Origin of the sequence: Bacillus sp. BS98 (genome assembly GCF_008432245.1) — a bacterium.
Lineage (GTDB): Bacteria > Bacillota > Bacilli > Bacillales > Bacillaceae_G > Bacillus_A > Bacillus_A toyonensis.
Genome location: NZ_CP043830.1, coordinates 315001 through 372671, shown reverse-complemented (window position 1 = coordinate 372671; position 57671 = coordinate 315001). Strand labels below are relative to the sequence as shown.

At 37.2% G+C, this 57671-nt stretch carries 53 protein-coding genes, 2 rRNA genes and 3 riboswitches (2 of these 58 only partly in view); of the genes, 16 read left to right on the top strand and 39 right to left on the bottom strand.

The window, feature by feature from the left end:
* Both F0362_RS02010 and F0362_RS02005 read left to right on the top strand, forming a co-directional pair.
* Positions 1–421: the 3' portion of a mandelate racemase/muconate lactonizing enzyme family protein gene (locus tag F0362_RS02010; protein WP_149889624.1), read on the top strand. It extends 689 nt beyond the left edge of the window; 421 of the gene's 1110 nt are visible here — the last part of the coding sequence; its start codon lies off the left edge, out of view; the stop codon is at positions 419–421.
* A 14-nt stretch (positions 422–435) separates the two neighbouring features.
* Positions 436–1131 (top strand): hypothetical protein, encoded by a 696-nt coding sequence (locus F0362_RS02005; RefSeq protein WP_000217535.1) that lies wholly within the window; start codon positions 436–438, stop codon positions 1129–1131.
* Between the two features lie 215 nt (positions 1132–1346).
* Here the strand turns inward: F0362_RS02005 and F0362_RS01995 are convergent, their stop codons facing one another.
* Both F0362_RS01995 and F0362_RS01990 read right to left on the bottom strand, forming a co-directional pair.
* Positions 1347–2054: a M48 family metallopeptidase gene (locus F0362_RS01995; RefSeq protein ID WP_000582098.1), complete on the bottom strand. Its 708-nt coding sequence runs from the start codon at positions 2052–2054 to the stop codon at positions 1347–1349.
* A 94-nt stretch (positions 2055–2148) separates the two neighbouring features.
* Positions 2149–2667 carry a YehS family protein gene (locus F0362_RS01990; protein WP_001251732.1) on the bottom strand — a complete coding sequence of 173 codons (519 nt, stop codon included), beginning with the start codon at positions 2665–2667 and terminating at the stop codon, positions 2149–2151.
* 114 nt (positions 2668–2781) lie between these two features.
* Here F0362_RS01990 and F0362_RS01985 point away from each other — a divergent pair, with 114 nt between their 5' ends.
* Entirely contained in the window at positions 2782–3021 is a 240-nt protein-coding gene (locus F0362_RS01985; RefSeq protein WP_000924185.1) for a hypothetical protein, read from the top strand.
* 157 nt (positions 3022–3178) lie between these two features.
* On the opposite strand, the gene F0362_RS01980 is transcribed toward F0362_RS01985, so the two are convergent.
* The 3 genes from F0362_RS01980 to rlmD form a co-directional block, all read right to left on the bottom strand.
* Positions 3179–5194 (bottom strand): GAF domain-containing sensor histidine kinase, encoded by a 2016-nt coding sequence (locus F0362_RS01980; RefSeq protein ID WP_000947549.1) that lies wholly within the window; start codon positions 5192–5194, stop codon positions 3179–3181.
* A gap of 213 nt (positions 5195–5407) precedes the next feature.
* Positions 5408–6397 carry a tRNA dihydrouridine synthase gene (locus F0362_RS01975; RefSeq protein WP_000566715.1) on the bottom strand — a complete coding sequence of 330 codons (990 nt, stop codon included), beginning with the start codon at positions 6395–6397 and terminating at the stop codon, positions 5408–5410.
* 161 nt (positions 6398–6558) lie between these two features.
* Positions 6559–7935: a 23S rRNA (uracil(1939)-C(5))-methyltransferase RlmD gene (rlmD, locus tag F0362_RS01970; RefSeq protein WP_000105007.1), complete on the bottom strand. Its 1377-nt coding sequence runs from the start codon at positions 7933–7935 to the stop codon at positions 6559–6561.
* A 121-nt stretch (positions 7936–8056) separates the two neighbouring features.
* Positions 8057–8158: riboswitch (purine riboswitch) on the top strand.
* Positions 8159–8360: 202 nt separating this feature from the next.
* Here rlmD and F0362_RS01965 point away from each other — a divergent pair.
* The 4 genes from F0362_RS01965 (at position 8361) to F0362_RS01950 (ending at position 13473) form a co-directional block, all read left to right on the top strand.
* The gene (locus F0362_RS01965; protein ID WP_001200495.1) at positions 8361–9557 is read left to right on the top strand and encodes a NupC/NupG family nucleoside CNT transporter; all 1197 of its coding nucleotides are present in this window, start codon (positions 8361–8363) and stop codon (positions 9555–9557) included.
* A gap of 202 nt (positions 9558–9759) precedes the next feature.
* Positions 9760–10869 (top strand): polysaccharide deacetylase family protein, encoded by a 1110-nt coding sequence (locus F0362_RS01960; RefSeq protein WP_000760986.1) that lies wholly within the window; start codon positions 9760–9762, stop codon positions 10867–10869.
* A gap of 175 nt (positions 10870–11044) precedes the next feature.
* A complete protein-coding gene (locus F0362_RS01955) occupies positions 11045–12127 on the top strand; it encodes a polysaccharide deacetylase family protein (RefSeq protein WP_001233762.1) in 1083 nt (360 codons plus the stop codon).
* A 116-nt stretch (positions 12128–12243) separates the two neighbouring features.
* A complete protein-coding gene (locus tag F0362_RS01950) occupies positions 12244–13473 on the top strand; it encodes an aminopeptidase (RefSeq protein WP_000007350.1) in 1230 nt (409 codons plus the stop codon).
* A gap of 44 nt (positions 13474–13517) precedes the next feature.
* Here the strand turns inward: F0362_RS01950 and F0362_RS01945 are convergent, their stop codons facing one another.
* The 11 genes from F0362_RS01945 to F0362_RS01895 all read right to left on the bottom strand — a co-directional run bounded on the left by F0362_RS01945 (position 13518) and on the right by F0362_RS01895 (position 24830).
* Positions 13518–14006, bottom strand: coding sequence for a DUF4352 domain-containing protein (locus F0362_RS01945; protein ID WP_097859656.1), 489 nt, complete (start codon positions 14004–14006; stop codon positions 13518–13520).
* 132 nt (positions 14007–14138) lie between these two features.
* The gene (locus F0362_RS01940) at positions 14139–14462 is read right to left on the bottom strand and encodes a DMT family transporter (protein WP_000641000.1); all 324 of its coding nucleotides are present in this window, start codon (positions 14460–14462) and stop codon (positions 14139–14141) included.
* A gap of 47 nt (positions 14463–14509) precedes the next feature.
* Positions 14510–15961 carry an NADP-dependent succinate-semialdehyde dehydrogenase gene (gabD, locus tag F0362_RS01935; protein WP_000358974.1) on the bottom strand — a complete coding sequence of 484 codons (1452 nt, stop codon included), beginning with the start codon at positions 15959–15961 and terminating at the stop codon, positions 14510–14512.
* On the bottom strand, positions 15954–17321 hold the full coding sequence (locus F0362_RS01930; RefSeq protein ID WP_000225130.1) for a sigma-54 interaction domain-containing protein: 1368 nt from the start codon (positions 17319–17321) through the stop codon (positions 15954–15956). Before F0362_RS01930 ends, gabD begins: the two co-directional genes overlap by 8 nt.
* A gap of 115 nt (positions 17322–17436) precedes the next feature.
* Positions 17437–18801, bottom strand: a complete 1365-nt coding sequence (gene gabT / locus F0362_RS01925; protein WP_097859657.1) for a 4-aminobutyrate--2-oxoglutarate transaminase — start codon at positions 18799–18801, stop codon at positions 17437–17439.
* A 145-nt stretch (positions 18802–18946) separates the two neighbouring features.
* A complete protein-coding gene (locus F0362_RS01920; RefSeq protein ID WP_000416652.1) occupies positions 18947–19702 on the bottom strand; it encodes an HAD family hydrolase in 756 nt (251 codons plus the stop codon).
* A 131-nt stretch (positions 19703–19833) separates the two neighbouring features.
* The gene (locus F0362_RS01915; protein WP_000977668.1) at positions 19834–20739 is read right to left on the bottom strand and encodes a diacylglycerol kinase; all 906 of its coding nucleotides are present in this window, start codon (positions 20737–20739) and stop codon (positions 19834–19836) included.
* 507 nt (positions 20740–21246) lie between these two features.
* The gene (gene gatB / locus F0362_RS01910; RefSeq protein WP_149889623.1) at positions 21247–22674 is read right to left on the bottom strand and encodes an Asp-tRNA(Asn)/Glu-tRNA(Gln) amidotransferase subunit GatB; all 1428 of its coding nucleotides are present in this window, start codon (positions 22672–22674) and stop codon (positions 21247–21249) included.
* Positions 22675–22688: 14 nt separating this feature from the next.
* Positions 22689–24146 (bottom strand): Asp-tRNA(Asn)/Glu-tRNA(Gln) amidotransferase subunit GatA, encoded by a 1458-nt coding sequence (gatA, locus tag F0362_RS01905; protein ID WP_000051450.1) that lies wholly within the window; start codon positions 24144–24146, stop codon positions 22689–22691.
* Positions 24147–24161: 15 nt separating this feature from the next.
* Positions 24162–24452 (bottom strand): Asp-tRNA(Asn)/Glu-tRNA(Gln) amidotransferase subunit GatC, encoded by a 291-nt coding sequence (gene gatC, locus F0362_RS01900; RefSeq protein WP_000086999.1) that lies wholly within the window; start codon positions 24450–24452, stop codon positions 24162–24164.
* A 141-nt stretch (positions 24453–24593) separates the two neighbouring features.
* On the bottom strand, positions 24594–24830 hold the full coding sequence (locus F0362_RS01895) for a YiaA/YiaB family inner membrane protein (RefSeq protein ID WP_001254393.1): 237 nt from the start codon (positions 24828–24830) through the stop codon (positions 24594–24596).
* A 230-nt stretch (positions 24831–25060) separates the two neighbouring features.
* On the opposite strand from F0362_RS01895, the gene F0362_RS01890 reads away from it, so the two are divergent.
* The 4 genes from F0362_RS01890 (at position 25061) to F0362_RS01875 (ending at position 27661) form a co-directional block, all read left to right on the top strand.
* A complete protein-coding gene (locus tag F0362_RS01890; protein ID WP_000942480.1) occupies positions 25061–25543 on the top strand; it encodes a MarR family winged helix-turn-helix transcriptional regulator in 483 nt (160 codons plus the stop codon).
* Positions 25544–25770: 227 nt separating this feature from the next.
* Entirely contained in the window at positions 25771–26952 is a 1182-nt protein-coding gene (locus F0362_RS01885; protein WP_002037861.1) for an ArsA family ATPase, read from the top strand.
* Positions 26945–27136, top strand: coding sequence for a DUF3926 domain-containing protein (locus tag F0362_RS01880; protein ID WP_000544097.1), 192 nt, complete (start codon positions 26945–26947; stop codon positions 27134–27136). Before F0362_RS01885 ends, F0362_RS01880 begins: the two co-directional genes overlap by 8 nt.
* Before the next feature lie 57 nt (positions 27137–27193).
* Positions 27194–27661 carry an HXXEE domain-containing protein gene (locus F0362_RS01875; RefSeq protein ID WP_002156176.1) on the top strand — a complete coding sequence of 156 codons (468 nt, stop codon included), beginning with the start codon at positions 27194–27196 and terminating at the stop codon, positions 27659–27661.
* A 171-nt stretch (positions 27662–27832) separates the two neighbouring features.
* Here F0362_RS01875 and F0362_RS01870 read toward each other — a convergent pair whose 3' ends face one another.
* From F0362_RS01870 to F0362_RS01860, 3 genes are read right to left on the bottom strand one after another with little or no spacing between them, the layout of a single operon-like run.
* Positions 27833–28687 carry a MetQ/NlpA family ABC transporter substrate-binding protein gene (locus tag F0362_RS01870; protein ID WP_000721581.1) on the bottom strand — a complete coding sequence of 285 codons (855 nt, stop codon included), beginning with the start codon at positions 28685–28687 and terminating at the stop codon, positions 27833–27835.
* A gap of 21 nt (positions 28688–28708) precedes the next feature.
* Complete coding sequence (locus F0362_RS01865) at positions 28709–29374, bottom strand: methionine ABC transporter permease (RefSeq protein ID WP_001261855.1); 666 nt, start codon at positions 29372–29374, stop codon at positions 28709–28711.
* Entirely contained in the window at positions 29364–30383 is a 1020-nt protein-coding gene (locus F0362_RS01860; RefSeq protein WP_000622986.1) for a methionine ABC transporter ATP-binding protein, read from the bottom strand. The genes F0362_RS01865 and F0362_RS01860 overlap by 11 nt, the downstream gene beginning before the upstream one ends.
* Before the next feature lie 124 nt (positions 30384–30507).
* Positions 30508–30612: riboswitch (SAM riboswitch) on the bottom strand.
* 241 nt (positions 30613–30853) lie between these two features.
* On the opposite strand from F0362_RS01860, the gene F0362_RS01855 reads away from it, so the two are divergent.
* A complete protein-coding gene (locus F0362_RS01855) occupies positions 30854–31417 on the top strand; it encodes a cysteine hydrolase family protein (protein WP_000844920.1) in 564 nt (187 codons plus the stop codon).
* Between the two features lie 249 nt (positions 31418–31666).
* Here the strand turns inward: F0362_RS01855 and pruA are convergent, their stop codons facing one another.
* The 6 genes from pruA to F0362_RS01825 all read right to left on the bottom strand — a co-directional run bounded on the left by pruA (position 31667) and on the right by F0362_RS01825 (position 40411).
* The gene (pruA, locus tag F0362_RS01850; RefSeq protein WP_000259542.1) at positions 31667–33214 is read right to left on the bottom strand and encodes an L-glutamate gamma-semialdehyde dehydrogenase; all 1548 of its coding nucleotides are present in this window, start codon (positions 33212–33214) and stop codon (positions 31667–31669) included.
* A 153-nt stretch (positions 33215–33367) separates the two neighbouring features.
* Positions 33368–34138: a TSUP family transporter gene (locus tag F0362_RS01845; protein WP_000343983.1), complete on the bottom strand. Its 771-nt coding sequence runs from the start codon at positions 34136–34138 to the stop codon at positions 33368–33370.
* Between the two features lie 95 nt (positions 34139–34233).
* Positions 34234–35430 carry a CamS family sex pheromone protein gene (locus F0362_RS01840; RefSeq protein WP_000717024.1) on the bottom strand — a complete coding sequence of 399 codons (1197 nt, stop codon included), beginning with the start codon at positions 35428–35430 and terminating at the stop codon, positions 34234–34236.
* A 16-nt stretch (positions 35431–35446) separates the two neighbouring features.
* A complete protein-coding gene (gene ligA, locus F0362_RS01835; protein WP_000031436.1) occupies positions 35447–37456 on the bottom strand; it encodes an NAD-dependent DNA ligase LigA in 2010 nt (669 codons plus the stop codon).
* 15 nt (positions 37457–37471) lie between these two features.
* Positions 37472–39721: a DNA helicase PcrA gene (gene pcrA / locus F0362_RS01830; protein ID WP_001149618.1), complete on the bottom strand. Its 2250-nt coding sequence runs from the start codon at positions 39719–39721 to the stop codon at positions 37472–37474.
* Positions 39722–40411 (bottom strand): heptaprenylglyceryl phosphate synthase, encoded by a 690-nt coding sequence (locus tag F0362_RS01825; protein WP_000272083.1) that lies wholly within the window; start codon positions 40409–40411, stop codon positions 39722–39724. It abuts the gene before it with no gap.
* A gap of 306 nt (positions 40412–40717) precedes the next feature.
* Here F0362_RS01825 and F0362_RS01820 point away from each other — a divergent pair, with 306 nt between their 5' ends.
* From F0362_RS01820 to F0362_RS01810, 3 genes are all read left to right on the top strand, one after another.
* The gene (locus tag F0362_RS01820) at positions 40718–41095 is read left to right on the top strand and encodes a YgaP family membrane protein (protein ID WP_000812337.1); all 378 of its coding nucleotides are present in this window, start codon (positions 40718–40720) and stop codon (positions 41093–41095) included.
* Positions 41096–41313: 218 nt separating this feature from the next.
* Entirely contained in the window at positions 41314–42159 is an 846-nt protein-coding gene (locus F0362_RS01815) for an SPFH domain-containing protein (RefSeq protein WP_000660691.1), read from the top strand.
* Between the two features lie 16 nt (positions 42160–42175).
* On the top strand, positions 42176–42340 hold the full coding sequence (locus tag F0362_RS01810; RefSeq protein ID WP_001085171.1) for a type II toxin-antitoxin system antitoxin: 165 nt from the start codon (positions 42176–42178) through the stop codon (positions 42338–42340).
* A 36-nt stretch (positions 42341–42376) separates the two neighbouring features.
* Here F0362_RS01810 and purD read toward each other — a convergent pair whose 3' ends face one another.
* The 12 genes from purD to purE all read right to left on the bottom strand — a co-directional run bounded on the left by purD (position 42377) and on the right by purE (position 55436).
* A complete protein-coding gene (purD, locus tag F0362_RS01805; RefSeq protein WP_001101935.1) occupies positions 42377–43648 on the bottom strand; it encodes a phosphoribosylamine--glycine ligase in 1272 nt (423 codons plus the stop codon).
* Positions 43649–43871: 223 nt separating this feature from the next.
* Positions 43872–45407, bottom strand: coding sequence for a bifunctional phosphoribosylaminoimidazolecarboxamide formyltransferase/IMP cyclohydrolase (purH, locus tag F0362_RS01800; protein WP_000745414.1), 1536 nt, complete (start codon positions 45405–45407; stop codon positions 43872–43874).
* Positions 45408–45431: 24 nt separating this feature from the next.
* Positions 45432–46019 (bottom strand): phosphoribosylglycinamide formyltransferase, encoded by a 588-nt coding sequence (gene purN, locus F0362_RS01795; protein WP_000088570.1) that lies wholly within the window; start codon positions 46017–46019, stop codon positions 45432–45434.
* Complete coding sequence (gene purM / locus F0362_RS01790; RefSeq protein WP_097927524.1) at positions 46016–47056, bottom strand: phosphoribosylformylglycinamidine cyclo-ligase; 1041 nt, start codon at positions 47054–47056, stop codon at positions 46016–46018. The genes purN and purM overlap by 4 nt, the downstream gene beginning before the upstream one ends.
* Positions 47057–47160: 104 nt before the next feature.
* The gene (gene purF / locus F0362_RS01785) at positions 47161–48576 is read right to left on the bottom strand and encodes an amidophosphoribosyltransferase (RefSeq protein WP_000879031.1); all 1416 of its coding nucleotides are present in this window, start codon (positions 48574–48576) and stop codon (positions 47161–47163) included.
* A complete protein-coding gene (gene purL / locus F0362_RS01780) occupies positions 48561–50780 on the bottom strand; it encodes a phosphoribosylformylglycinamidine synthase II (RefSeq protein ID WP_000055552.1) in 2220 nt (739 codons plus the stop codon). The genes purF and purL overlap by 16 nt, the downstream gene beginning before the upstream one ends.
* The gene (gene purQ / locus F0362_RS01775; RefSeq protein WP_000666769.1) at positions 50764–51447 is read right to left on the bottom strand and encodes a phosphoribosylformylglycinamidine synthase subunit PurQ; all 684 of its coding nucleotides are present in this window, start codon (positions 51445–51447) and stop codon (positions 50764–50766) included. The genes purL and purQ overlap by 17 nt, the downstream gene beginning before the upstream one ends.
* Complete coding sequence (gene purS, locus F0362_RS01770; RefSeq protein WP_000278820.1) at positions 51444–51698, bottom strand: phosphoribosylformylglycinamidine synthase subunit PurS; 255 nt, start codon at positions 51696–51698, stop codon at positions 51444–51446. The genes purQ and purS overlap by 4 nt, the downstream gene beginning before the upstream one ends.
* The gene (gene purC, locus F0362_RS01765; RefSeq protein WP_061529454.1) at positions 51691–52410 is read right to left on the bottom strand and encodes a phosphoribosylaminoimidazolesuccinocarboxamide synthase; all 720 of its coding nucleotides are present in this window, start codon (positions 52408–52410) and stop codon (positions 51691–51693) included. Before purC ends, purS begins: the two co-directional genes overlap by 8 nt.
* An 88-nt stretch (positions 52411–52498) precedes the next feature.
* The gene (purB, locus tag F0362_RS01760; RefSeq protein WP_000610752.1) at positions 52499–53806 is read right to left on the bottom strand and encodes an adenylosuccinate lyase; all 1308 of its coding nucleotides are present in this window, start codon (positions 53804–53806) and stop codon (positions 52499–52501) included.
* Positions 53803–54954, bottom strand: coding sequence for a 5-(carboxyamino)imidazole ribonucleotide synthase (gene purK, locus F0362_RS01755; protein ID WP_000196786.1), 1152 nt, complete (start codon positions 54952–54954; stop codon positions 53803–53805). Before purK ends, purB begins: the two co-directional genes overlap by 4 nt.
* On the bottom strand, positions 54951–55436 hold the full coding sequence (gene purE, locus F0362_RS01750) for a 5-(carboxyamino)imidazole ribonucleotide mutase (RefSeq protein WP_000839361.1): 486 nt from the start codon (positions 55434–55436) through the stop codon (positions 54951–54953). Before purE ends, purK begins: the two co-directional genes overlap by 4 nt.
* A gap of 110 nt (positions 55437–55546) precedes the next feature.
* Positions 55547–55648: riboswitch (purine riboswitch) on the bottom strand.
* Between the two features lie 299 nt (positions 55649–55947).
* Between purE and F0362_RS30775 the strand changes: the two genes are divergently transcribed.
* A complete protein-coding gene (locus F0362_RS30775; protein ID WP_000927496.1) occupies positions 55948–56214 on the top strand; it encodes a hypothetical protein in 267 nt (88 codons plus the stop codon).
* 45 nt (positions 56215–56259) lie between these two features.
* On the opposite strand, the gene rrf is transcribed toward F0362_RS30775, so the two are convergent.
* Together rrf and F0362_RS01735 are read right to left on the bottom strand one after the other, a co-directional pair.
* Positions 56260–56375 (bottom strand): 5S ribosomal RNA (gene rrf, locus F0362_RS01740).
* Positions 56376–56424: 49 nt separating this feature from the next.
* Positions 56425–57671: ribosomal RNA gene (locus tag F0362_RS01735) — 23S ribosomal RNA — on the bottom strand (it continues 1675 nt past the right edge of the window).

The window sequence follows — 57671 nt, the reverse complement described above, 5'->3', positions numbered from 1 at the left end:
TCACATTCGTTCTAAAACAGACCTTCCGCTTATGATTGATGAAGGATTAAAAGGTTCTCGTGAAATGCGCCAAATCATTAAATTAGACGCGGCTGATAAAGTAAATATAAAACTAATGAAATGCGGCGGCATATATCCCGCTGTAAAACTCGCTCATCAAGCAGAAATGGCCGGCATTGAATGCCAAGTTGGATCCATGGTCGAATCATCCGTTGCCTCTTCCGCAGGATTCCATGTCGCTTTCTCGAAAAAAATCATTACGAGCGTTGAACTTACAGGTCCATTAAAGTTCACGAAAGACATCGGAAACTTACATTACGACGTACCATTTATTCGCTTAAACGAAAAGCCAGGACTCGGCATTGAAATAAATGAAGATACATTACAAGAACTAACCGCCTTTCAAGACGTTGTACGCTAAAGGAGGACTAACGCATGACTGTTCTATATGAAGGAACATTAAAACAAAACGAACAACCATTTCACGTTACATTACTATCAAGAAAGCACATCGAACAAATTTTATCATTACAAAACATTATAGTTGAAGCGTTGGAAGATAAAAGTCGTTTACAACCACTCTCACAAGAAGAATTTCAATATATTCTAGAAGGAAACGGCATGATGATTGGCGCTTTTATCGAAAATGAACTCGTCGCATTTCGTGCTCTACTCGTCCCTCCTATCGACGATGAACATTTAGGACTCGATATCGGATTACACGAAAGCGAACTACAAAGAGTTATCTATCAAGAAATCTCAAACGTTCATCCGAACTGCCGAGGAAATGGGATGCAAAAAACATTAGCAAAAGTCATTATGGAAGAATTGCAAAAAGAAGATAGCAAATATGATTATGTATGTTGCACCGTTGCTCCTTTTAACATTCCAAGTTTGAAGGATAAGTTTGCGCAAGGGATGGAGATTGCTGCGCTGAAAGAGAAGTATGGTGGTAGTATGCGGTATGTTTTTGTGAAGGAATTGCGCAGAGATAAAGAAAGAGATTGGACAGATGTTCAAAGTATTCTAATGAGTGATGCTAATGGACAGCAGGCTTTGCTTTCGGAGGGGTATCGTGGGTATGAGATGGAGAAAACAGCAGATACTTTCATTGTGAAGTTTGGGCGATAATCTATATGCTCGAAAAAAGGGGATGTCCCTTGTGACATCTCCTTTTTTCGATCCTTTGAACAATTTTGTGGTAAATGAAATTATATCAACGATTTTTCGAATATATCTATCATAACTTACAATATATCAACGGTTTTTCAAATATATCTATCAAAACTCACAATATATCAACGATTCGACAAGGAATATCGATTTACCGACAAAAATCGATATTCCTAAATCGTCATCTTCCAACTAGATAACGCTAACCAATTCTCCATTTCCTTATAATCAGGCATTATCTTTCCGACAAGGCGCCAAAAAGAACGATCATGATTTAAATGAACCATATGGCACATTTCATGAACAACTACATAGTCAATCACTCGCTGTGGTGCCATCGCTAGCTTCCAATTAAATGTTAATTGTAAATTAGAATCACAAGTTCCCCACGTACGACTACTATCTGTAATACGAATAGATCGCGGTTTTGTTTTAAAATTACTTTGATGCGCTTTAATACTCTTCTCTACTAGCGCTTTACACTGCTTATAATAAAATCGTTTTAAAGCTTGTTGTATTTTCTCATCCTTAAGCTCTTTCACATAAATATGTAGCTTATCCCCTTCAAACACTGCATTGTCTTGCTCCATACTTGTATCTTGAGAAATCTGTATCGGATACGTACTTCCTAAATACAGAAATTCCTCTCCTTGATCATAATCTTTTTCCTGTGGTCCAAGCACTCGCTCCTGCATTTCCTTACGGGTTCTCTGAATCCAATCCCACTTCTCCTCTAGCAACTGGACTAAGTATTCAACAGGTGTCCCTTTTGGAGCTTGCACTTCCACATTTCCGTACGAATCTACAAAAAGACGCACGGACTTTTTCTTCTTATAAGTTATATGAAAATTAATTGTCTCACCTAAATATGTATGTATCATTTCATCACCTAGCGTATTATTTTACAAATAAAAAAGAGTAGGATACAAACGTCCTACTCTACTTATTATATCATTTACTGCTTTAACAAACTCATTATCCTCTATACTTTACAGCTAATCCTTTAATGAAATTCCTTGCGTATCTATCGCCGCACTCTTTGTAATTCTTATGGCCTTTCTTTCTTAATAAGGCGCCTAATTCTCCTTTTGTCACCGTAACTCCTACGCTATCTAATATATCAAGCACATCCTCAGTCGTTAACGATAGTGCAATTTTCATTTTCTTTAGAAGAAGGTTATTGGCACTCTCCTTGCTCTGTACAGGTGCCGGTTGTCCTGGTTTCGGATCTTGCTTTCCTCTTTTTAAAGTAATAAATCCATTTAAAAATGCCTCTAACATCATCATATCGCATGTTTTTACGTACTCATCTTCGATTATATCAGCATCTTCAGGTTCATGCTGAGGAGCTCTTTTTATTTTTGTAAGCATATCAACTACGTCTTCTTTCGTTACTTCCATCCCGCCAAGTTTAAAGATTTCCACCATATCTATATCTCTTATATCTAAAGCATATCTTACTCTCTTTAATATATCGTTGTTGCTCATTGCCATTGTTTTGCCTCCTGAAATATTGATTATAGTAATGCTTTTAGCATGTATAAATTAATGTCGTCAAGTTACTACTTTAACATTTTAGGGGGAGGTTTTGTAGTCTTAGGTGGATTAATGCTTTTGGGGATGATTTTAAAACAGCAACATATGTTGTTTAGGCACTTGGTATTATCCATTTATACCCAATTAAATTATTTAATTGGGTATAAAAATGCTGAACGAAATTTCGGACATGAGGACCCAATGCTAACAGAATATACATATGGAGAGTCAGGAGCTAATACCGAAAAGCTCCTAAAAGTACAGAAGGGAGATTCACTATTAATTAACACACTTGAAAATGGACTAACCTAATATAGGTTAGTCCATTTCTTTTTATGCAACTCTAATTTAGTGGGCAACTCAAACATGAATGTTACGCAAAATTCAGGTGAAATATATTGATTATGTTTACTTAGGTTTTACTTTTTATTTGCGTTACGGTTCACCGTAACTAATCTAAACGAGGTTATTATTTATTATTTGCATAGTTAAATTTAGCAAAAAAAGTCGTGCCTTCCGATCCTGTTTGAATTTCTATTTTTGCATTATGACGGGCAGCAATGGCATAACATATACCTAGCCCCAATCCAGTTCCATTATCTTTGGTCGTGTAAAATGGAGTACCCAGTTTCTCTAATACTTCAGGTCTGATACCTTTTCCTTGATCACGCACTGCAAGCACCACACAATTTTGACCTTCCTTGTAGGTACTGATGGTTAGAACTTGCCCTGTGCTCATCGCTTCTAAGCCATTACGGTATAGGTTTATTAATAATTGCCGTATCTCGTTACGATTTAAAAGTAATTCCGGAATGTCATTTGTATCGACTTGAATATATTTATTTTGATTATGCGTATCAATCTTTATTAAAGGAATCGTATCATGGATAATTAAATTTAAATCTAACATCTGCAAATCCGATTTCTTTGTATTACCCATTGAGAGAAATTCAGTAATAATAGAATTGGAGCGGTCAAGTTCTTCTATCATTAAATTAAAGTATTTATTATGTTTCTCATAGATGTTCTCTTCTTTTAATAACTGCAAAAATCCTCGTACTGTTGTCATTGGATTTCTAATCTCATGGCTAATACCTGCTGCCATTTGCCCTATTAAATCTATGTTTGATAACCTTTTCAATTCCTGCTCATATTGCTTTTTTTCCGTTATGTTTTTAAAAATACAACAAATACCATCATCATACGGGTATGCACTAACTTCGTACCAATATTCATCAGATATAGAAAGAAATTCGAAATGAACTGTAGTTCGCTCTGACATTGCACTATGAAATTCCTTATACATAACTGTGTCGACGCTACTCGGGAAAACCTCCCGTATATTCTTGCCTAATACATCTTTTGCTGTTTTTCTTTGTGGAAAATATTGATGCTTATTTACGTACGTAAATTCCCATTTATTATTCAAAGTAAAGAATCCATCCGTAATACTTTCGATCACACTTGTAACTTTTTCATTAGCAGCAGCTAGTTCTCTCGTTCGCTCTTCCACCATGCTTTCAAGTTGATCCATATATAACAAGTTTGAAAACGTAGGAGCTGTGGCATCAACGATAGATTTTGCCAATTGAATTTGGGAATTATCGTAATTATAAAATTTTCCCTCTTTACCAACAACAATTACCCCTAATACTTCTCCCATTGAAACCAATGGGATCATCAAAAGACCCTTACTATCTATATTTTTTGTTTGAATAACCTCTTGGATTTTGGCGTCATAGCTTTTTTCCATCCAATCCACTTCTGTCCAATTACAGTCCTTACTTAACTTCGTTGTTTTAATCGTTTTTTTGTCTAACGGGTCTAAAAGGTGGGCAGCCACGTTTTTACTCTCTAAAATCTGTCCTAAGTAAAAAAAACATTTATCAAAACTCTCCTGTATCGAGGAACACATTGATAAATCACGGGTAACATTTAGTAACAACTGCTTCTCGGCAATAAGGTTTTCCTTTTGTGTTAAATTATTTGCGTTTTGAATTGCGACCGCAGCCATATTTACATAAGCTTCAACACTTTGAATTTCTGAATCTGTTAAGTTCATTGGAGTTCCATAATCAAATAAAAAAACCAGACCAAATAACTCTTGCCCGAATGAGATAGGCAAGGCTAATAAGGACTTAATTTTGAACGCATCAACTGGTCTAGGATCCGGCCGATGATCCTTTGAGGTATCAGGAATATAGATCGTTTTTTTGGTTTCAATAACTTCTTTTGCCAGTAAGTCTATTTCAGGATCAATTACTTGCGTATCGAGCGTTACACCATTTATGGTCTCTGGTTTTCCTGCAAACCCTCTAAATGTTCCATCTTCCTGGGGTAAATAAATTCCAACAGCATTGCACCTAACAATCTCCTCTGATATCGCCATTGTTACACGCTGCAATACTTCACGTAGTTCTAATTTTGTATTTATTATTTTTGTTATATTCGCGAGCCTAGAATATCTCGCCTGATCACTTAACATTCACATGGCCTCCAATTATAGGCATAATAAAATAAACATGATAATATCAGTGAAAATCAAGATCAACCTGCCATTTCCGATTTTCTCCTGTATTCTTTTCTTCCCCCTGTTTTACATAGAATACCTCAATTACTTATGATACAGCTCACCTTAATTAAACTGAAACAAACGCTCATAAAATCGATACACCCCAGCAGCTCTAACTTTCAAAAGTTACACTGTTTCACTATCTCCAGCCGTGTTAACACTTGCCTCAAACTTATCAAGCAACGCACGCACCTCATCAGTCGATTTCGTGCTCATCAATTGATTTCTTAGTTCCGCAGCTCCAGGGAATCCTTTTACATAAATTTTGAAGAAGCGATGAAGTCCCGTGATTGAGCGTGGCAGTACTTCTGCATATTGATCTTGTAAATCAAGCTGTAGTCTTAAAAGATCTAAGTGTTCTTTACTGCTATGCTCTCTTGGCTCTTTTTCGAAAGCAAACGGATTTTTAAAAATACCTCGCCCGATCATAACGCCATCAATACCGTATTTTTCAGCAAGTTCCATTCCAGTTTGACGGTCAGGAATGTCTCCATTGATTGTTATTAACGTATTTGGTGCAATGCGGTCACGTAATTTTTTAATTTCCGGAATTAGTTCCCAGTGCGCATCTACTTGGCTCATTTCTTCTCTTGTACGTAAATGAATAGAAAGGTTTGCAATATCTTGTTTAAAAATATGCGTTAACCAATCTTCCCACTCACTTAACTCTTTAAAGCCAAGTCGCGTTTTTACGCTGACAGGTAATCCGCCCGCTTTTGCTGCTTGAATTAATTCTGCTGCAACGTCTGGACGTAGAATAAGGCCGCTACCTTTTCCTCTCGATGCTACATTCGGTACTGGGCATCCCATATTAATATCGATACCTTTAAATCCTAACTCTGCCATACCTATACTCATTTGACGAAAATATTCAGGATTATCTCCCCAAATATGTGCTACCATTGGTTGTTCATCTTCTGTAAAAATTAAACGGCCACGTACACTTTTCATACCTTCTGGATGGCAATAGCTATCCGAGTTTGTAAACTCTGTGAAGAATACATCCGGTCGGCCAGCTTCACTTACTACGTGACGGAAAACGACGTCTGTCACATCTTCCATTGGTGCAAGTACGAAAAATGGTCGTGGTAATTCACGCCAAAAATTATCTATCATTTCAAATTCAAATCCTCTCATTATGAATGCAATTTCAAACTCTCAATTTATAATTTGTGAAAATCAGCAATATTTATTTTAACTAAAATCGCTTATGAATGGTATTTTTGTAAAGCAAAAAGCAGATGGTATAGATTTTTCCTATATCAACTGCTTTTCTATTATACCAACTTAAGCCAAGCCACACACTCCACATGAGTCGTATGCGGGAACATATCAACAGGCTGTACTTCCTGTGTTTTATATCCGCCTTCTTCTAGTACTTTTAAGTCGCGTGCTAATGTTGCTGGGTTACATGATACGTATACGACGCGCTTTGGTTTCATGTCGATGATTGTGTTTAATAGCGCTTCGTCACAACCTTTACGCGGTGGGTCTACGACCATTGTGTCGGCGATTACGCCTTCTTTGTACCATTTTGGAATGACTACTTCTGCTTCTCCTACGCCAAATTCAGCGTTTGTCATGTTGTTTAGTGCTGCGTTACGGTTTGCGTCTTCGATTGCTTCTGGGACGATTTCAACGCCGTACACTTTTTTCGCTTTTTGCGCTAGGAATAAAGAGATTGATCCGATTCCGCAATATGCATCAATTACTGTTTCGTTACCATCTAACTTTGCGTATTCTAGCGTTTTATCGTATAGCACTTTCGTTTGTTCTGGGTTGACTTGATAGAATGAACGTGCTGAAATCGCGAATTTAATGTCACCGATAAAGTCATAAATATATTCTGATCCGTACAGTACTGTCGTTGTATCACCGAAAATAACGTTTGTTCGTTTCGTATTTACGTTTTGAACGATTGATTTTACTTCTGGGAATTTCGCTGCAATTTCCTCAATGATTGCTTTTTTGTTTGGTAATTCTGCTGTACGTGTAATGAAGACAAGCATAATTTCCCCTGTTACTTGTCCGTAGCGAGCCATTACGTGGCGTAGTGTTCCTTTGTTACGCTCTTCATTGTATGCCGAGATACCATGTTTCTCACAAATACGTTTCACTTCTTGAATTAATGCATCGTTTTCTTCTGCCTGAATTAAGCATGATTCCATATTAATGATGTCATGCGTTCCTTGACGATAGAAGCCAGCTACAAGTCCGCCTTCACGTTCCCCAATCGGTACTTGTGCTTTATTACGGTATACCCATGGGTTTTTCATGCCTAGTACAGGATGAACAGGGACATCGCTTAACCCGCCGATACGCTGCATAACGTCACGTACTTGTTTTTCTTTCGCTTGTAATTGTCCTTCATATGTTAAGTGCTGAAGCTGACAACCGCCGCACTGGTTGTATACTGGGCATTCTGCATCTTTACGATACGGGCTCTCTGTATGAAGTTTTATCAAACGACCAAACGCGAAGTTTTTCTTCACTTTAATAATTTTAATTTGTGCTTCTTCACCTGGTAGTCCGTTTTTAACGAAAATAGGATAACCCTTTATTTTCGCAACACCGGCACCATCGTGTGTTAAATCTTCAAATACTACATCTATAAACTCGTTTTTTTCAACTGGTGGCGTCATTTTTGTACTCATTTTCCGACCTCTCTTTTTCATAACACTGCGTTACATTTTATCATACTTATATGGTCTATTTCTATTGGAAGAAAAAAAGCTATTGACGATAGTTCTCTAGTAATGTTACGCTACTACTAATTTAATACGGACGATGTTACCTCATATATACTCGATAATATGGATCGAGAGTTTCTACCCGGCAACCTTAAATTGCTGGACTATGGGGAAAACTAATGAATATTAGCCTATGCGCAAAAAAGGACTCATATTGATTAGCTTTCTCTCATAGATGAAAGTGAATCCATATGGGTCTTTTTTTATTTTTACTTTTCTAAAAGGTCAGACATCTTACGTATGACATAAAACCTCTTTGTTTTATTTTTAGTAATATAACGAGCGTTTTATGTACAAACTTTATACGAACTTCTGAAAGGGGCAACTACATGCAATATGTAATGAGCATTATCGGTATTCTTGTCGTTTTAGGTTTATGTTTTGCTTTGTCAAACAACAAAAGTAAAATCAACTTCCGCGCAATTGCAATTATGATTGGTTTCCAAATTTTAATCGGTTGGTTTATGTTTGCTACAAAGGTTGGTCAACAAATCATTATTTTCATTAGTAAAGTTTTCAACAAACTAATTAAACTTGGTACGACAGGTGTCGATTTTCTCTTTAATGGGATTCAAAGAGATTTTGTCTTTTTCTTAAATGTATTATTAATTATCGTATTTTTCTCAGCACTACTTTCGATCTTTAGTTATTTAGGTGTTTTACCATTTATTGTTCGCGTTGTCGGCGGTGCAATTTCAAAAATTACTGGTTTACCACGCGTTGAATCATTCCACGCAGTAAACTCTGTATTCTTCGGTTCAAGTGAAGCGTTAATCGTTATTAAAAATGATTTACAGCATTTTAACAAAAACCGTATGTTTATTATTTGTTGTTCTGCGATGAGCTCCGTTTCTGCTTCTGTTACAGCATCATACGTAATGATGTTAGATGCGAAATATGTACTAGCTGCTCTTCCGCTAAACTTATTCTCAAGCTTAATCGTTTGTTCGTTATTAACACCAGTTGATACGAAAAAAGAAGACGAAGTGATTCAAAAATTTGATAGAACTCTATTTGGAGACAGTTTTATTGGCGCAATGATTAACGGTGCGCTTGACGGGTTAAAAGTAGCTGGGATCGTTGCTGCATTAATGATTGCTTTCATCGGTGTTATGGAAGTTGTAAACTACGTAATTAGCGCAGCTTCAGGTGCAATGGGACATGCTATTACGTTACAACAAATCTTCGGTTATATACTTGCTCCATTCGCATTCTTAATGGGTATTCCAACTCAAGATATTATCCCAGCTGGTGGTATTATGGGTACGAAGATTGTATTAAACGAGTTTGTAGCAATCCTTGATTTAAAAGAAACAGTTACAACATTAGCTCCACGTACAGTTGGAATCGTTACAGTATTCTTAATTAGCTTCGCAAGTATTAGCCAAATTGGTGCGATTGTTGGTACAATCCGTGCCCTTTCTGAAAAACAAGGAAGCGTCGTATCTAAATTTGGTTGGAAAATGCTATTCGCGTCAACACTTGCTTCTATTTTATCTGCGACAATCGCTGGATTATTTATCTAATAAAAAACTCCACCTTACTTCTATTTTTCTAAATGAAGTTTGAGTGGAGTTTTTTACTATCTTCTATATATAAACTACTCCAAAAAAACGTAAGACCCCTTTCCGAATTATTCCAAAAATGTATTCCCCTATATATTCTATGATGATATGATGGACAAGGGTATAAGTGACTATAATTAAAACACAATAGAAGGATGATAGAATGAAGAAATATACATATATCGCTTTACTTTCCTCTGCTATTCTCGTAGGTTGTAACACTAGTAATGCTAGTGATAAACAAATAAAAGAAACAACAGCGGAACAAGCAGTTGAACCAAAAAAAGCACAAGCAAAAACAGTAGAAATCCCTTTAACGCAAGGGGCTATCACATGGGATTCGTATGAATATAACGCACAAAACACCACGCTTTATACAAAAAACTTAAGAGATTCATTTAAACAAGTACGTTACAATATTTGGCGTACTGCCGATGGACCTGAAAGCAAACAAACTTTTACTTCACAAGAAAAAGATCGTGATTTTGCCCTCCCACTTCATTTAAAAACATTTCATTTAAAACGTGGAGAATTTCAAATTGAAACAGTAGGGATTAAAGAAGATAATACGGAAACAAATCTAGTAACATCTAAAATTACATTCCAGCAACATGTACCATTTTTGATGTATCATGCGATTGAAAAATACCCTGGACCAGGTGATGGTGATTACGGCTTATACGTACCGCCTGAACAATTCGAAAAACATATGCAGTATTTAAAAGATAACGGTTATACGATGCTCACATTTGAACGTTGGAATGATATAAACCGTGTTAATAAACCTATTTTTATAACAATGGATGATGGTCGAAAAAATAATATGAATGCTCTTCATGTTTTACAAAAATTAAAAGATGATACATTCCAACCTGCAGCAACTGAATTTCTTACTTCAAATGAGATAGACAAACCGAACCGTCTATCAACAGATGATATAAAACAAATGATAGATTCAGGTATTTTTTCTATTCAATCTCATACTGCAAATCATACAATGATGGCTCATTCAGGTAATTATGATGAGGAATTAAGCGGTTCTAAAGAAAAAATTGAAACTCTTACCGGTAAAAAGGTCATCGCTCTCGCCTACCCAGTCGGCTCTTATAATGACCCAGCTGTCGAAGAAACAAAAAAACATTATGAGTTCGCAGTAACTACCGATCACGGCAATCATATTACAAAAGGCACCCCAAACGAGCAACTCTTAATTAAACGCCATTTTGTAGGACCTGATATGTCAATGGAGAAATTCGCATCTCTTATAAAGTAAACCATAAGATATTTTAAATCTTACTAAAAAATGAAAGAAGAGATCTGTTTACAGTCACTAACCTATCCCCCATCTAAAAATGATACGATAAACAAGGGTAAGTCCCCACCGCTCTTACAGCGGTGGGGATTTTAAATATAAGTATGCAACATACTACACAATAGAAGGTGATTTTATGAGAAAATACGCAACAATTGCTTTATGTACGTCTGCTATTCTAGCAGGATGTAATACTAGCACTATAAGTCCAGAACCTAAAAAAGAGAAAAAGGTTCAAGAAGTTAAAAAACAAGAGGAGACTGTGCAAGAACAAGGTAAAATTTCTTATAATCCGATTACACACGATTCTACAAACACAAGTATCCATATTACAGAAATAAAAGATTCTCTAACCGAAGTACAATATAAAATTTGGCGCACTGCGGATGGAAAGGAACATGCTAAATCTTTTTCTTCTAAAGAAAAGGAGAAACAATTTACACTTCCATTTGACATAAAAGAATTTGAAGGAAAACGCGGTGAGTTCCAAATTGAAGCAACAGGAGTCAAGGAAGATGGAAAAATCATCTCACTCACAAAATCTGCTATTACTTTCGAGCAAAAGGTTCCCGTTCTTATGTACCATGCAATCGATGATTATCATGGACAAGGCATTAAAGACTTATTCGTATCACCTGCTAACTTTGAAGGCCAAATGAAATATTTAAAAGATAACGGTTATACATTATTAACGTTTGAACGCTGGGGCGATATTAATAAAGTCAACAAGCCAATTTTTGTTACATTTGACGATGGTATGAAAAATAATATGACTGCATTTCATATTTTGCAAAAACTAAAAGACGATACTTTCAAGCCGACAGCAACAGAATATATGATTGTTGATAATGTCGATGTTGAAAGTTCTCTCTCTACAAATGAAATAAAGGAAATGGTTGATTCCGGTATTTTCTCAGTGCAGTCTCATACAGCAACACATGCTGATTTACCGAAGATTACAAACTACGAAGAAGAATTAAAAGGATCGAAAGAAAAGCTAGAAAAAATAACAGGTAAGCCCGTTATCGCAATTGCTTATCCATTCGGCCATGTAGATGATAAAGTCATTACAGAAACGAAGAAATATTATCAATTTGCGACGACAACAAAGCCTGGAAAGTTCATTACGAAAGGTGAACCAGATGAGTTGCTAAAAATGAAACGTGTTCGTATACACCATACAACTACAGTTGAACAGTTCGCTTCTTCCATTAAATAAATGTGAGAGCTCAATACATTTTGAGCTCTCTTTTTACTTTATATTTATATATATTTTTAGAATTTTCTTGTATTATATATAGTAAGAAATCTTTCAAACTAAAGGAGATTATACATATGTCATTTGAACAAACGTTAGAGAAGTATGCTGCCCTTGCAGTTAATGTTGGTGTTAATATTCAACCCGGACAAACTTTATCAATTAGCGCACCTCTTGAAGCTGTACAATTCGTACGCCTCGTTACAGAAAAAGCATATAAATCTGGTGCAAAACACGTATATGTTGATTGGAATGATGAGACGTTAACACGCTTAAAGTTCGATCTAGCTCCTGAAGAAGCATTTGCTGAATTCCCTTCTTGGAAAGCACATGCTCGTGAAGAATTAGCAAAAGAAGGCGCTGCATTTATGTCTATCTATGCAGAAAACCCTGATTTATTAAAAGGTGTAGAAGCAACACGTATCGCAACAGCTCATAAAGTAGCTGGTGAAGCGATGAAAGTATACCGTGATTACGTACAAGCCGATAAAGTAAGTTGGTGTGTAATTTCTGTTCCTACGAAAGAATGGGCTGCGAAAGTATTCCCTGACGTAGCGCCAGATGAACAAGAAGCAAAGTTATGGGATGCTATTTTCAAAGCTACTCGTGCTGATTTAGAAAATCCTGTAGAAGCATGGAAAGAACATGATGAAACATTACATACAAAAGTGGATTACTTAAACGAAAAGCATTATAAAGCTCTTCACTATACAGGTCCTGGAACAGATTTAACAATCGAACTTCCAGAAAAACATGTATGGGCTGGTGCCGGTAGCTTAAATGAAAAGAACGTACCATTTATGGCTAATATTCCAACTGAAGAAGTATTTACAATGCCACTTAAAACAGGTGTAAACGGCCAAGTTTCTAGTACAAAACCGTTAGTATTTGCAGGTAATATTATCGATAATTTCACGTTAACATTTGAAAACGGACGTATCGTAGACTATAAAGCTGAAGCTGGTGAAGAAGCTTTAAAACATTTAGTAGAAACAGATGAAGGTTCTCACTTCTTAGGAGAAGTAGCTTTAGTACCTCATGACTCACCAATTTCAAACACAAATGTTTTATTCTACAATACACTATTTGACGAAAATGCATCTTGCCACCTTGCAATCGGAAATGCTTATGCATTTAACTTAGTTGGCGGAAAAACAATGTCTAAAGAAGAACTTGCTGAAAACGGAGCAAACGCTAGTATCACACACAACGACTTCATGATTGGATCAGCTGAGCTTGATATTGACGGTATTACAGCTGATGGCAGACATGAGCCTATCTTCCGTAAAGGTAACTGGGCGTTTTAAATTAATTACCATAAAGAAACACATTGGATAATCCAATGTGTTTTTTATTTATTTGGTTTCAATTCAAATTTTATCGTTCTATTCTCACGTGTAAACTCCGGCCTGTATGTGGCGATATATGTATTTTCTTTATCTACATCAAATCGCATGATGTCTTGGATTTTTTCATCTGGTGCTACCTTTTTACTAATGAAGCTATCATATTTATATTCTTTAAACTTTGTACCTTTCTTATTTGTAATCTCAAATTCGTAAAATGCAAAAGTTATTTCTTTTTTACTATTATTTTTCACCGTGAAAACAATCCCTAAAATATCATCTTTCTTTTTATCTATGGTGTAATCTGGATACCCTAATTGGACTGAATCGAGAGTTACTTGCAAACCATCTACATCTACTGTCTCACCTATTTTATAAATTTTTTCTTGAACGTTCTCTTGTTTACTTTCATTACTATTTTCAGTCTCGGTACAAGCACTTAAACTAAAAACTATGCCACAAATTAAAACAATTTGACTCACCTTTTTTAACATACTTTTTCCTCCACATAAGACAACATTTCATATGTATCATAACAAAACCCTTCACACTTTCTTGTCATATTTTGTCGTATTAATTGCTAACTTCACAAATAGAAAAAAGCTATCTTCTACACAAGATAGCTCTCATGATGCCGATGATACTTTAAGTCCAATTACACCTAAAACGATAAATAAAATACAACACGCTTGGAATAAGTTAATATGCTCTTTAAAGAAGTATATACTAATAATCGTAATAAGTAGTGTCCCTAGGCCAGACCAGATCGCATAAGCAATACTTAAGTGAATCTTTTTTACAACGATAGCAAAGATACTGAAACAAATACCATAACAAACGAAAATAAGTACACTTGGAACAAGCTTTGTTAAGCCATTCGATAATTTCATCGCAATCGTTCCAGCTACTTCAAAAATAATTGTAACAAGTAATAATAGCCAATATATCATACTGGAATCTCCTTCTCTGTTACCTTATAGAGATTCTAGTGTACTACTTATAATCCTAATGAAATGTATTTGATTTCTAAATATTCCTCGATGCCGAAATGACCGCCTTCACGCCCGATACCACTTTCTTTAAATCCACCGAACGGCGCTTGTGCAACTGACGGAAGACCATCATTTAAACCGATAATACCGTACTCTAGCGCTTCACTAATTTGGAACGCTTGGCTAATATCCTTCGTAAAAATATACGCAGCTAAACCGTATGGTGTATTATTTGCACGTTCAATTACTTCTTCAACTGTTTTAAATTTCGCAACTGGTGCAACTGGTCCAAATGTTTCTTCAGTCATACAAAGCATTGTATCATTTGCCAATCCAATTACAGTCGGCTGAATGAAATGTCCATCTAGCTCTGTAACCTGTTGGCCTCCATATAAAAGTTCTCCACCTTTTTGAACTGCATCTTCAATATGTTCTTGTACTTTTGAAACTGCATTCTCATCAATAAGTGGCCCTACAGTAGTTCCCGCACCGAATCCTTCTCCGACTTTAAGTTGCCCTACTGCCTTTTGGAACTTCTCTACAAATACTTCGTATACTTCTTCTTGAACGAATACTCGGTTTGTACATATACACGTTTGTCCTGCATTACGGAATTTCGAACCAATAACGGCTTCTACCGCTTTATCTAAATCTGCATCATTCATTACGATAAATGGAGCGTGACCACCTAATTCTAATGAAACTTTTTTCATCGTTTGCGCAGCGCTAGCCATTAACTCTTTCCCAATTTCCGTTGATCCTGTAAAGGACACTTTTCGAACGCGCTCATCTTCCATCCACGTATCAGCAATTGCTTTTGCACTACCTGTTACAATGTTTATTACACCTTTTGGAATTTCCGCTTCGTGTGCTAATTCAGCTAACTTCAATGCAGTTAACGGTGTTTGACTTGCAGGCTTTACAACTGCTGTACAACCTGCTGCAAGCGCTGGAGCTACCTTTCTCGTAATCATAGCCGCTGGGAAGTTCCACGGTGTAATAGCTGCCATAACCCCAACTGGTTGCTTCATAACTAAAATACGTTTGTTCGGATGAGAAGCAGGAATCATTTCACCGTATACGCGTTTCCCTTCTTCTGCATACCATTCAACAAAGCTATTTGCATAATTCACTTCACCAAGCGCTTCTGCAAACGGCTTTCCTTGCTCCTTCGTCATAATCGCTGCGATTTCTTCTTTATTTTCATCAATAAGTGTGAACCACTTTTTTAATTTCGTTGCACGATCCGCGGCTGTTAATTTTGACCATGTTTTAAAAGCCTCATGTGCCGCATCAACGGCTTGCTTTGCCTCTGTTATCCCGCCCTTTGGTACAGTTGCAAATATTTCTTTCGTTGCTGGATTGTTTACTTCGATTTGCTCTTGCAGTGTAATCCACTCACCATTTATATACATCGCTTTTTTCTCTACATTTACAAACGTCGATTTTTTATCCAATGTTTTCTTCCTCCTCTATGAACTTCTTAATCTTCCTAGTGGCAGCAGATTGACTTATTTTTAAAAACTCTGCTACTTTATAGCTTGATCCACATGTTTTATACGCTTTTAAAATAATATTTCGTTCCACTTCTTCCAACATTTTATAGAGACTTTGACCTGACTGTTCAACTGTTGATTCCTGCATTGCTATTGGTAAATCCTCTATCGTAACGACATCGTCAGCAGTAATAACAATTCTTTCAATTACATTCTCTATTTCTCTATTGTTTCCTTCCCACGGGTATCCAACAAACATTTGTAACGTACTAGGTGCTAACTTTACATCACGTCCGTACTTTTTATTAAAGTGCTGTAAATAATGATAAACGAGTGGTAAAATGTCTTCTGTTCTTTCCCGAAGTGGTGGAATTGAAATCGGAATGACATTCAGACGATAATATAAATCTTTCCGAAATGTTCCTCGTTTCACCATCTCACTTAAATCTCTATTTGTTGCCGCTACAATTCGAACGTCCACCTTTTTTAATTCTCTTCCGCCTATAGGACGAAATGTTTTTTCTTGCAATACTTGCAGAAGCTTCGCTTGAATTTCAAGCGGCATTTCACCAATTTCATCTAAAAATAGAGTCCCTTTATGTGCTGACTCTAATAATCCCTTTTTCCCTTCACGATTTGCACCTGTAAAAGACCCACCTGAATATCCAAAAAGCTCCGATTCAATTAAATTTGTTGGCAAAGCCGCACAATTAATTTCATAGAAACTTTCATTCTTCCGGTGACTTACTTCATGTAGATGACGTACTAAGCGGCTTTTTCCCACGCCTGTCTCACCTAAAACGAGAACAGTACTATCTACCACAGATACTTTTTTAATCGTTTCTATTATTTTTTGCATAGCAATGCTTTTAAAAATAAGTCCTTCATGTTCATATGTTTCCCTTAATTCTTTTTTGTATGTTTTTAACTGATTATCCATTTCCTCTACCTTTTGTCGTAATTGATAGAGTTCAGTAAGATCTCGAGAATAACTAATCACTCTTCTTAAATTTCCCTCATCATCAAAAACTGGCCTCGTCCGAACATGTAAATACTCTCCCGATTTCGTCGTTTGAACAAGTTCAATCGGTCTCTTTTTTTCAATTACTTCTAATGTTGCAGATGGATAAAAGATTCCATCCTTTTGTAGTTCCTTTACATGTTTACCTACTAACTCTTCAGCAGCTAGTTGATAGTGCCTTTCGCATGTACTATTTACACGGACAACGATTCCCTGCTCATCTGTAACAAAAATTTCGTCAAACGCATATTCAAATACATCTTTTAAATCCATTAACACTCGTTCCTTTTCTGCAACCATCCTAGCCACCCCTAACTTCAAATCCATCGATTCACTTCACTACCTTTATTATAAAGTGAATTTTCTGCATTTTATATAGAGTCAGCTAGAATGTTTGCGATTTATCATTCAGTTTTTATACACGGGCGATATTTGCTTGCTCATAACAAGTTTGTAATGATTCTTCAATAATCGTTAAACCTTCCTCAAGTTGCTCACCTGTAATAACCAATGGCATTAATACACGGACAACATTTCCATATGTCCCCGCAGATAATAAAAGTAATCCTCGTTTATTTGCTTCCGCACACAAATTAGCTGTTAATATTTTGTCAGGCACTTTCGTCTTACGATCTTGAACGATCTCAAATGCACACATTGCCCCTAATCCGCGCACATCACCGATGCAATTATATTTATTTTTCATCTCTTGGAATCGGTCCATTACGACTTTTCCTAATTCTATCGCTCTATCATTTAATTTTTCTTTTTCTATTACATCCAGAACCGCTAATGCAGCCGCACATCCTAATGGACTTCCTGCATACGTTCCACCAAGCTCTCCAGGTGCAGACTCATTCATAATTTCTTTACGCCCAATAACACCGCTTATCGGTACACCAGCTCCTAATGACTTAGACACTGTAATTAAATCTGGAACGACATCATAATGATCAATTGCAAAGTATTTTCCTGTACGGCTAAATCCAGTTTGAATTTCATCCGCTACAAATAAGATGCCATGTTCTGAACAAATATTGCGTACTTCTTGAACAAATTTCTTACTTGGGACGATAAATCCGCCTTCCCCTTGAACCGGCTCCATAACAACAGCTGCAATTGTTTCTGGTGCTACTTCTGATATAAAGAAGTTCTTAAACTCTTCAATGATAAAATCATCGTACTGCTCTTCCGTTAACCCCTCTGGACGACGGTATTCATATGGGAATGGCGCTTTATATACTTCTGGAGCAAATGGACCGAATCCAAATTTATATGGCTTTACTTTACTTGTCATCGTCATTGTCATCAATGTACGCCCGTGGAAACCTTTAGAAAACGCAATAATACCTGATCTTTTCGTATATTTACGGGCGATTTTCACTGCATTCTCTACCGCTTCAGCACCACTGTTTAAAAATAGTACTTGTTTATCAAAACTTCCTGGCGCTAATGCAGCAAGCTTTTCCGCTAATTCAATATATGGCTCATACATCATGACATTAAATCCCGTATGAATGTATTGATCTACTTGTTTATGAAGTGCTTCTTTAACAGCCGGATGACAATGCCCTACATTAATTGTCCCTATTGCCCCAGCAAAATCAATATACTGATTACCATCAACATCTGTTACAAGAGCTCCATTTGCAGATTGTACAAACGTTGATATGCCGTTACTTACTCCTTTTGGTACTATATTTTGGCGGCGCTCTAATAAAGTTGCTGCTTTTGGTCCTGGAATTTGTTCATTTACTTTAGCAAATTTTTTTGTGTTCATTGCGTACCCCATCCTTTTCTTTACATTGTTTTCTCTTTTTATTGCAAAATACATGCCAACTTTCCGTTCTAGTATTCATCCTATACTCTTTGTATCCAGGCATAAAAAATAAGTCTATAAAGACTCATCAAGAGTCTTTATAGACTTATTTCCCTTGCATACTAGACTTTCCTTGTTCCCAAATAAACTCACCTGAATGAGAAATAAACTCACCAACAGATTCTACGACTAAGTCCGCAAGTGGTTCTAAAGTTTTACGATCCCCCGTACCAGATAGTACTCCAATAGCATAACAATCACCACCGTTTTTAGCTAAATATAGATCGGTTGGCGTATCTCCAACGACTGCCACCTCACATGCCTCTAAATGAAACCTTTCACAAAAGGATTCTATAATTCTTTTATCAGGTTTCTGTGCCGGAAACGTATCAGAAGCTACAATATAATCAAAAAAGGATTCTAATTGATATTGTTTTAAAAATAATTCTGTCGGCGCAAAATCATCAGCTGTAACAACACCTAAAATAAATCCTTTATCTTTTAAACTTTGTAAAATTCTTGGTAGATCTGCCGTCATTTTCATATAGGAACGATGCTCGTACATAAGCGAAAATAATTTTTCACTTACCCATTCATGCATCTCCTCTTCCTTAGATGACTTAATATACTTACAAAGCCCCTTTGCTACATCGAGGCTTGTTCCAGCCGCTAGTGCGCTACTTGGATGAACAAATACCCCATCCACACCAATCTCTTTTAATAAAGCTTGCTGCATTGACTCTGGTAATTGATATAAATTTATACATTCCGCTACAAGCTCTTCCGCTACTTTTATCCAAATTGAGTGAAAATCCATTAATGTCCCATCTTTATCAAATAGTATTGCTTTTACCTTCTCCATAGCACCCTACCTCTCATTTCTTATCCTCTTCAGTGTATCAATAAAATATGGATATAAAATAAATGAATTGTAAAAATACCATAAAAATCAAACTAACTTCCAATTTACAATTCTAATAAAAAAAGATGCCCTTACAGGGCATCCTCTTGATGTTCAGGAACAAATAATTCCAGACAATGATATATGTTTTCGAATTCCATCGGGGCATCCCCACCGTACTCACCATCTAAATTAATCATTAGTTTATCTGGTGAATGCACTTTAATTCGATTTGCTTGTGTGTATAGTACTTTCGGATTGTTAATATGTTCCCCACGCTGCGCTTGTGTTGCTGCTTTAATTAAATCAGCGATAGAACCTTTTTTCAGCACTAATAAGTCAAATAATCCATCGTTAATCGATGCATACGGTGCTACTTTTTCAAATCCACCAACTGAACGAGTATTTGTAATTAAAAACATCGTAATTTCTTCTTGTAATAACTTCCCATCATACTCGATTTCAACATATGTTGGATGTAATGATGGTAACATTTCTATTCCTTTTAAATAGTAAGCAAGTTGGCCTAATACTGTCTTTAGCTTGCTTGGTACTTCATATGTTAATTCTGTAATACGGCCGCCACCAGCAATATTAATGAAATATGTATCATTCGCTCTACCAAGATCTAAAGGAACTGTTTTCCCTTCACAAATAATATCGGCTGCCTCTTCTATAGCGCGAGGTACACCGATCGCACGTGCGAAGTCATTTGTCGTTCCAACTGGAATAATTCCAAACTTCGGACGATGCTCATGTCCTACTAAACCATTTACCACTTCGTTTAACGTACCGTCACCACCAGCGGCGATAACAACATCAAACTTACGATCCGCAGCTTGTCTCGCCGCTACAGTTGCATCTCCAGGACCAGTCGTCGCATGACAAGACGCTTCATATCCAGCTTGTTCTAATTTTTGTAATACTTCTGGTAAGCTCTTCTTAAATAGCTCACGCCCAGAAGTAGGGTTATAAATAATCCTTGCTCGTTTCATCATTTATTAGCACAGGAAATTCCTTATTCATTGAAAAAAAGAATACACCGAATTCTTATTCAGTATCCCTATGCCTACCTCCTCTCATCTTCCTATCCTTCTTTTATCCCGCTCAAACAGGCAGTAAGAACCCGATTGGTGAAGGCTAATAATCAACGGGGGATGAACACCCCCACTACTGATTAAAGTTTCACTTTATGTCTATCCATTCTTCCATAAAAATTTACATATAACGAATAATAATTATCTATTATTTCATGAGATGAAAAAAAACCTCTATGTCTAGATTTATCATTATTCCCACCTTTTTGCAACTATCATACCATAGTTGCTATACAAACATTTTTTCACTTTTGACAGTTAATCAAACGTTTATTTAAATTATTTTTCACCATTTAAACAAACGTTTGATTAACTCAGAAAAAACACCCAAATAAGGGTGTTTTTTCTGTTTAATCTTTAAGAATCTATACTATTTTAGCATTCAAAAATAAGAATCTCTCTCTTATTTTATCGCTTATTAATCTCTTCAAGTAAGATTTTGTTAACAAGCGGTGGGTTTGCTTGTCCTTTTGTCGCTTTCATAATTTGACCAACTAAGAAGCCAATTGCACGGTCTTTACCGTTTTTGAAGTCTTCAATAGATTGTTCATTATTATCAAGGATTTCTGTTACGACTTTACGAAGTGTACCTTCGTCAGAAATTTGAACAAGACCTTTCGCTTTAACGATTTCTTCTGGATCTCCACCTTTTTCAATTAACTCGTTAAATACTTTCTTCGCGATTTTAGAAGAAATTGTACCTTTTTCAATTAATTGAACCATTTTAGATAAACCAGCAGGCGTTAATGCAACATCTTTTAATTCTTTTTGTTGTTTGTTTAAGTATGCAAGTACTTCACCCATTAACCAGTTTGATGTTAATTTCGCATCTGCTCCATCTGTAATTGTTGCTTCAAAGAAATCAGACATCTCTTTCGTTAATGTTAATACGTGTGCATCATAAGCTGGTAATCCAATTTCAGCAACATAGCGAGCTTTACGTGCATCTGGAAGTTCTGGAATAGAAGCACGCACTTCTTCTTTCCACGCATCATCGATATAAAGTTCAACTAAATCTGGCTCTGGGAAGTAACGGTAATCGTCAGATCCTTCTTTTATACGCATTAAGATTGTTTTCTTCGTTGCTTCATCATAACGACGTGTTTCTTGTTGGATGATACCACCAGATAACAATTCTTTTTCTTGACGCACTTGTTCGTGCTCAAGACCTTTTTGTACGTAAGTGAATGAGTTTAAGTTTTTCAGTTCTGCTTTTGTACCGAATTTTTCTTGTCCAACTGGACGAAGGGAAATATTCGCATCACAACGTAGAGAACCTTCTTCCATCTTACAATCAGATACGCCAGTGTATTGAATGATTGATTTTAACTTCTCTAAGTATGCGTATGCTTCTTCTGGCGTACGCATATCTGGCTCAGACACGATTTCGATTAAAGGCATACCTTGACGGTTATAGTCTACTAATGACCCGTCAGCTGTATGCGTTGATTTACCAGCATCTTCTTCTAAATGAAGACGTGTAATACCGATACGTTTCTTTTTGCCATCTACTTCGATTTCAATCCAACCATTTTCTCCAATTGGCTTATCAAACTGAGAGATTTGGTAAGCTTTCGGATTATCTGGATAGAAATAGTTTTTACGGTCGAACTTCGTTTCCGTTGCGATTTCACAGTTTAATGCCATTGCAGCTTTCATTGCAAAGTTAACTGCTTCTTTATTTAAAGTTGGAAGTACCCCTGGGTATCCTAAGTCAATTACACTCGTTTGTGTATTTGGCTCTGCTCCGAATTCTGTTGGACTCGCAGAGAAAATTTTCGAATTTGTTTTTAACTCAACGTGAACCTCTAAACCAATAATTGTTTCTAAACTCATCTATGCTCGCCTCCTTACAGACTTGCTTTTTTTGTATGATAGTCTGTTGCTTGCTCAAACGCATGTGCAACGCGGTAAATTGTCGCTTCATCGAAGTGTTTACCAATGATTTGTAATCCAAGTGGCATACTATTAGCACCGAATCCACATGGAACAGAAATCGCTGGAACACCTGCTAAGTTTACTGGGATTGTTAAAATGTCGTTTGCATACATTGTCATTGGATCATCCACTTTTTCGCCCACTTTAAATGCTGGAGTTGGCGTTGTTGGTCCAATAATAACATCGTAGTTAGCAAATACATTTTCAAAGTCGTTTTTAATTAATGTACGTACTTGTTGTGCTTTTTTGTAATATGCATCATAGTAACCAGAGCTAAGTGCAAATGTACCAAGCATAATACGGCGTTTTACTTCGTCACCGAAACCTTCGCTACGTGTGTTTTTGTAAAGATCTAATAAGTTATTTACATTATCAGAACGAACACCGTAACGTACGCCATCAAAGCGTGAAAGGTTAGCAGATGCTTCAGAAGAAGATAATAAGTAATACGTTGCTAGAGCGTATTTAGAGTGTGGAAGAGATACTTCCTCCCAAGTTGCGCCCATACCTTCTAATACTTTTAAAGCAGCTAGTACTGACTCACGAGCTTCTTCGCCAACACCTTCACCTAAGTATTCTTTCGGTACAGCAATGCGTAAACCTTTAACATCGCCTGTTAAACCAGCTAAGTAGTTTCCAACTTCAACATTTGCAGAAGTTGCATCCATGCGGTCAATACCTGAAATAGCTTGTAATAAGTATGCATTGTCTTCTACTGTACGTGTAATCGGTCCGATTTGGTCAAGTGAAGATGCGAATGCTACTAATCCGTAACGAGATACGCGTCCGTAAGTTGGTTTTAAACCTACAACACCGCAATATGCAGCTGGCTGACGAATAGAACCACCCGTATCAGAACCTAGAGAGAATAATACTTCTCCTGCTGCTACAGCTGCTGCAGAACCACCACTAGATCCGCCTGGAACGTAATCTAAGTTCCATGGATTTTTTGTAGCGTAGAAACCTGAGTTTTCATTTGAAGAACCCATTGCGAACTCGTCCATATTTAATTTACCGATTGTAACTGTGTCAGCAGCTTTTAACTTTTGCACAACTGTCGCATCGTAAATTGGATCAAAGTTTGCTAACATTTTGCTCGCACAAGTAGTACGAAGACCGTTAGTTACAATGTTATCTTTTACACCGATTGGCATACCGAATAATAAACCATTATCTTCAGCGCCGATCTTAGCATCTAATTCTTTCGCTTTCGCGCGTGCATTTTCTTCATCTAATGTAAGAAAAGCTTTTACGTTATCTTCAACATCCGCAATACGTTTGTAAGATTCTTCTACTAAATCCGTAACGGAAATTTCTTTGTTGTTTAACTTCTTATGTAACTCTGATACAGAATGATCAAATAATGACATCGAAATTCCCCTCCTCTATTCTAATACTGCTGGAACACGGATTTGATTATCTTTGTGATCCGGTGCATTTTTTAATACTTCTTCTACTGGTAAACCTTTTTCTGGCACATCTTCACGCATAACATTTTTCATAGTTAATACATGAGTTGTTGGTTTTACATCTGTTGTATCTAATTCATTTAACTGTTCTGCAAATGTAACTATTGCATCTAGTTGTTTTTGAAATTTTTCTGCTTCTTGATCAGTAATTGCAAGACGTGCTAAATGTGCTACGTGCTTTACATTCTCAACGGAAATTCTTGACACGGCTAGGCCACCTCCATAATATATCGTTCAATCTACAATACTATTGATGATACCAAATTTTCAGTACTTCAAGCAAGTCAACACATGGCACTTACGGCATTTTTACATAAAAAAAGAAAGGCAAACGCCTTTCTTTACAATTTACTCTTTATCTAACGGTTTATTTTTTGGAAATCTCTCGTTATCTTCTTCATTATCACGAATTGTTTTTTGTAATACAAAACAAGACATCGTTAAAAATAACGTTCCAATTAAATAGTACCCTTTTACACTAAGCGTTTCATCTAACGTGTAAATCCCAATTAGCATCCCTGAAAGCGCACAAACAAATGAAGTCCATGCTAAAAACGTGAACGCTTGCGTATTTCTTCTTCTCATCATTATCCCCCTTGTTAGATGCACATCCATTATAGATAAATATATTTACCGTTATGGATTTTTATGTAAAATTCTTTTTCTATTTATTAATCTATCATAAAAAAATGCCCTTTTAAAGATTGTTTTCTGTCTAATCTGAAAAATAAATTAAAAATATTGACATTTATTTCTATTCTACATAAAATAAAAACAAATATTACGAACCTCGAAATATACGGGAGTGGAATTAATTGTTGCAATATGAACACTTTTTAGACTTACTGCTAGATAACGCCAAGAAACTTTTCTATCCTGAAGAATGGGTAAGCCTTGATTTAACACTTTCCAAGACAGAAGTATTTTGTTTACTTTGGATGGAGCGAAATACAGATATTACAATGACAAAAATTGCTGACCTTCTTGATATACCGATGAGTACAACGACAGGTGTTGTAAATCGCCTTGTAAAAAAGGGGTATATTGAACGGTACCGTGATGAAAACGATCGACGCATTGTATTAATTCGTTTAACAGAAAACGGCGTAATGCTCGTTCAAGAAGTAAAACAAAATGCAGCCCATTACTTTAGCCTAGTGACAGAAGCATTGTCAGAAGAAGAAAAAGCATTCTTACTACAAATCTTCCAAAAAATTATGAATCACATTGCTACGTCACAGCAAAAAATAGAAGAAAAGGTTTCTACACCTAGAATGAAAAACATTCCGATTGAATAAAGTGAAACTTTAATCAGTGAGGGGTTTTCTCATCCCTCACTGATTATTAGTTGAACCAATCGGGCATTTACGGACAGTTGCCCCCCCACCTAATTTCTTTGCTCCAGCCGAATTTTTGGACGGAAGTCTTACTGCCCGTTAATGCGGGATAAAGCCCTAACTGGGTTTTTATTCACTTAAATACTTCGATGTTCGTAATATTCGATAACCGAAACAAAGGGGATAGAATGATGAGAATTATTTTGTATACAGGTAAAGGCGGCGTAGGAAAAACTAGCATTTCAGCAGCAACAGCACTTCAAAGCGCAAAACAAGGATTAAAAACATTAGTAATGAGTACAGATCCTGCTCATAGTTTAGGAGATTCATTTGGTATAAAGCTATCTTCTGAGCCATTAGAAATTCGCGAAAACTTGTGGGCACAAGAGATTAATACGATTTATGAAATGGAAAAAGGCTGGGGAAAGTTACAGAAATACATTACCTTGTTATTCACTTCCAAAGCAGCTGATGATATTACAACAGAAGAATTAACGATGTTTCCTGGTATGGAAGATTTAATTAGCTTACTTCGCGTGCTCGATTATTATAAAAAAAACACATACGACGTTATCATCATTGATTGCGCTCCAACAGGAGAAACATTAGCAATGCTTAGTTTTCCAGACATGCTCGGCTGGTGGATGGAAAAATTATTTCCTATTAAAAGAAAAGTTTTAAAAGTCGTTCGTCCTGTAGCTCAACCACTTCTTGGTGTCCCCCTTCCAACCGATGATATTATGGACGAATTAACAAATACACTTGAACAGCTTGGAGAAATGAGAGATATTTTATCGAACCGAGAAATAACAAGTATCCGCATCGTTGTAAATCCCGAAAAAATGGTCATTAAAGAAGCTCAGCGTAGTTTTACTTATTTAAATTTATACGATTATAACGTAGATGCCATCATGATTAACCGTGTCATCCCTAACACTGTCACCGATCCTTATTTTCAAGCATGGAAAGATACGCAAAAGAAATATAAAACATTAATTCAAGATAGTTTTCAGCCGCTTCCTATTTACGAAGCTCCCATGTTTGAACAAGAAGTTGTTGGTTTACCTATGTTAGAGCGTGTAGGCAATGCTTTATTTAAATCCGATCCCTCTCCTACTGAAGTGAAATTCAATGGTCGCACACAATATGTGAAAAAAGATGGCGATGAATATATTTTCGTTCTGTCCATCCCCTTCTCAAACAAAAGTGAACTTTCATTAAATCAAAAAGGTGATGAGCTTATTATTCGAGCCGGCTCTGTTAAACGTAACATCACATTACCAAAAACATTAACACACCTTTCTATTCAAGGAGCCAAGTTTGAAGAGGATGTACTAAACATTCGATTTGGAGGTGTGGTGCATGCATGAGGAATTACTACGAAAAGTAATTCGGACAAAAGTAAGAGTCGGTATGCGTATATTAGAAGAGCTACCTACTCCAATCCAGCAATCAGCTAAGCAAATGCTAAGTATTTTGCAAGAGGAGCTAGCTGCTTATCCGAAAGAACGAGAGCATCATGAAGATAATTTAAAAAGTATCATAATTGAATAATCATCTCTGTATAGAGGGCCTTTTTAGGCTTTCTATACTTTATTGGAGTGATATAAGTTGATAAAAAAACATTCCACTATTACGCTTTGGATCATTCCTTTATTATTTTTCATTCATAACCTTGAAGAAGCTTTCCAAATGCGACAATATCTTGCTAATCAATTTTCAATTCATCTTATAACTAGCCAACAATTTTTCATTGCCATTTCCATATTAACAATCTTCGTCGTACTTATCGTCTTTCTATATCAACTAAACTTCTTGTCTTCTATATACTGGATTATTTTTATACAAGGGGCCATTTTCTTTAACGCAGTGCAACATATTATTTTGTTTTTGATTTATCGCTCCTATAATCCTGGCGTAATATCCTCAGTTTTCATTGTTATCTTTTCTATTTTCTTTTTTTCATCCAAAAAACAATTAATTAATAAAAAGCAATTCGTAATTACACTCATTTTCAGCTTACTTTCTTATCCCATTATAATTTGGATTACCTTACTATTCGCTAGCTGCTTTCAGTAATAAAAAAAGACCAGGAAAACTCCCGGTCCATCACTCTACTTAACAAACATTGGATTCTACGTTATACAAAATTGGAAGGTACAAAATTAGGGTTTTGTTTGTTAAGTAGATTATATGTTGAACGAACTAACAGCGGAGGGGTTCCTTCTATTAGTTCATTAAACCCAATGATTATTTTACGATTTTTTCAAGCTCCTCAAATGAAAGATCTACTGAAATTGAACCATCCTTTGTTTCTTTCTTAACTGCATCTGTTACTTCTTTTGAATGATATAATTCAATTACTTTTTTCAGTGTTGGATCGTCTTTATCTTTCGTACGAGCTGCGAAAATATTAATATAAGGCTTCGCATTTTCATTCTTTGGATCTTCTAAGAAAATAGGATCCTTCGCTGGATCTAATCCAGCTTGACCAGCCACACCGTTATTAATAACTGAAGCAGCTACATCTTTTAATACACGAGGTGTTTGCTGTGCAATAACCGGTGTAATTTTTAACTTCTTCGGATTTTCAGCGATACCACTTGGATCCCCAAATAGACCAAAATCTTTTTTAAGTTTCAATAACCCCGCTGCATCAAGAAGTTTTAATGCACGTGCTTGGTTCGTTGGATCATTTGGAATAGCAATTTCTGAACCATCTGGGATTTCATTTGCTTTCTTATATTTTTCAGAGAATAAGCCCATTGGTGCAATTTGTGTTGTACCGACAGCTGTAATATCTAACTTATGCTCCTTTTTAAATTGCTCTAAGAAAGCAATATGCTGGAATGAGTTTAATTCAATATCTCCATCAGCTAACGCTTTATTTGGCGTTGTATAATCAGAGAACTCAACCAGTTTAATTTTAATCCCTTCTTTTTCAGCTTTTTTCTTCAAAATTTCCCAAACGTCTCCATCCGTTCCAGTTACACCGACGCGAACTACTTTCTCTTTTGCTCCTGCACCTGTGTCTCCACCCGAGCAGCCGCTTAGTGCTGAAATTCCTACAATCGCTGATAATGCAAATGCTAAAATTTTCTTCATTTTCTTTTCCCCTCTTCCTTTTTATGATCTGCGTAAAAACACTTTCGCAAAGTAGTTTCCTAAATTTTGAGCTATCTGTACGAGAATAATAAGTAAAACGACCGTTACGAACATAACTGATGTATCAAAACGTTGATAACCATATGTCATCGCTAAGTCACCAAGACCACCACCACCGACAAGCCCAGCAACTGCAGAAAATTCAATTAAACCAACTGTCATAAACGTAACACCTAAGATCAATGGTGCTAACGCTTCTGGCACGAGAATTTCAAAAACAATTCTAAGTGGTGAAGCGCCCATCGCTTGTGCAGCTTCAATTACTCCTTTCGGAACTGAGACAAGATTTGTTTCAACCATTCTAGCAATACCAATAGATGCCACTAACGTCATTGGGAAGATTGCTGCCGCTGTTCCAATCGTCGTTCCGATCACGCTTCTTGTTAGTGGGCTTAAAGCTACTAAAAAGATAATGAATGGAACTGGACGAATTGTATTAATGATGACGTTAAGAATAGAAAAAACCCATTTATTTTCTAAAAAATTACCTTTTCTCGTTACATACAAAAGTAAACCTAGAGGTATACCAAGAATTATAGCGAATATAAGGGTTACAATTACCATTAAGAGGGTGTCCCCCGTCGCATCTAATATGCGAGGCCAAAATATACTCCAATCAACTCGCATGAGCTTCTACCTCCTTCAGCTTCACTTGCAGTCTTAAATGTTGTAATGCTTTTTGAATTTCCTTCTGTTCACCTTGCAATTCTACAAGAAGATTTCCAAATAGCACATTTTGAAGTTCAATAATATTTCCGTACAGTACATTTACATCGACGTTATAGTTTTTTGCGATATATGATAGTACCGGCTGTCCTGTCTCCTCACCAGTAAAAGTTAAGCGATAAATCTGACCACCATTTTGAATTTTCGCTAGAACACTTTCTGGCAAGTGGTCATTAATAACAGAACGTACAAAGTTTTGAGTTGTCTTTGTTTTTGGTTGTGTGAAAACATCAAACAGTTTTCCTTCTTCAATAACTTTTCCCTTCTCCATTACAGCTACACGGTGACAAATTTCTTTCACAACATGCATTTCGTGTGTAATAAGAAGAATTGTTAAATTATATTCACGATTGACTTTCTTTAATAAGTTTAAAATCTCTGTCGTTGTTTCTGGATCTAAGGCTGATGTTGCCTCATCACATATAAGTATATCTGGTGATGTTGCAAGTGCCCTAGCAATCCCAACACGTTGCTTTTGTCCGCCTGATAACTGCTCCGGATAATAGTTTGCTTTATCTTCTAGCCCTACAAACTTCAGCAGTTCATTGACTCTTTCTTTTATTTCATTCTTTGGTACTTTCGCTAACTTTAATGGATAAGCAATATTCCCAAACACTGTTCTTGAATTAAATAAATTAAAACTTTGAAAAATCATCCCAATTCTTTGTCTAAGTTTCCGTAATTCTTTCGTTGATAAGGATGTAATATCTTTATCATCTATTGAGATCGTTCCTGCAGTCGGTCTCTCTAACATGTTTACTAGGCGTAATAACGTACTCTTTCCAGCACCACTAAATCCGATAATGCCAAAAATTTCGCCCTTCTCAACTGATAATGTTACATCCTCCACAGCATGAACAGATTGCCCACCTGATTCATATACTTTACTTACGTTATTAAAAGAAATCATTTTCTTCCCTCCTATATGCTGTAAAAACTGGAAGTAGAGCTTTCGAGGTAAAATAAAAAGTGCTCTCCTTCTTATCAGTAATAAAAGATAAGAAGGAGAGCACTTATATGTACTCGTTCACATCTTCTCATCTTCCAAGCCTATAAAGACTTGCTGGAGTTAGCACGGTATTAAAAAACCCGTTGCTGAGGTATCGTAGGGCCAGTCCCTCCACCTCTCTGGATAAGAATGTATCGATTTAATTGTCGTTTAATTAATTCTCATTATAGAACTCAGAATAGTGAGAGTCAATACATTTTTTAGAAAAATATTAATTATTTCTTTATTAAAATTTTCAAATGAAAATTCATAATAAAATAGTAATCTTGAAGGTTATGTAAAATTCTTCTCCCTCATATTTTTTAAAAGGATTATTTTTTCTATGAATTGAATACTATTATTTGAATATGAAATCAGAGGAAGGTGAATATATGAAAACAGCTCTATTACTCGTTGATATCCAAAATGATTATTTTCCAAATGGAAAGATGGAATTGCGCAATCCGGTAGAAGCAAGTGAGTATGCCAGTGAGCTACTAAAACACTTTAGAATGAACGGCGGACCTATTTTTCATATCCAGCATGTAGCAATAAAAAATGATGCTACTTTTTTCCTACCTAATACAGAAGGTGTCCATATTCACGAGAATGTCCGTCCGCTTAGAGAAGAAACTGTTATACTCAAACATTATCCAAATAGCTTCCGAGAAACTAATCTTTTAGAACAATTACAACGTTTAGACATTGAACACATCGTCATATGCGGGATGATGACTCATATGTGTATTGATGCTACCGTAAGAGCTGCTTTTGATTTCGGCTTTCATTGTACCGTTATACACGATGCTTGTGCTACAAAAGATCTTTCTTTTAAGAATGCTACTATACCAGCTGTTTATATTCACAATACAATTTTGGCCAGTTTAAATGGAGTATATGCAAATGCAATGAGTACAGAGGAATTTTTGGTTACAAAAAAACACTCCATTCAGTGAGCAAAACCGAAAAGAGTGTTTCTTGTCAAACCATAGATTTTCTTTCAAATTGTATTATACAGGAAATTCTTAAAATGAATACTAAAAAATGTGACTAATAAATCAACTTTTCCCGTCACTTTATTTCTATTTACATGTTTATCCCGCTATTAATAGGGTTTAGCTCGTCCTCTTCGAATAATAGTAATATATGGGATTCTAATTTAAAAGGAGCTCTTCACATTCTGTGAAAAGCTCCTCTACTATTTCTTATAAAGTTTCAGAAGTAGTTTTTGCTTGCATGTGAAGTGCTAAGTAATCTGGGCCACCAGCTTTAGAGTCTGTACCAGACATGTTAAAACCACCGAATGGTTGGTAACCTACGATTGCACCAGTACATCCACGGTTAAAGTATAAGTTACCTACGTGGAAGTCTTCACGTGCTTTTTCAATATGGTCGCGGTTATTAGAAACAACTGCTCCTGTTAAACCGTATTCTGTATTGTTTGCAATTGCAAGTGCATGATCGAAGTCTTTTGCTTTACAGAATGCTACTACTGGTCCGAAGATTTCTTCTTTCATTAAGCGAGCATCTTCTGCAACATCAGCAACGATTGTTGGTTGGATGAACCAGCCTTTAGAATCGTCTCCTTCGCCACCTGCTAGGATTCTACCTTCTTCTTTACCAATTGCAACATAGCTCATTACTTTATCGAATGCAGCTTGGTCATTAACAGGACCCATATTTGTACCTAATACAGCTGGGTTATCAACTGTTAATTCTTTTGTTAATTCAACAGCACGATTTAATACGTGATCATATACATCTTCGTGGATTACAGCACGAGAACATGCAGAACATTTTTGTCCTGAGAATCCGAATGCTGATGCAACGATAGATTTAGCTGCTAATTCAAGATCTGCTTCTTTATCAACAACGATTGTATCTTTACCGCCCATTTCAGCGATAACACGTTTTAACCAGATTTGACCTGGATTTACTTTCGCTGCACGCTCATAAATGCGGATACCTACATCACGAGATCCAGTGAAGCTTACGAAACGTGTACGAGGATGATCTACTAAGTAGTCACCAACTTCAGAACCATTACCTGGCACGAAGTTTACTACGCCAGCTGGTAAGCCAGCTTCTTCTAATACTTCCATGAATTTCGCAGCTACTACAGGAGTTGTACTAGCTGGTTTTAGTAATACTGTGTTACCAGAAACTAAAGCAGCTGTTGTCATACCTGCCATAATTGCGAATGGGAAGTTCCAAGGAGAAATGATAACACCTACTCCTAATGGAATGTAAGAGAAACGATTATATTCAATTGGACGGCTTTCTACTGGAATACCGTCTTTCAATTTCAACATTTGACGAGCATAATATTCCATAAAGTCGATTGCTTCCGCTGTATCAGCATCTGCCTCATTCCATGGTTTACCTGCTTCTTTTACAAGGATAGCAGAGAACTCATGTTTTCTACGACGAACAATTGCTGCAGCACGGAATAAAATGTCTGCACGCATTTCTGGTTTTGACTTTCTCCAAGTTTGGAATGTTGCATCCGCTACTTGCATTGCTTTTTCAGCTAATTCACGGCTTGCTTTTGAAACACGACCAACAAGTTCCTCTTTATTTGCAGGGTTTACAGAAACAATTTTATCTTCTGTAGTGATTTTTTCTCCCCCAATAATTAATGGATAGTCTTGTCCAAGATAAGATTCTACTTTCTTTAAACCTTCTTCAAACGCTAATTTGTTAGCCTCTACTGAAAAATCTGTAAATGGCTCATGTTTGTATGCTACTACCATTCTTTTTAGCCTCCCCTTAGAAAAACGTTTACATTTTACAACATTATTCTACACGATAATTTAGATTTATTCAAATATTCCTAGACTTATATTTTAAAAATTAATAAATTTTTAAAATATAATAAAAAAAGAGATTCATACATGCGTATGAATCTACAAAATATGAGTATATTCCAAAACATTTTTTCCGATCAATAATATAGTAACTAATAAAAATAAAGTCCTTACATATCCAACGCCTTTTTGAACTGCAAACTTCGATCCAAAATAAGCACCTAAAATCATTGATAATCCCATAATAATACCGTATTCAAAATGAATTATATCTAAAAATAAAAAAGTAATTAAAGATACGATATTACTAACAAAGTTCAAAAGTTTTCCAGATGCCGCTGCTTGAATAAAATCCAAACCTATTAATAAAAATGCAAAAATTAAAAATGATCCTGTCCCTGGTCCAAAAAAACCATCATAAAACCCTATCATTAAAATAACAAAGAAAAATATTAATGTTTTCCTTTTCGTCATCTTCTTATAGGTAGATACGCTTCCCCAATCCTTTTTTGCAATAATATAAATGGCAATAAACACCAACATTACAAGTACTAATGGACGTAAAATATCCGGTGGAATAAATTTTACCACTAAAGCACCTGCGACCGCTCCAATAATAGTTAACGGGATTAACTTTCCTACAATTTTAAAATCGACTTTTCCTGATCGAATAAAATAAATTGCACTCGTAAACGTCCCCATCGTTGCAGCTAATTTATTCGTTGCAATTGCCGAAGCTGGTGACAAACCGACAAACATTAGTGCAGGAAGCGAAATTAATCCTCCACCTCCAACAACTGAATCAATAAAAGCTGCTAAAAATCCGAATGCAATTAATAAAATAATGACTTGAAGACTTAGTTCGTCCATGACCTTTACCCCTTATCCCCTTATTTATAACATTTAAAATTATAACAAAATTCCTCAAGAAAAAAAGCTGTTCCTTTGTGGAACAGCTTTTATCTTTAATCTAAAATTTTTACGAGTGGCTCATCTTGCTTCGCTTCACGTATAATAATCGCTTCTGGACGTTCTACAGATTTAATCGTTACTTGTACTCTCATATAATTTGGGAAGTATTCCATAACAAGCCCTGCTACATATTGTGTAAAACCAATTATTTCCGCTTTTCCATTAAACTGGACAGGAATATCCAGCTTCATTTCTTTTAATTCCTCGTCTCTATACATACCAGTACCGATAACAGCGGAATAATCGCCTTGGAAATAATCGCTTAGTTTTGCTTTGAAGTTAGATACCCTTGCAAGATCTTCACGCTTATTGTCTGTTTTTGCTTGTTCAGACGGGAACAAATAGTATTTCTCGTTAATTTGTTTCCAATCTTCAACCGTTTCACTACCTTTTTCCACATTAGCATAAGAAACAAAGTTTCCTGGCACAAGTGCAGACTTTGGAGATTGACGATAAATCGCAAATGTAATCGGAACGTTTTTTATGTCGGGCTTTTTTTGGTGCATAACTTTCAAGATTTCTTGCGCCATTTTTTTCCCTTCAGCTAACATTTTTTCGTCCTCGATTTTAGCCTCACGCGGATAACCATGCTCTTCATTAAAATATTGAACAGAATTCATTGCTAAACCAACTACAATACCACCAAGTTCAACATCTTTATCGCCTTTTTTCACATAATAATTATGCTCTAAAATATTTGAAATATATATTGGATTTTTTTTATTTTTCACTTCTAGTGATTCTGATCCTTCGCCTAACGCTGGATTGAGCCCTATATTCGGAAATTTAACTGCATCTTTTTTTAATTTGCTCTCTAGTTCCTTTTGTTCGGCATCTGTACGCTTTCTTTTTACAAGCATTTTTACGGTTTGATCATCTAGAGTACTTCCACCTTTAAAGAAATAATCTTTCGTATTAAATGATTCTTTTGCAATACGCATTAATCCTGTTTCAAATTCATCTATATCAAGACGATTATTTAATCCCTGCACAACTAATCCACGTGCAGATCCTGCATCAAATGGAACAGTCGTCTTATAATATTCATCCGAAATAGCATACTTCGGAACGACTGCTTGCTCTTTTGCTTTCCCTGATTTCTCAGCCACTTTTTCATCTTTGTCGGCACCTGCGCTACAACCACTTACAAGTAGGCCAAGACTTAATACCGCTAATGCTATTTTTTTCATGGTAAGTTTGCACCTCTTACTTATTTAGCTCTTGTAAGAACCTCTCTTCATTCCAAACTTCAACATTGTGCTTCTCTGCTTGCGCTAATTTTGAGCCAGCAGCTTCACCAGCAACAACTAAATCCGTACTTTTACTAACACTTCCTGTTACTTTTCCACCTAATGCCTCAATCTTCTTCTTCGCTTCACTGCGTCCCATCACTTCTAATTTCCCAGTTAAGACGACAGTTTTCCCTGCAAAGTAAGATTCAACATTTTGTAAATCTGCACTTTTTATGCCTTTGTATGTCATGTTCACGCCATACTCTTTAAACTGTTGTAATAGCTCTAATACATCTTCATTATCAAAATATGTCACAACGGATTGCGCCATTTTTTCTCCAATTTCATTAATTGATTTTAGCTCTTCTTCCGTCGCTTTCACAAGTGCATCCATCGTTTCAAAATGCTCTGCAAATGTACGTGCTGCTTTCGCCCCGACATGGCGAATTCCAAGGCCAAATAATAATCGCTCTAACGAGTTTTCCTTCGAATTCTCAATTGCTTGTATTAAATTTGTTGCTGATTTTTCACCAAAACGCTCTAGCTGTAGTAATTGTTCTTTCGTCAATGCATATAAATCTGCAAACGTACGAATATAATCTGCATCAAAGAGCTGTGTGATGACACGCTCGCCAAGTCCGTCAATATTCATTGCATTTCTTGAAACGAAATGAATTAATCCCTCGCGAATTTGGGCAGGACAAGTTGGATTTATACAACGAAGTGCAACCTCTTCTTCTAAACGAACTAGTTCACTCTCACATGCCGGACAATGCGTTGGCATGCGGTATTCTTCTTCCTCACCAGTACGCTTATCAAAAATAACGTTCACAACCTCAGGAATAATATCTCCAGCCTTTTTCACAACAACGTAGTCACCAATTCGAATGTCTTTTTCACGAATTAAATCCTCGTTATGTAAGGAAGCACGACGAACGATCGTACCAGCCACTCGTACTGGTTCTAACTCTGCAGTCGGTGTTACAACCCCTGTACGGCCAACACTTAATTCAATGCCCGTTAATCTCGTTACAACTTCTTCAGCCGGGAATTTATAAGCAATCGCCCATCTTGGACTCTTTGCAGTAGTTCCTAGGCTTTCTTGAAGAGCAACATCGTCTACTTTTATAACGATCCCATCAATCTCATAATCAAGATTCGGACGTTTTTCCTGCCATTCTTCTACATAAGCTATAACCTCTTCAATTGTTTCACATGTACGGCGATTTGGATTTGTCTTAAACCCCAGTTCACCTAAGAAATCAAGTGATTCGCTATGCGATGAAATTGTTTTTTCTTCTACATTTGCAAGACCATATACAAACATGGATAGGTTACGCTTTGCTGCAATTTTCGTATCAAGTTGACGTATTGAACCTGCTGCCGCATTACGCGGATTCGCAAATACATCTTCACCGTTTTGCTCTTTTTCTTCATTTAGTTTAACGAATGAACGCTTCGGCATATAAGCCTCGCCTCGCGCTTCTAACGTTACCTCTTCATTTAATCGAAGTGGAATTGCTTTAATCGTTTTCAAGTTTTGGGTAATATCTTCACCTGTTATACCATCACCACGTGTTGCACCTTGAATAAAGCGTCCTTTTTCATAATGAAGTGAAACAGCAAGTCCGTCAATTTTTAATTCGCATATATATCTTACATTCGCATCATCAATTCCTTGACGTACTCTTCGGTCAAAATCACGCAAATCTCCTTCGTTAAATGCATTTCCTAAACTTAACATCGGTGACTTATGCGTTACTTTTTCAAATATATCAAGAACAGTTCCCCCAACGCGCACGGAGGGAGAGTCTTCACTCATGAACTCTGGATTCTCTGCTTCTAATTTTATAAGCTCCTGCATATTACGGTCATACTCCGCATCAGAAACAGAAGGATTGTCTAATACGTGATATTGATAGTTAAATGTATTTAACAAATCACGTAGTTCTTCTATACGCTTTTTTGCTATCTCTTTTGACATATCCTCATTCCTTTCCTATTGTTTCGTCACAGGTGCAAATTTTGCTAATAAACGTTTAACACCAATCGGGCTTGGGAACGCGATATCTAATTCTTTTGAATCACCTTCGCCTTTTACACTTACAACTGTACCGACTCCCCATTTTTGGTGGGAAGCTTTATCGCCTACTGCCCAGCCAATTTGCTCGCCGCCTGTTGTCTTAACAGCCGGACGTACGAAAGCTGAACGAGAGCGTGTTGTTGTTGCCGCAGCTCCTGTCGTTCTTCCTTTTGCACTAAACGAAGTTTCACGCTTCGGCGCTGTTTCATTTAATGGTTCCACCAACTCTGCCGGGATTTCTGTAATAAATCGAGATGCTGCATTCATACTTGTCCTACCAAATAAAGTACGCATTTGCGCATTCGATAAGTATAATTCTTCTTCTGCACGAGTAATACCTACATAAGCAAGGCGACGCTCTTCTTGCATTTCATCTTCTTCCATAAGAGAACGCGTATGCGGGAATATTCCTTCCTCTAAACCAACGATAAAGACTACAGGGAACTCTAGCCCTTTTGCTGAGTGCATCGTCATTAAAATAACTTCTTCACCAGCAGTTGGATCTTCATCTACACGATCAATATCCGCGACAAGAGCTAAGTCTGTTAGGAATGCAACAAGGCTCTTATCTTCACTTTGAGATTCGAACGTTTGCGTAACAGATAAAAACTCATCTAAGTTTTCTAAACGGCCTTCTGCTTCTAAAGAACGCTCATTTTTCAACATCTCGCGATATCCTGTTTTTTCAATGACTTCTTCTACTAATTCTGTAACAGATAAGTACTCTTGCATATTTACCCAGTTGTGTAGTAAACTTGCGAATTCTTTTACTGCCTTTGTAATTTTTGCACTTACACCAACATGCTCAATTTCATCAAATACAGCCGTTAATGAAATTCCGTTTTGCACACCGTAATTAATAATTTTATCGATAGAAGTCGCACCAATCCCGCGCTTCGGCATGTTAATAATACGTGCGAAACTAATCTCATCATCAGGATTCCCAATTAAACGTAAGTACGCCAAAATGTCTTTAATTTCTTTACGGTCGTAGAACTTCGTACCGCCGACAATTTTATAAGGGATATTAGATTTCAGGAAAATCTCCTCAACCATACGAGACTGAGCATTCGTACGATATAATACTGCAAAGTCAGTATATTTTCGGTTACCCATTTGAATATCATCACGAATTTTTTTCGCAACAAAATACGCTTCGTCCTTTTCAGTTGCAGCACGATAATACGAAATTTTGCTCCCAACTTGGTTGTCTGTCCATAATTTTTTCGGTTTACGATTCGTATTTTTTTCAATAACAGCATTGGCTGCATTTAAAATATTTTGTGACGAGCGATAGTTTTGTTCTAACAGAATAACTTGCGCATTCTCATAGTCTTTTTCGAATGACAAAATGTTAGAAATATCCGCACCACGCCAACGATAAATAGACTGATCTGAGTCACCCACAACACAAAGGTTTTTAAAACGTGTTGCTAAATGTTTAACAAGAAGGTACTGTGCTTTGTTCGTATCTTGATACTCATCCACGTGAATATATTGGAACTTGCGCTGATAAAACTCTAGTACTTCTGGAACACGTTCAAATAGCTGAATCGTTGTCATAATTAAATCATCAAAGTCTAATGAGTTATTTTTCAAAAGACGTTTTTGATATTCTGTATATACATCGCTCGTTAATTTTTCATATGGATCAGCGATTGTAATTTTTTTTGCATATTTATCTGCAGATAACAGTTCATTTTTCGCATTACTAATGCCGGCTAAAATAGAGCGCGGCTCAAATTTCTTCGGATCAATATTACGCTCTTTCATAATTTTTTTGACTACAGTTAACTGATCGCCTGAATCTAAGATTGTAAAGTTACGATTAATACCAATACGATCGATATCACGTCGTAAAATACGTACACACATAGAGTGGAACGTAGAAATCCAAATATCTTCTGCTTCTGGTCCGACAAGTGTATCAATACGCTCGCGCATTTCACGAGCAGCCTTATTTGTAAAGGTAATAGCTAGTACATTCCATGGCGCTACACCTTTTTCACCAAGTAAATATGCAATACGATGTGTTAACACACGTGTTTTACCACTACCCGCTCCCGCCATTAATAGTAGCGGTCCATTCGTTGTTTGCACTGCTTTTTGTTGCTGTGGATTTAAACCATTTAATAACTTATCCGTCATACTCATATACGCCTGCACCTACTCTCCTTTTACTGCTTTAACTGTTTTTAACGCCGATTTTATATCATCATAAATAACATTTCCAACAACTACTGTATCGGCATACTGCGCTACTTCTTTCGCTTGTTCTGCATTAGAAATGCCACCGCCATAATATAAATTAGCTTGTTTCAATTCTGCTTTTACATTTTTAACAAGTTCAATATCTCCATACGTACCGCTATATTCTAAATAGAATATCGGTAAATGTAATAGCTTGTCTGCTAAACGCGCGTATGCAATAACGTCATCTTCTGTTAAATCACATTTTGCATCTGTAAGCTGGGCTACTTTCGCTTCAGGATTTAAAACACAATACCCTTCCATGAAAATTTCGTCCCAGTCCATAATATCCCCAAATTCTTTCAATGCCTCGTGATGAACACCTGTTACCCATTCTACTTTTCGGCTATTTAATACGCTTGGGATGTAATAAAAATCAAAGCCTGGTGTGATTGCTTCCACATCAGAAACCTCTAACACGCAAGGAACTGCATATCTACGAATGCTAACTAGCATGTGTAATACGTTATCAATTGTAACTCCATCACTTCCGCCTACAATAACAGCATCGGTTCCAGACTCACAAATCATTTCTAAATGTTCATCGCTTAACTCCTTATTTGGATCAAGCTTAAATACATGTTTCCATCCGGAAATATCGTACATGAAAACACCCTTTCTTTTCTCTAGTTATATCTATGTCTGTTCAAAATAACAGTTAATTTGCATCAGGATTTTTTAAAATTCCTTTTAAATCTCCTCTTCCCTATTTGTTCAAAAAGAGGATCTAGTTTTAAACTTCTTTTTGTGCATTCTTTCATTATAACAAAAAAAGCTACTTACACACACGCCCATTCCAACATCTTTTTTAACGTCAAATGTTGGATTACATATCACAAAAATCACATGGAATACTAATAAAAGAAATAGTATTTGCTATTTCGAAGTTCATCAAAAAGGAGTGTTTTTCAAATGAAGCAAAACATCGGTACAATAAACGCTCTAATTCGAATTACACTCGGACTTATCCTCTTCGGTTGTAGTACAGCGAAACTCGTACGCAAACCGTGGTGCACTTGGTCTAAAGTTTTACTATGGATTGGTGCCATGAAAATTGCAGAGGGGATTGTTCGTTTCTGCCCTATTGCTGAAGTATGTAAATTTGGAAAATACATGAGTATGGGCGCATTTAAAATGCCTAGCATGAATTTTACTGAAAAAGGACATGCTAAAGAAGAAGTGAATCAAACTTCTACCCATGACAAACCAAAGTCAAATGGAAGTTACGACTCTTCTGACAAAGAGATTGAGTCAGCGATTGAAGAAATAATCCTGGCCAAACCGCTTTGAATCATTTGTCACGATGCAAGATGCTCTCAAAGGGACTTAGCTGCTGCAGTGGGCGGTTAAGTCCTCTTTATTTTACCACAAAACAGAACATACATTCTTTTTTCATCCCTAACACGTACATAAAAGATACCAAATAAAAAAATTCAGAAAATTAGGTGTGAACCCCTTGCTTAAAATGATATAAAAATGATATCATTTTTATATCAGGAGGCGATCATATGAAAGAAAAACAAGTATTTTATGTAAATGGGTTTCTGGGTGTTATTGGAATTTTAGTTTTAGCCGCTATCGGTGTATTTTGCCTTGTACAAGAAATGTTTGTAATAGCTATTTTAGCTCTCATATTAGCATCTGTTTTGGCTACAGGCATCGGTATCGTTCAACCGAATCAAGCGAAAGTTATTACGTTCTTCGGTAATTATTTAGGAACAATTCGTCAAAACGGTTTATTTTTAACAATTCCATTTGCATTCCGTCAAACTGTATCTTTACGTGTTGAAAACTTTAATAGTAAGAAATTAAAAGTAAATGATATTGAAGGAAATCCAATTGAAATTGCAGCTGTTATCGTATATAAAGTGGTTGATTCTGCAAAAGCAATGTTTGGTGTTGAGCATTACGATCGATTCGTAGAAATCCAAAGTGAAACAGCAATCCGCCACGTTGCAACAAAATATCCTTACGATAATTTCCAAGATGAAACTTGTATTACGTTACGTGGAAATACTGAGGAAATTTCAGAAGAGCTAAAACGCGAATTAGAAGCGCGTCTTGAAATCGCTGGTGTAGAAGTATTAGAAACTCGTTTAACGCATTTAGCTTACGCAACAGAAATTGCCCATGCAATGCTACAACGTCAACAAGCAAAAGCAGTGTTGGCTGCTAGAAAAGAGATTGTTGAAGGTGCTGTGAAGATGGCCAAAGATTCAATCCATATGTTAGATGAAGAAGGCGTACTGGAACTCGATGACGAGCGTAAAGCAAATATGGTAAATAACTTATTGGTTGCCATCGTTTCAGATAAAGGTGCGCAACCAGTTATTAATACAGGAAGCCTATATTAATAGGTTGTAAATAATAATGGCTAAAAAGAAAAGCTTTCCATTACGTATTGATCCTGAATTACACGCAGTCATCGAAAAATGGGCGAATGATGAGTTTCGTAGCGTCAATGCACACATCGAGTATTTACTTCGAGAAATGGCAAAGCAAAAAGGAAAATTGAAAAAAGATAAAGATGCATAAAAATCCCGCTGATTTCTCAGCGGGATTTTTTATACATTAACTTCTCGTCATCTCATGCCCAATTGCACGATATCCTATATCACTTCGATAAAATAGACCATCACTCTCAATTTTACCGATTTCTTTATATACTTTATCTTTTGCTTCTTGTAAACTATTCGCCTTGCAAGCAACAAATAATACACGGCCACCATTTGTTACAAAATCACCGTGTTTCATTACTGTCCCCGCATGGAAAACAATCACATCTTGCAATGTATCTAATCCGTTAATAACTTCACCTTTTTTATACGCTTCTGGATATCCTTTAGAAGCAAGTACAACACCGATAACAGCATCTTCTGACCATTGTAAAGTTAGTTCACTTTCATCTAACACAGCGTTGCATACATCAACTAAATCATTCTCTAAGCGAGGTAATACAACTTCCGTTTCAGGATCACCAAAGCGAGCATTAAATTCAATTACCTTTGGACCATCATTTGTTAAAATAAGCCCTGCATATAAAATACCTGTAAACGAACGATTTTCTTGGATCATCGCTTTAGCAGTTGGGTGTAATACTGTTTCAATCGCCTCTTGAACTGCTGATTCTGGAATTTGTGGTACTGGAGAATATGCGCCCATTCCACCTGTATTAGGACCCTTATCGCCATCAAAAGCTCGTTTATGGTCTTGAGCAATTACCATCGGATGTACAGTTGTTCCATTTACAAATGCCATCAATGAAAATTCTTGTCCATCTAAAAACTCTTCAATAACGACCTTCTTACTTGCCACGCCGAATTTCACATCTTGTAGCATTTCTTTCACAGCTTGTAATGCCTCTTCAAGCGTCATTGCTACCGTTACACCTTTACCAGCAGCTAATCCATCAGCTTTAACAACAATTGGCGCACCAACTTTTTGAATGTACTTTACTGCTTCATCATAGTCTGTAAAAGTTTCGTATGCAGCAGTTGGTATATTATACTTTTTCATCAACTCTTTCGTAAAAGCTTTACTGCCTTCAATAACAGCAGCCGCTTTATTCGGACCAAATACGCGAAGTCCTTCTTCTTTAAAACGATCAACAATTCCATTCATAAGCGGAATTTCTGGCCCAACGAAAGTTAATTCAACATTATTCTCTTTGGCAAATAAAACTAATGCATCAAAATCATTTTCATCAATATCAACTGGTATTGCAACATCTCGCATACCTTCATTACCTGGTGCTACATACACCTTCTCCACCTTTTCAGATTGTGCAAACTTCCAAGCTAAAGCATGCTCACGCCCACCGCGGCCAATTACTAAAACATTCATATTTCATCCCCCAATAATTAAATAGGTACAAACTAGAAGCTATGCTCCTAGTTTGCTTTTTCATATCAATAGAAGTTTAAAAGGGAGGATCGAGAGAACCGAGCAGGTCGAGGCGCATTTTCCAAGAGGATACGGAGTATAGTTTTCCTACATGAGTACCGCACTGGCATTGCAACGACGACATGCGAAGATTATCTCGACCGGACCTTTTAGACATCCTCTATTAGTGTTTGAAATGACGTACGCCAGTGAACACCATCGTAATCCCATACTTATCTGCCACTTTAATAGAATCCTCATCACGAATTGATCCACCTGGTTGGATAATTGCTGTAATACCAGCTTTTGCTGCTTCTTCTACTGTATCTGGCATTGGGAAGAAAGCATCAGATGCAAGTGCGCTACCTTGTGCTTTTTCGCCAGCTTGTGTAATTGCAATTTTTGCAGAGCCTACACGGTTCATCTGTCCCGCGCCTACACCAACCGTCATGTTATCATTCGCTAAAACAATTGCATTTGATTTCACATGTTTTACAACTTTCCAAGCTAGTTTTAAATCTTTCCACTCTTGCTCTGATGGTTCACGTTTCGTTGGAATTGAAATTGTGTTCTCATCTAATGATAACGTATCTTCCTCTTGAACAAGAAGACCACCTTGTACAGAAGTTAGTTTTTTGCTTGCACTTGTCGCTTTTTCAATATTTACAGTTAGTAAGCGTAAGTTCTTCTTGCTTTGCAACACTTCTAAAGCTTCTTGCGAGAACGAAGGAGCGATAACAATTTCTAAGAAAATTTCGTGTAACTTTTCTGCTGTAGCTTTATCAATTTCACGATTTGCTGCAATAATACCGCCGAAGATTGATACTGGATCCGCTTCATAAGCACGAGTATATGCCTCGTGAATATCAGTTCCTACTCCAACGCCACATGGATTCATATGTTTTACCGCTACTACTGCTGGTTCTGTAAATTCTTTTACGATGCTAAGCGCTGCGTCTGCATCATTAATATTGTTATAAGATAATTCCTTACCATGTAATTGTTCTGCATATGCAACAGAAGAAGTTGCAGCAAATGGTGCTTTATAGAAAGTAGCCTTTTGATGTGGGTTCTCTCCATAACGTAAGTCTTGCTTTTTCTCAAACGTCACAGTTAACGTTTCTGGACTTTCTTCACCCATTTGTTCTGTTAAGTAGTTAGAAATTAACGCATCATATGCCGCTGTATGACGGAATACTTTCGCTGCTAATTTACGTTTCGTCTCTTCTTTTACTTCGCCGTTCTCTTTCAGTTCTGCTAATACAACATCATAATCTACTGGATCTACGATTACCGATACAAATTTATGATTTTTCGCAGCAGAGCGAATCATTGTTGGGCCACCAATATCAATATTTTCAATTGCATCAGCAAATGTTACATCAGGCTTAGCGATTGTTTCTTTAAATGGGTATAAGTTAACAACAACAAAGTCAATTGGTTGAATGCCTAATTCATTCATTTGCGCTACATGTGTTTCATTATCACGAACTGCTAATAGACCACCATGAATATTTGGATGTAATGTTTTTACACGGCCATCCATAATTTCTGGGAAACCAGTTACTTCAGAAATACCGATTACTTGTAAACCATTTTCTTCTAGTAATTTTTTCGTACCACCTGTTGAAATAACTTCAATCCCTTGTTCTAGTAAACCTTTAACAAATTCTACTACTCCTGTTTTATCTGAAACACTTACTAATGCACGCTTTTTCATTTATCCTTCACCCCTGGTTGTATGTTAGTTAACAGTTGGTTCTTTCACAGACTGAACAATTTGATTCACTGTATTTACGTATAATTTATGTTCAACTTGTTGAATTTTCTTTTGTAAGCTTTCTCTCGTATCACCTTCAGAAACAACTACTGCTTCTTGCGCAATAATTGGACCTGTATCCATACCTGCATCTACATAATGAATTGTTACTCCAGTTACTTTCACACCTGCTTCTAACGCTTGACCGACAGCATCTTTCCCTGGGAAACTCGGTAGTAGTGATGGATGAATGTTAATAATCTTCCCGCCATATGCTTCTAGTAAAGTTGGCCCAATTAAACGCATATATCCAGCTAAAATAACATAATCAATTTCATACTCTTCTAGCTTCTTTAATATTTCTTTTTCAAATGCTTCTTTTGACTCATATGCTTTCGCTGAAAAAGCGAAACATGGGATATGATGATAATGTGCCCGTCCAATAACGCGTGCTTCTGGTTTATCACATACTAATAAACTAATATCTGCATCCAATCTCTTTTCTTCTACCGCATTAACGAGAGATTGAAAGTTAGATCCGCTTCCAGAAGCAAAAACTGCTAATCTACTCATAGTGCTGTGCCCCCATTGAAGATAACGCCATCCCCTTGTACAGTACGACCAATAATACGAGCTGTTTCTCCTTGCTCTTCAAGAAGACGAACAATATCTTTTGCATCTTCTTCCCTTACCGCTACTACCATACCAATACCCATGTTAAAAATATTGAACATTTCTTTCTCTTCTAGTTTCCCAACTTCTTGAAGCAAATTGAAAATCGGCTGAATTTCCCAAGATCCAAGTTCAATCTCAGCACCAATTCCTTCTGGCAACATACGTGGAATATTTTCAATGAATCCACCACCTGTAATATGAGCCATACCGTACACTTCATGTTTTTTCAATAGTTCTAAAATAGGTTTGACATAAATTTTCGTTGGTTTTAATAACTCCTCACCAAGAGGTAGTTCTAAGCGTCCATAAATGCGATCTAAAGATAGTTCTCCATCTTCTAGTAACACTTTTCGTACTAAAGAGTAACCATTACTATGAATACCGCTAGATGCTAAGCCAATTAATACATGACCAGCTTCAATCTTTTCACCTGTTACAATTTTCTTTTTATCAACAATCCCAACTGTAAAACCAGCTAAATCGTATTCTTCCGTAGAATACATTCCTGGCATTTCAGCTGTTTCCCCACCAATTAATGCACAACCAGCTTGGCGACAGCCCTCTGATATACCTTTGACGATGTTTTCAATTTTACTAGGTTCAGCTTTACCACAAGCAATATAATCAAGGAAGAAAAGCGGCTCTGCCCCTTGGACAACAATATCATTTACACACATCGCTACTGCATCAATACCAATTGTGTCATGTTTATCTGCCATAAAAGCGAGCATCAATTTTGTTCCCACGCCATCTGTTCCAGATACTAATACAGGTTCTTCTAATGCAAATTTTGATAGATCAAACATACCTCCAAAACCGCCTAAACCGCCTAGTACTTCTTTTCTCATTGTTGTTTGTACGTGTTTTTTCATGCGAGATACCGCTTCATATCCAGCTTCAATATCTACTCCTGCTTGCTTATATGCATTCGCCATCGTTATTTACACCTCGTCTTTTAATTTCTCCCCATCCAGGGCGGCCGTTTTTAAGAAAGAAGCTAGCTTCTACATCAAAAGAAGTAGAAGCTTTTTTCACTTTCTTATTTCATACTTTCTAAAAGCTCTTGCTCATAATCATAAAGAGCTGTTGGATAGTCTCCATTGAAGTAAGCCATACATAGGCCGCCATATTTCCCTTCATATGGACGTCCAATTGCATCTACTAATCCATCTTCACTTAAAAATGTTAAAGAATCCGCTCCGATCATTTCACGGATTTCTTCTACTGTATTATTTGCTGCAATTAATTCTTTTCTCGTTTGAATATCAATACCATAGAAACATGGATATTTTAGAGGCGGTGAAGCAATTCTTACATGAACCTCTGTCGCTCCAGCTTCACGAAGCATACGAACAATTCGTTTGCTTGTCGTTCCTCTTACGATAGAGTCGTCAATCATAACAACTCGTTTCCCCTCAACTACACCTCTTACTGCGGAAAGCTTCATCTTTACCCCTTGCTCTCGCAGTTCTTGAGAAGGTTGAATAAACGTACGTCCAACGTAACGATTTTTAATTAATCCTAACTCATATGGAATACCTGTCGCCTCAGCATAACCGATCGCAGCTGAAATACTAGAATCTGGTACACCAGTAACAACATCAGCTTCAATAGGAGCTTCTGCCGCTAAACGTTTCCCCATGTTTTTACGTGCTGCGTGGACATTAATACCAGCGATATTAGAATCCGGACGCGCAAAGTAAATGTACTCCATACTACAAATTGCATGATCTACTTCATTTGTAAAACGATCTACGTGAATTCCTTCATCATTGATGATAAGTAATTCACCCGGTTCTACATCACGAATGTATGTTGCACCTACTACATCGAAAGCACATGTTTCTGATGCTACAACGTAAGCATCACCCATCTTTCCAATTGAAAGAGGACGGAACCCATTCGGATCTAGCGCAACAATCATTTCATTCCCAGTTAGTAAAAGGTATGCAAACGCACCTTTCACTTTATTTAGTGCCTCTTTTACACTTTCAATTAAAGAATCTTTCGTACTACGCTTAATAAGATGTAAAAGTACTTCTGTATCTGAACTCGTTTGAAAAATACTTCCCTCTGCCTCTAATTCGCGGCGAAGCATTTTTGCATTAATTAAATTTCCGTTATGAGCTAATGCCATACTATGATCAGAAAAACGGAATAATAATGGTTGAACGTTAGCTACTTCACTTCCACCAGCCGTCGCGTATCGTACGTGTCCGATTGCTGATTTTCCGTTCAATCCTTCTAGCTCACCTCTTGAGAACACTTCCGATATTAAACCTAATCCCTTGTGACCGACGATTTTTTCCCCATTATTTACAACAATGCCTGCGCCCTCTTGCCCACGGTGCTGCAAACTGTGCAATCCGTAGTACGAAACTTGTGCCGCATTTTCATGCCCCCAAATTCCAAAGACGCCACATTCTTCATTTAACCCCTTTATTTCAGCAAGCATGGGATTGCCCCTTTCCAAGCCTGTCTCATTTCATCTACATTTGCTGTAAGTAATACTTCATTTTCTTCATTATGAATTGTTACCTCATTTGTATCTGTCACTGCTCCAACTTGAATTGCTTCGACGACTTTCTCGAACGCTTCTTTGTTTTCACGTTTTACAGTTAGAACGAAGCGAGATTGTGATTCCGCAAATAATACCGCCGTTGCTTCACCGTCTAATTTCACAGTAGCACCTAAACCGTTAGCACCAATTGCACTTTCAGAAATTGCAACTGCTAAACCACCTTCAGCAACATCATGTGCCGATTGAACAAGGCCAGCTTGAATTGCTTCTAATACTTGTTTTTGGCGTTTTAATTCTACATCTAGATCGATACTTGGTGATTGGCCGAAAATTTTGCCGTGGACCATTTTCTGTAATTCACTTCCACCAAATTCAGCTTTCGTCTCTCCAATTACGTACACTAAATCGCCAGCTTGCTTAAATTCTTGTGTTGTTACATGTTTTAAATCATGGACAAGACCAACCATCCCAACAGTCGGTGTTGGATATACCGCTTCACCACTACGCTCGTTATACATCGATACGTTTCCGCCAATAACTGGCGTTTGTAATGTGCGACAAGCTTCACTCATACCATCTACCGATTTCTCAATTTGCCAGAAGATTTCCGGTTTTTCTGGGTTACCAAAGTTTAAGCAATCTGTAATTGCAAGTGGCTCTCCACCAGAACATACGATATTACGCGCTGCCTCTGCTACTGCAATTTTACCGCCCGTTTCTGGATCTAAGTAAATATAGCGAGAGTTACAATCTGTCGTCATTGCTAATCCTTTTTCTGTACCGCGTACACGTACAACCGCTGCATCTGAACCTGGTGTAACAACTGTGCTTGTGCGTACTTGATAATCATATTGATCATATACCCACTCTTTACTTGCAATTGTCGGTTGTTGTAGTAAAGCGAATAACGTTTCTTTATAATCTTCTACTTGCGGTGTTTCCACTTTCATCTGCTGGAACTCAGCAAAGTATGCTGCTTCTTTTGATGGTTTATGATAAATTGGCGCTTCTTCTGCAAGAGCATCTGCTGGTACTTCAGCTACCATTTCACCTTTATGGAATAAGCGAAGCATTTTGTCTTCCGTTACTTTCCCCATCGTAACTGCTGCAAGACCATACTTCTCAAATAAATCTACTATTTCTTGCTCTCTACCTTTTTTGATAACAATTAACATACGCTCTTGTGATTCAGATAGCATCATTTCATATGGTGTCATTCCCGTTTCACGCTGTGGTACATCATCTAAGTACATTTCAATACCCATACCTGCTTTACTTGCCATTTCTGCAGAAGATGAAGTTAAACCAGCAGCTCCCATATCTTGAATTCCAACAAGTGCATCAGACTGAATAAGTTCTAAACATGCTTCGATAAGAAGTTTCTCCATAAATGGATCTCCTACTTGAACTGCCGGACGTTTCGCTTCTGAGCTTTCAGATAGTTCTTCAGATGCGAATGTTGCACCGTGAATACCGTCACGACCAGTTGATGCTCCTACGTACATTACTGTATTGCCAGCACCGTGTGCTTGCCCTTTTTTAATATCCTCGTGGTTAATTAAACCTACGCACATTGCATTTACAAGTGGATTTCCTTCGTAACATGGATCGAATTGTACTTCGCCACCAACAGTAGGAATACCGATGCAGTTACCGTATCCTGCGATTCCTGCTACTACTTCTTCGAATAAATATTTCACACGTGGTGATTGTAGTTCACCGAAGCGAAGTGAGTTTAATAGAGCTACTGGACGTGCTCCCATAGAGAATACGTCACGGATAATACCACCAACGCCTGTTGCTGCTCCTTGATATGGTTCAATAGCAGAAGGATGGTTATGGCTTTCCATTTTAAATACAACCGCTTGATTATCACCGATATCTACAATTCCAGCGCCTTCTCCAGGGCCTTGCAGGACACGCTCACCTGTTGTTGGGAACTTGCGAAGAACTGGTTTTGAATTTTTATAACTACAATGTTCAGACCACATTACAGAGAATAAACCTGTTTCTGTATAATTCGGCAAACGGCCTAGAATCTTTTCAACCATGGCAAACTCTTCGTCTGTTAGCCCCATTTCCGCATATATACGCTCTTCTTTAATTTGTGTTGGATTTGGTTCAAGCATTAACGACATATGTTTCCCTCCACTGTTTTAAGATAGATTGAAAGACTTTTAACCCTTCAGCACCACCAAGCAATTCATCTACAGCACGCTCTGGGTGTGGCATCATACCAAGTACATTTCCCTTTTCATTTACAATACCAGCAATATCTGAAACGCTACCATTCGGATTTTCTACATAACGGAATGCGATTTGATTATTCTTTTCTAATTGTTTAAGAGTTACTTCATCACAATAGTAATTCCCTTCACCATGTGCAATTGGAATATTGATTACTTCATCTTTTTCATATTGTGATGTAAACATCGTTTCGTTATTTTCAACACGTAACTGAACCGTGCGACACATAAATTTTAAGTTTTCGTTTCTTATTAGTGCTCCTGGTAGTAATCCTGATTCAACAAGAATCTGGAATCCATTACACACTCCTAAAATTGGTTTTCCTTGCTCAGCAGCTTTTTGCACTGCTTTCATTGCGTTAGCAAAGCGAGAAATAGCACCACAACGTAAATAGTCACCGTAAGAGAATCCACCAGGTAGTAAAATTGCATCATATTCATCTAAATTCTCTTTATCGTGCCAAACGTAATCTACTTCTTCACCAAGCTCATCTTTAATTGCATGGAACATATCGACATCACAGTTCGAACCCGGAAATACTATTACGGCAAATTTCACTGTGCGACAACCTCCTCAACTTCATAACGGAAGTCTTCCATTACAACGTTTGCTAATAATTTTTCACACATTTCCTTTACCTTTGCGTCAAGGTCAGATACAGATTTATCAATTGTTAGTTCCATGTACTTTCCGATTCGAACATCCTGTACTTCTGTAAATGAAAGACTATGAAGTGCCCCTTTTACTGCTGTTCCTTGTGGATCTAATACGCTTTCTCTTAACGTTACATATACCTTAACTTTATACATGTGAAATTCCCCCTAAACGTTTTAAAATCTCTTCATAAGCTTCTGTTAAATTTCCAAGATCGCGACGGAATACGTCTTTATCAAACTTTTCATTGCTCGTTTCATCCCATAAACGGCAAGTATCTGGTGAGATCTCATCCGCTAATATGATTTCTCCTTCTTCCGTTACACCAAACTCTAATTTAAAATCTACTAATCTTACACGACAGCTTGCGAAATGCTCAATCAATACTTGATTGATTTGTAGAGCCATATCTCGTAATACGCTTACTTGCTCTGGTGACGCAACATTTAATACACGAATATGATCTTCCGTTACAAGCGGATCTCCTAAATCATCATCTTTGAAGTAAAATTCTACGATTGGTTCTGCAAGTACAGTTCCCTCTTCCATTCCTAATCGCTTTGAAAGGCTTCCTGCAATTACATTTCTTGTGACAACTTCTAAAGGAATAATACTCACTTTTTTTACAAGTTGCTCTGTTTCAGATAACTTCTCAATAAAATGTGTTTTTATTCCTACTTCTTGTAACTTTCTGAACAATAAAGTTGTAATCTCATTGTTCAAACGACCTTTTCCTGTAATCGTCTCTTTTTTCTCCCCATTGAAAGCAGTCGCACTATCTTTGTACTCTACCCAAACCATATCTGCTGATTCTGTACGATAAATTCTTTTTGCCTTACCTTCATACAGCAATTCTAGCTTTTGCATTTCGCAAGCCCCCTGTAGTTTGAAAAATGTGAATAATTTTTTTATAAAGAATGGCACAGAATGACTCTATTCTGTGCCATATAAAATTTTACGCTTCGTTTAATCCTAGGCGTTCAAAGATTGTATCAACATGTTGCATATGATGCTCATAGTTGAAGCATTCGTTAATTTCCTCTTGCGTTAATTTGCTCGTAATACGCTCATCAGCTTCTACAAGCTCTTTAAATTGTACTTGTGTTTCCCAAGCTTCCATCGCTTTAGGCTGTACGATATCATAAGCTTCTTCACGTACCATACCTTTGTCGATTAGTGTAAGCATTACGCGCTGAGAGTAAATTAAGCCGTATGTTCTTGTCATATTGCGTTTCATATTCTCCGGGTATACAGTTAAGTTTTTAACGATATTACCAAAGCGATTTAACATGTAATTTAATGCGATTGTAGCATCTGGTAGAATTACGCGTTCTGCTGAAGAGTGAGAAATGTCGCGCTCATGCCATAATGGAACATTCTCGTAAGCCGTCATCATATAACCGCGGATAACACGAGCTAAACCAGTCATATTTTCAGATCCAATTGGATTACGTTTATGTGGCATTGCAGAAGAACCTTTTTGACCTTTTGCGAAAGCCTCTTCAACTTCACGTGTTTCACTCTTTTGTAAACCACGAATCTCAACTGCCATCTTTTCAATAGATGTTGCGATTAGCGCAAGTGTTGACATGTAATGTGCATGACGATCACGTTGCAATGTTTGTGTTGAAATTGGTGCCGCTTCTAATCCTAAGTTTTCACAAACAAATTTTTCTACGAATGGATCAATGTTCGCGTATGTACCAACTGCACCAGATAATTTACCAACGCGAACTGTATCCGCAGCTTGTTTGAAACGCTCTACGTTACGTTTCATTTCTTCATACCAAAGACCAAGTTTTAAACCAAATGTCGTTGGCTCTGCATGAACACCGTGCGTTCTTCCCATCATAATCGTGTATTTATGCTCTTTCGCTTTGTTAGCTAAAATGCTAACGAAGTTTTCTAAGTCTTTTAACAAGATTTCATTTGCTTGTTTTAAGATGTAAGATAAAGCTGTATCTACTACGTCTGTAGATGTTAAACCGTAATGAACCCATTTGCGTTCTTCACCTAATGTTGGTGTTTCTGATACAGCACGAGTGAAAGCAACTACGTCATGACGTGTTTCTTTTTCAATTTCATAAATACGATCAATATCAAATGATGCATGCTCACGAATTTTTTTAACATCTTCTTTTGGAATATCGCCAAGCTCAGCCCATGCTTCACAAGCTAAAATCTCAACTTCTAACCATGCTTTAAATTTATTCTCTTCCGTCCAAATAGCACCCATTTCAGGGCGTGTATAACGATTAATCATCTTTTTCCCTCCAACAGTTGTTCTTGATGGTCCCAAATATGCAAACTCTTCGCTTTTTCTAGAGCGACTTCAATATTATCATTTAAAATATTAACATGCCCCATTTTTCGCTGCGCTTTTGCTTCTTCTTTTCCATACAAGTGTAAATAGCACCCGGTTAATCTATTCACTTGTCCTAGGACCCCTTCTATATGTTCGCCTAAAATGTTTACCATGACAACTGGTTTTAACAAATTTGTTTCTCCAAGAGGTAAATTACAGATTGCTCGAATATGTTGACCAAATTGACTCGTTTCACATGCATCCTGTGTATAGTGTCCTGAATTGTGAGGTCTTGGTGCTAATTCATTAATGTAAATCTCACCATTAGCTGTAGCAAACATCTCTACCGCTAGTGTTCCCACAAGTTCTAATTCATCCGCAAGTACCTTTGCGTAAGCAATTGCTTTTTGAGAAAGTTCTTCTGTAATGCGAGCTGGAACGATAGATTCATGTAAAATGTTATTCACATGAATATTTTCCGCTACTGGAAACACTTTCGTTTCACCACTTACACTACGAATGACAATAGCTGATACTTCTTTTTCAAAAGGCACCCATTTTTCTAGAATGCATTCTGCTTCATTCGCAAGATTTCGTGCCTTCTCAACATCAGCTTCACTTCTTAAAACAACTTGCCCTTTCCCATCATATCCACCTGTCGTTGTTTTTAAGACGGAAGGATATGATAACTCAGCAATCGCTTTAGTAAGCTGCTCTTGATTTTGAACTAATCTATACGTCGCTACCGGTAACCCGGCTTTTTCAATTGCATTCTTTTCTGTAAAACGATTTTGCGTTTTATTTAACAACTGACTACCTTGTGGTAAGTAAGCATGTTTTTCAAGCCATTGTAAACATCTATAATCAATATTCTCAAATTCATATGTGACAACATCACTTATCTCTGCTAAATGCTGAATTGCTTTTAAATCGTCATATGGTGCAACAATTTCAACATCAGCAACTTGTGCACATGGTGAATGCTTTGTAGGATCTAAAACAGCAATTTTATATCCCATCTCCTTAGCTGCCAATGCCATCATTCTTCCAAGCTGGCCGCCTCCAATAATGCCGATTGTTTTTCCAGGTAAAATGATTCTCGTCATACTAGCTCACTACCTTCACGCACATCTTTTTCAATCGCTTCTCGTCTCAATTCCAATGCATCATGTATATCATCATGGAATGATCCAAGTATTTGTGCAGCAAGTAATCCAGCATTTGTTGAACCAGCTTTACCAATTGCAACAGTTGCAACTGGAACCCCTCCTGGCATTTGGACGATGGATAATAATGAATCTAATCCGTTTAACGCTTTTGATTGAACTGGAACGCCAATTACAGGAAGATTTGTCTTCGCTGCAACCATTCCTGGTAAATGCGCTGCTCCACCAGCTCCAGCAATAATAACTTTCAATCCACGTTCACGAGCCGTCTCTGCATATTCAAACATATAATCCGGAGTCCGATGAGCGGATACAACTTTTTTCTCATACGGTATATTTAATTCATCTAAAATGTCACAAGCAAATTTCATTGTTTCCCAGTCTGACGTACTTCCCATTATGACTCCAACTAGTGATTTCATATTAGAATCCCCCCGATTCAAATAAAAAAAGCCTGAAATAGAACAGTTTCTCTTTTACTATGAGAGAAAGCGCTCTACTCAGGCATACGTATCCCTTGTGAATAGAAAAATACCGAGTGACTTTCCCTCATAGTCTAACGAATAACGGTCGTTAGGTAGAGACTTGCAGGCCATATCCCCGCGATTATATGAGGTCTTATATATTATTGTTTCTATGGCTATATTAACAATATTTTATAAACAATGTCAATAAATAATCGAATGTTTTTTTACTAGTTACCAATAACGTTCGTGTTTTAGTTATATTCAAAAGAAGAATTGCAACTATATGCAAGAAGGAAAGGGAATTAGAATATATATTTCTAGAGATCTATTTTACGTACAATTGTTTATATGGTACTTCAGTACATTTTAATAAAAGTATATAAACTCTTATTCTCTATACATCAATAGAACTTATATTATAGCGATTTAATTTTTAGGGGGAGAATAACCGTGAAAAAAAATAACTATGCTATTATCTTATTTATTTTTCTCTATCGCAGTAATTGCTATAATGATTGAATACTTATTTATATCATCCCATTTTTTCTACTCTCATTTTTTAAAATATATACTTATAATAGAAATAATGTTTCCTGTTCTTAAGTATTATTTTAGGGCAGTCGGAAAATCAGGAACACCAAAAATCATTGCCATTATTTTAAACAGTCTCTATTTCATTCTTTTTTCATTTTTGGCGTTATTAAATTTATGGATTATGACATTTGGTAAATAAAAATAAACACAAAAAAGACGAGTCATTCTGACTCGTCTTAAGCTTGCTTGGCGACGTCCTACTCTCACAGGGACAAGGTCCCAACTACCATCGGCGCTAGAGAGCTTAACTTCCGTGTTCGGTATGGGAACGGGTGTGACCTCTCTGCCATCATCACCAAACTATGAAGGCATATTCCTTCAAAACTAGATAACATTTGCTTCATATTATATGGTTAAGTCCTCGATCTATTAGTATTCGTCAGCTCCACATGTCACCATGCTTCCACCTCGAACCTATCAACCTGATCATCTTTCAGGGATCTTACTAGCTTACGCTATGGGAAATCTCATCTTGAGGGGGGCTTCATGCTTAGATGCTTTCAGCACTTATCCCTTCCGCACATAGCTACCCAGCTATGCCCTTGGCAGAACAACTGGTACACCAGCGGTGCGTCCATCCCGGTCCTCTCGTACTAAGGACAGCTCCTCTCAAATTTCCTACGCCCACGACGGATAGGGACCGAACTGTCTCACGACGTTCTGAACCCAGCTCGCGTACCGCTTTAATGGGCGAACAGCCCAACCCTTGGGACCGACTACAGCCCCAGGATGCGATGAGCCGACATCGAGGTGCCAAACCTCCCCGTCGATGTGGACTCTTGGGGGAGATAAGCCTGTTATCCCCGGGGTAGCTTTTATCCGTTGAGCGATGGCCCTTCCATTCGGAACCACCGGATCACTAAGCCCGACTTTCGTCCCTGCTCGACTTGTAGGTCTCGCAGTCAAGCTCCCTTATGCCTTTGCACTCTACGAATGATTTCCAACCATTCTGAGGGAACCTTTGGGCGCCTCCGTTACACTTTAGGAGGCGACCGCCCCAGTCAAACTGCCCACCTGACACTGTCTCCCGGGTCGATAAGACCCGTAGGTTAGAATTTCAATACAGTCAGGGCGGTATCCCACCAGCGCCTCCACCGAAGCTAGCGCTCCGGTTTCAATGGCTCCCGCCTATCCTGTACAAACTGTACCAAAATTCAATATCAGGCTACAGTAAAGCTCCACGGGGTCTTTCCGTCCTGTCGCGGGTAACCTGCATCTTCACAGGTACTATAATTTCACCGAGTCTCTGGTTGAGACAGTGCCCAAATCGTTACACCTTTCGTGCGGGTCGGAACTTACCCGACAAGGAATTTCGCTACCTTAGGACCGTTATAGTTACGGCCGCCGTTTACTGGGGCTTCAGTTCAGAGCTTCGCTTACGCTAACCCCTCTCCTTAACCTTCCAGCACCGGGCAGGTGTCAGCCCCTATACTTCGCCTTACGGCTTCGCAGAGACCTGTGTTTTTGCTAAACAGTCGCTTGGGCCTATTCACTGCGGCTTTCCGTTAAGAAAGCACCCCTTCTCCCGAAGTTACGGGGTCATTTTGCCGAGTTCCTTAACCAGAGTTCTCTCGCACACCTTAGGATTCTCTCCTC

Bases quoted from the DNA above. Each gene is read 5' to 3' on its own strand.
- F0362_RS01815 (WP_000660691.1), top strand. From the start codon at position 41,314: ATGAAAGAAAAACAAGTATTTTATGTAAATGGGTTTCTGGGTGTTATT.
- F0362_RS01940 (WP_000641000.1), bottom strand. From the start codon at position 14,462: ATGATATATTGGCTATTATTACTTGTTACAATTATTTTTGAAGTAGCT.
- purL (WP_000055552.1), bottom strand. From the start codon at position 50,780: ATGTCGTTAATGCTTGAACCAAATCCAACACAAATTAAAGAAGAGCGT.
- F0362_RS01930 (WP_000225130.1), bottom strand. From the start codon at position 17,321: ATGGTTGCAGAAAAGGAACGAGTGTTAATGGATTTAAAAGATGTATTT.
- F0362_RS01950 (WP_000007350.1), top strand. From the start codon at position 12,244: ATGTCATTTGAACAAACGTTAGAGAAGTATGCTGCCCTTGCAGTTAAT.
- purN (WP_000088570.1), bottom strand. From the start codon at position 46,019: ATGAGTAGATTAGCAGTTTTTGCTTCTGGAAGCGGATCTAACTTTCAA.
- F0362_RS01965 (WP_001200495.1), top strand. From the start codon at position 8,361: ATGCAATATGTAATGAGCATTATCGGTATTCTTGTCGTTTTAGGTTTA.
- F0362_RS01855 (WP_000844920.1), top strand. From the start codon at position 30,854: ATGAAAACAGCTCTATTACTCGTTGATATCCAAAATGATTATTTTCCA.
- F0362_RS01845 (WP_000343983.1), bottom strand. From the start codon at position 34,138: ATGGACGAACTAAGTCTTCAAGTCATTATTTTATTAATTGCATTCGGA.
- F0362_RS01995 (WP_000582098.1), bottom strand. From the start codon at position 2,054: ATGATACATACATATTTAGGTGAGACAATTAATTTTCATATAACTTAT.
- F0362_RS01980 (WP_000947549.1), bottom strand. From the start codon at position 5,194: ATGTTAAGTGATCAGGCGAGATATTCTAGGCTCGCGAATATAACAAAA.
- F0362_RS01810 (WP_001085171.1), top strand. From the start codon at position 42,176: ATGGCTAAAAAGAAAAGCTTTCCATTACGTATTGATCCTGAATTACAC.
- F0362_RS01880 (WP_000544097.1), top strand. From the start codon at position 26,945: ATGCATGAGGAATTACTACGAAAAGTAATTCGGACAAAAGTAAGAGTC.
- F0362_RS01920 (WP_000416652.1), bottom strand. From the start codon at position 19,702: ATGGAGAAGGTAAAAGCAATACTATTTGATAAAGATGGGACATTAATG.
- gabT (WP_097859657.1), bottom strand. From the start codon at position 18,801: ATGAACACAAAAAAATTTGCTAAAGTAAATGAACAAATTCCAGGACCA.
- ligA (WP_000031436.1), bottom strand. From the start codon at position 37,456: ATGTCAAAAGAGATAGCAAAAAAGCGTATAGAAGAACTACGTGATTTG.
- rlmD (WP_000105007.1), bottom strand. From the start codon at position 7,935: ATGAGTACAAAAATGACGCCACCAGTTGAAAAAAACGAGTTTATAGAT.
- purS (WP_000278820.1), bottom strand. From the start codon at position 51,698: ATGTATAAAGTTAAGGTATATGTAACGTTAAGAGAAAGCGTATTAGAT.
- F0362_RS30775 (WP_000927496.1), top strand. From the start codon at position 55,948: ATGCTATTATCTTATTTATTTTTCTCTATCGCAGTAATTGCTATAATG.
- F0362_RS01985 (WP_000924185.1), top strand. From the start codon at position 2,782: ATGCTTTTGGGGATGATTTTAAAACAGCAACATATGTTGTTTAGGCAC.
- F0362_RS01885 (WP_002037861.1), top strand. From the start codon at position 25,771: ATGATGAGAATTATTTTGTATACAGGTAAAGGCGGCGTAGGAAAAACT.
- purE (WP_000839361.1), bottom strand. From the start codon at position 55,436: ATGAAATCACTAGTTGGAGTCATAATGGGAAGTACGTCAGACTGGGAA.
- gatB (WP_149889623.1), bottom strand. From the start codon at position 22,674: ATGAGTTTAGAAACAATTATTGGTTTAGAGGTTCACGTTGAGTTAAAA.
- F0362_RS01840 (WP_000717024.1), bottom strand. From the start codon at position 35,430: ATGAAAAAAATAGCATTAGCGGTATTAAGTCTTGGCCTACTTGTAAGT.
- F0362_RS01895 (WP_001254393.1), bottom strand. From the start codon at position 24,830: ATGAGAAGAAGAAATACGCAAGCGTTCACGTTTTTAGCATGGACTTCA.
- F0362_RS01945 (WP_097859656.1), bottom strand. From the start codon at position 14,006: ATGTTAAAAAAGGTGAGTCAAATTGTTTTAATTTGTGGCATAGTTTTT.
- purD (WP_001101935.1), bottom strand. From the start codon at position 43,648: ATGAATGTTTTAGTAATTGGCCGCGGTGGGCGTGAGCATGCTTTAGCT.
- F0362_RS01960 (WP_000760986.1), top strand. From the start codon at position 9,760: ATGAAGAAATATACATATATCGCTTTACTTTCCTCTGCTATTCTCGTA.
- F0362_RS01825 (WP_000272083.1), bottom strand. From the start codon at position 40,411: ATGTACGATATTTCCGGATGGAAACATGTATTTAAGCTTGATCCAAAT.
- F0362_RS01975 (WP_000566715.1), bottom strand. From the start codon at position 6,397: ATGATAGATAATTTTTGGCGTGAATTACCACGACCATTTTTCGTACTT.
- F0362_RS01820 (WP_000812337.1), top strand. From the start codon at position 40,718: ATGAAGCAAAACATCGGTACAATAAACGCTCTAATTCGAATTACACTC.
- F0362_RS01990 (WP_001251732.1), bottom strand. From the start codon at position 2,667: ATGGCAATGAGCAACAACGATATATTAAAGAGAGTAAGATATGCTTTA.
- pruA (WP_000259542.1), bottom strand. From the start codon at position 33,214: ATGGTAGTAGCATACAAACATGAGCCATTTACAGATTTTTCAGTAGAG.
- F0362_RS01955 (WP_001233762.1), top strand. From the start codon at position 11,045: ATGAGAAAATACGCAACAATTGCTTTATGTACGTCTGCTATTCTAGCA.
- purM (WP_097927524.1), bottom strand. From the start codon at position 47,056: ATGGCGAATGCATATAAGCAAGCAGGAGTAGATATTGAAGCTGGATAT.
- purF (WP_000879031.1), bottom strand. From the start codon at position 48,576: ATGCTTGCTGAAATAAAGGGGTTAAATGAAGAATGTGGCGTCTTTGGA.
- F0362_RS01865 (WP_001261855.1), bottom strand. From the start codon at position 29,374: ATGCGAGTTGATTGGAGTATATTTTGGCCTCGCATATTAGATGCGACG.
- gatA (WP_000051450.1), bottom strand. From the start codon at position 24,146: ATGTCATTATTTGATCATTCTGTATCAGAGTTACATAAGAAGTTAAAC.
- F0362_RS02005 (WP_000217535.1), top strand. From the start codon at position 436: ATGACTGTTCTATATGAAGGAACATTAAAACAAAACGAACAACCATTT.
- purC (WP_061529454.1), bottom strand. From the start codon at position 52,410: ATGCAAAAGCTAGAATTGCTGTATGAAGGTAAGGCAAAAAGAATTTAT.
- F0362_RS01860 (WP_000622986.1), bottom strand. From the start codon at position 30,383: ATGATTTCTTTTAATAACGTAAGTAAAGTATATGAATCAGGTGGGCAA.
- purH (WP_000745414.1), bottom strand. From the start codon at position 45,407: ATGAAAAAGCGTGCATTAGTAAGTGTTTCAGATAAAACAGGAGTAGTA.
- purK (WP_000196786.1), bottom strand. From the start codon at position 54,954: ATGACGAGAATCATTTTACCTGGAAAAACAATCGGCATTATTGGAGGC.
- F0362_RS01870 (WP_000721581.1), bottom strand. From the start codon at position 28,687: ATGAAGAAAATTTTAGCATTTGCATTATCAGCGATTGTAGGAATTTCA.
- purB (WP_000610752.1), bottom strand. From the start codon at position 53,806: ATGATTAATCGTTATACACGCCCTGAAATGGGTGCTATTTGGACGGAA.
- F0362_RS01915 (WP_000977668.1), bottom strand. From the start codon at position 20,739: ATGATGAAACGAGCAAGGATTATTTATAACCCTACTTCTGGGCGTGAG.